The sequence below is a fragment of the Bifidobacterium pullorum subsp. gallinarum genome (assembly GCF_000741215.1).
GTDB classification, from domain to species: domain Bacteria; phylum Actinomycetota; class Actinomycetes; order Actinomycetales; family Bifidobacteriaceae; genus Bifidobacterium; species Bifidobacterium pullorum_B.
The window spans coordinates 57672-106802 of record NZ_JGYX01000004.1 but is presented as its reverse complement, the minus strand read 5'-3'; the positions used below and the strand labels follow the sequence as shown (position 1 = coordinate 106802).

At 63.1% G+C, this 49131-nt stretch carries 40 protein-coding genes and 4 pseudogenes (1 of these 44 cut by a window edge); 26 read left to right on the top strand and 18 right to left on the bottom strand.

Going from position 1 to position 49131, the window contains the following annotated elements; translation table 11 throughout:
- Window positions 1-447 (top strand): DDE-type integrase/transposase/recombinase (locus tag BIGA_RS05660; protein ID WP_034259784.1); only part of this gene is annotated, 447 nt, incomplete at its 5' end.
- A gap of 34 nt (window positions 448-481) precedes the next feature.
- Here BIGA_RS05660 and BIGA_RS05655 read toward each other — a convergent pair.
- From BIGA_RS05655 to BIGA_RS05645, 3 genes and pseudogenes are all read right to left on the bottom strand, one after another.
- Window positions 482-733 (bottom strand): annotated as a pseudogene (locus BIGA_RS05655) (hypothetical protein); the annotation flags it as partial.
- A 241-nt stretch (window positions 734-974) separates the two neighbouring features.
- Complete coding sequence (locus BIGA_RS05650; RefSeq protein WP_033507714.1) at window positions 975-1973, bottom strand: Abi family protein; 999 nt, start codon at window positions 1971-1973, stop codon at window positions 975-977.
- Window positions 1974-2176: 203 nt separating this feature from the next.
- Window positions 2177-2500: pseudogene (locus tag BIGA_RS05645) on the bottom strand (vitamin K epoxide reductase family protein); the annotation flags it as partial.
- Between the two features lie 147 nt (window positions 2501-2647).
- On the opposite strand from BIGA_RS05645, the gene BIGA_RS05640 reads away from it, so the two are divergent.
- Complete coding sequence (locus BIGA_RS05640) at window positions 2648-2920, top strand: helix-turn-helix domain-containing protein (protein WP_152596033.1); 273 nt, start codon at window positions 2648-2650, stop codon at window positions 2918-2920.
- 325 nt (window positions 2921-3245) lie between these two features.
- Entirely contained in the window at window positions 3246-4436 is a 1191-nt protein-coding gene (locus BIGA_RS05635) for an AbiH family protein (RefSeq protein ID WP_152596032.1), read from the top strand.
- A gap of 95 nt (window positions 4437-4531) precedes the next feature.
- On the opposite strand, the gene BIGA_RS05630 is transcribed toward BIGA_RS05635, so the two are convergent.
- Together BIGA_RS05630 and BIGA_RS05625 are read right to left on the bottom strand one after the other, a co-directional pair.
- Entirely contained in the window at window positions 4532-4855 is a 324-nt protein-coding gene (locus tag BIGA_RS05630) for a hypothetical protein (protein ID WP_033507712.1), read from the bottom strand.
- A gap of 364 nt (window positions 4856-5219) precedes the next feature.
- Window positions 5220-5741 (bottom strand): NAD(P)H-dependent oxidoreductase, encoded by a 522-nt coding sequence (locus BIGA_RS05625; protein WP_033507711.1) that lies wholly within the window; start codon window positions 5739-5741, stop codon window positions 5220-5222.
- A gap of 338 nt (window positions 5742-6079) precedes the next feature.
- Between BIGA_RS05625 and BIGA_RS05620 the strand changes: the two genes are divergently transcribed.
- Together BIGA_RS05620 and BIGA_RS05615 are read left to right on the top strand one after the other, a co-directional pair.
- Window positions 6080-7051 carry a LysR family transcriptional regulator gene (locus tag BIGA_RS05620; protein ID WP_161786271.1) on the top strand — a complete coding sequence of 324 codons (972 nt, stop codon included), beginning with the start codon at window positions 6080-6082 and terminating at the stop codon, window positions 7049-7051.
- Between the two features lie 184 nt (window positions 7052-7235).
- Entirely contained in the window at window positions 7236-7994 is a 759-nt protein-coding gene (locus BIGA_RS05615) for a carboxymuconolactone decarboxylase family protein (protein ID WP_033507710.1), read from the top strand.
- A gap of 90 nt (window positions 7995-8084) precedes the next feature.
- Here the strand turns inward: BIGA_RS05615 and BIGA_RS05610 are convergent, their stop codons facing one another.
- On the bottom strand, window positions 8085-8591 hold the full coding sequence (locus tag BIGA_RS05610) for an HD domain-containing protein (RefSeq protein WP_051917123.1): 507 nt from the start codon (window positions 8589-8591) through the stop codon (window positions 8085-8087).
- A 223-nt stretch (window positions 8592-8814) separates the two neighbouring features.
- Between BIGA_RS05610 and fucO the strand changes: the two genes are divergently transcribed.
- From fucO to BIGA_RS05555, 11 genes and pseudogenes are all read left to right on the top strand, one after another.
- On the top strand, window positions 8815-9966 hold the full coding sequence (gene fucO / locus BIGA_RS05605; protein WP_033507709.1) for a lactaldehyde reductase: 1152 nt from the start codon (window positions 8815-8817) through the stop codon (window positions 9964-9966).
- A 290-nt stretch (window positions 9967-10256) separates the two neighbouring features.
- Window positions 10257-11783 (top strand): AI-2E family transporter, encoded by a 1527-nt coding sequence (locus tag BIGA_RS05600; protein ID WP_051917122.1) that lies wholly within the window; start codon window positions 10257-10259, stop codon window positions 11781-11783.
- Window positions 11783-13009, top strand: a complete 1227-nt coding sequence (locus tag BIGA_RS05595; RefSeq protein WP_033507719.1) for a glycosyltransferase family 2 protein — start codon at window positions 11783-11785, stop codon at window positions 13007-13009. The genes BIGA_RS05600 and BIGA_RS05595 overlap by 1 nt, the downstream gene beginning before the upstream one ends.
- A 107-nt stretch (window positions 13010-13116) precedes the next feature.
- Window positions 13117-14007 carry an ATP-binding cassette domain-containing protein gene (locus tag BIGA_RS05590; RefSeq protein WP_081929522.1) on the top strand — a complete coding sequence of 297 codons (891 nt, stop codon included), beginning with the start codon at window positions 13117-13119 and terminating at the stop codon, window positions 14005-14007.
- Window positions 14004-15641, top strand: a complete 1638-nt coding sequence (locus BIGA_RS05585) for an ABC transporter permease (protein WP_152596031.1) — start codon at window positions 14004-14006, stop codon at window positions 15639-15641. The genes BIGA_RS05590 and BIGA_RS05585 overlap by 4 nt, the downstream gene beginning before the upstream one ends.
- A 25-nt stretch (window positions 15642-15666) precedes the next feature.
- Window positions 15667-17124 (top strand): D-alanyl-D-alanine carboxypeptidase/D-alanyl-D-alanine-endopeptidase, encoded by a 1458-nt coding sequence (locus BIGA_RS05580; RefSeq protein ID WP_033507707.1) that lies wholly within the window; start codon window positions 15667-15669, stop codon window positions 17122-17124.
- Window position 17125: 1 nt separating this feature from the next.
- Window positions 17126-18328 carry a tRNA lysidine(34) synthetase TilS gene (gene tilS / locus BIGA_RS05575; protein WP_033507706.1) on the top strand — a complete coding sequence of 401 codons (1203 nt, stop codon included), beginning with the start codon at window positions 17126-17128 and terminating at the stop codon, window positions 18326-18328.
- Window positions 18297-18854, top strand: coding sequence for a hypoxanthine phosphoribosyltransferase (hpt, locus tag BIGA_RS05570; protein WP_033507705.1), 558 nt, complete (start codon window positions 18297-18299; stop codon window positions 18852-18854). The genes tilS and hpt overlap by 32 nt, the downstream gene beginning before the upstream one ends.
- 1 nt (window position 18855) lies before the next feature.
- Complete coding sequence (gene ftsH / locus BIGA_RS05565; RefSeq protein WP_033507704.1) at window positions 18856-20934, top strand: ATP-dependent zinc metalloprotease FtsH; 2079 nt, start codon at window positions 18856-18858, stop codon at window positions 20932-20934.
- Window positions 20935-21288: 354 nt separating this feature from the next.
- A pseudogene (locus BIGA_RS09905) lies at window positions 21289-21759 on the top strand (2-amino-4-hydroxy-6-hydroxymethyldihydropteridine diphosphokinase); the annotation flags it as partial.
- Window positions 21756-22292, top strand: a complete 537-nt coding sequence (locus BIGA_RS05555) for a DUF3180 domain-containing protein (protein WP_033507703.1) — start codon at window positions 21756-21758, stop codon at window positions 22290-22292. The pseudogene BIGA_RS09905 and the gene BIGA_RS05555, both read left to right, overlap by 4 nt.
- Window positions 22293-22351: 59 nt before the next feature.
- Here BIGA_RS05555 and BIGA_RS05550 read toward each other — a convergent pair whose 3' ends face one another.
- The 4 genes from BIGA_RS05550 to BIGA_RS05535 all read right to left on the bottom strand — a co-directional run bounded on the left by BIGA_RS05550 (window position 22352) and on the right by BIGA_RS05535 (window position 27035).
- Window positions 22352-23254, bottom strand: coding sequence for an acyl-CoA thioesterase (locus BIGA_RS05550; RefSeq protein ID WP_033507702.1), 903 nt, complete (start codon window positions 23252-23254; stop codon window positions 22352-22354).
- Between the two features lie 296 nt (window positions 23255-23550).
- A complete protein-coding gene (ettA, locus tag BIGA_RS05545) occupies window positions 23551-25227 on the bottom strand; it encodes an energy-dependent translational throttle protein EttA (protein ID WP_033507701.1) in 1677 nt (558 codons plus the stop codon).
- Window positions 25228-25482: 255 nt separating this feature from the next.
- Window positions 25483-26772, bottom strand: coding sequence for a HipA domain-containing protein (locus tag BIGA_RS05540; protein WP_033507700.1), 1290 nt, complete (start codon window positions 26770-26772; stop codon window positions 25483-25485).
- On the bottom strand, window positions 26769-27035 hold the full coding sequence (locus BIGA_RS05535; protein ID WP_051917120.1) for a helix-turn-helix domain-containing protein: 267 nt from the start codon (window positions 27033-27035) through the stop codon (window positions 26769-26771). The genes BIGA_RS05540 and BIGA_RS05535 overlap by 4 nt, the downstream gene beginning before the upstream one ends.
- A gap of 400 nt (window positions 27036-27435) precedes the next feature.
- On the opposite strand from BIGA_RS05535, the pseudogene BIGA_RS05530 reads away from it, so the two are divergent.
- Both BIGA_RS05530 and BIGA_RS09295 read left to right on the top strand, forming a co-directional pair.
- Window positions 27436-28506: pseudogene (locus BIGA_RS05530) on the top strand (IS256 family transposase).
- Window positions 28507-28624: 118 nt separating this feature from the next.
- Entirely contained in the window at window positions 28625-29227 is a 603-nt protein-coding gene (locus BIGA_RS09295; RefSeq protein ID WP_081929514.1) for a transglutaminase-like domain-containing protein, read from the top strand.
- A gap of 163 nt (window positions 29228-29390) precedes the next feature.
- Here the strand turns inward: BIGA_RS09295 and BIGA_RS05525 are convergent, their stop codons facing one another.
- Both BIGA_RS05525 and BIGA_RS05520 read right to left on the bottom strand, forming a co-directional pair.
- Entirely contained in the window at window positions 29391-29672 is a 282-nt protein-coding gene (locus BIGA_RS05525; RefSeq protein ID WP_033507691.1) for a hypothetical protein, read from the bottom strand.
- An 896-nt stretch (window positions 29673-30568) separates the two neighbouring features.
- Window positions 30569-30988: a peptide deformylase gene (locus BIGA_RS05520; RefSeq protein WP_033507690.1), complete on the bottom strand. Its 420-nt coding sequence runs from the start codon at window positions 30986-30988 to the stop codon at window positions 30569-30571.
- A gap of 399 nt (window positions 30989-31387) precedes the next feature.
- Here BIGA_RS05520 and BIGA_RS09610 point away from each other — a divergent pair, with 399 nt between their 5' ends.
- Entirely contained in the window at window positions 31388-31843 is a 456-nt protein-coding gene (locus tag BIGA_RS09610; RefSeq protein ID WP_051917119.1) for a MarR family winged helix-turn-helix transcriptional regulator, read from the top strand.
- 148 nt (window positions 31844-31991) lie between these two features.
- Window positions 31992-32678 (top strand): YczE/YyaS/YitT family protein, encoded by a 687-nt coding sequence (locus BIGA_RS05510; protein WP_033507689.1) that lies wholly within the window; start codon window positions 31992-31994, stop codon window positions 32676-32678.
- 16 nt (window positions 32679-32694) lie between these two features.
- Here the strand turns inward: BIGA_RS05510 and BIGA_RS05505 are convergent, their stop codons facing one another.
- Together BIGA_RS05505 and BIGA_RS05500 are read right to left on the bottom strand one after the other, a co-directional pair.
- On the bottom strand, window positions 32695-33309 hold the full coding sequence (locus BIGA_RS05505) for a flavodoxin domain-containing protein (protein ID WP_161786270.1): 615 nt from the start codon (window positions 33307-33309) through the stop codon (window positions 32695-32697).
- A gap of 140 nt (window positions 33310-33449) precedes the next feature.
- Entirely contained in the window at window positions 33450-34466 is a 1017-nt protein-coding gene (locus tag BIGA_RS05500; protein ID WP_033507687.1) for a DMT family transporter, read from the bottom strand.
- Between the two features lie 212 nt (window positions 34467-34678).
- On the opposite strand from BIGA_RS05500, the gene BIGA_RS05495 reads away from it, so the two are divergent.
- Together BIGA_RS05495 and BIGA_RS05490 are read left to right on the top strand one after the other, a co-directional pair.
- On the top strand, window positions 34679-35200 hold the full coding sequence (locus BIGA_RS05495) for a nitroreductase (RefSeq protein ID WP_033507686.1): 522 nt from the start codon (window positions 34679-34681) through the stop codon (window positions 35198-35200).
- 55 nt (window positions 35201-35255) lie between these two features.
- Window positions 35256-36641, top strand: coding sequence for an MATE family efflux transporter (locus tag BIGA_RS05490; protein WP_051917118.1), 1386 nt, complete (start codon window positions 35256-35258; stop codon window positions 36639-36641).
- A 34-nt stretch (window positions 36642-36675) separates the two neighbouring features.
- Here BIGA_RS05490 and BIGA_RS05485 read toward each other — a convergent pair whose 3' ends face one another.
- A complete protein-coding gene (locus BIGA_RS05485; protein ID WP_034259777.1) occupies window positions 36676-38298 on the bottom strand; it encodes an ATP-binding protein in 1623 nt (540 codons plus the stop codon).
- A gap of 312 nt (window positions 38299-38610) precedes the next feature.
- Window positions 38611-39888 (bottom strand): O-acetylhomoserine aminocarboxypropyltransferase/cysteine synthase family protein, encoded by a 1278-nt coding sequence (locus tag BIGA_RS05480; protein WP_033507685.1) that lies wholly within the window; start codon window positions 39886-39888, stop codon window positions 38611-38613.
- 175 nt (window positions 39889-40063) lie between these two features.
- Between BIGA_RS05480 and BIGA_RS05475 the strand changes: the two genes are divergently transcribed.
- The 3 genes from BIGA_RS05475 (at window position 40064) to BIGA_RS05465 (ending at window position 42955) form a co-directional block, all read left to right on the top strand.
- The gene (locus BIGA_RS05475; protein WP_161786269.1) at window positions 40064-41059 is read left to right on the top strand and encodes an EamA family transporter; all 996 of its coding nucleotides are present in this window, start codon (window positions 40064-40066) and stop codon (window positions 41057-41059) included.
- Between the two features lie 51 nt (window positions 41060-41110).
- Window positions 41111-42460, top strand: a complete 1350-nt coding sequence (locus BIGA_RS05470) for an MFS transporter (RefSeq protein ID WP_033507683.1) — start codon at window positions 41111-41113, stop codon at window positions 42458-42460.
- Between the two features lie 75 nt (window positions 42461-42535).
- Entirely contained in the window at window positions 42536-42955 is a 420-nt protein-coding gene (locus BIGA_RS05465) for a GNAT family N-acetyltransferase (protein WP_051917117.1), read from the top strand.
- Window positions 42956-43184: 229 nt separating this feature from the next.
- On the opposite strand, the gene BIGA_RS10025 is transcribed toward BIGA_RS05465, so the two are convergent.
- Both BIGA_RS10025 and BIGA_RS05460 read right to left on the bottom strand, forming a co-directional pair.
- On the bottom strand, window positions 43185-43313 hold the full coding sequence (locus tag BIGA_RS10025; protein ID WP_272944574.1) for a hypothetical protein: 129 nt from the start codon (window positions 43311-43313) through the stop codon (window positions 43185-43187).
- Window positions 43310-44383: an oxidoreductase gene (locus tag BIGA_RS05460; RefSeq protein WP_051917116.1), complete on the bottom strand. Its 1074-nt coding sequence runs from the start codon at window positions 44381-44383 to the stop codon at window positions 43310-43312. The genes BIGA_RS10025 and BIGA_RS05460 overlap by 4 nt, the downstream gene beginning before the upstream one ends.
- Window positions 44384-44724: 341 nt before the next feature.
- On the opposite strand from BIGA_RS05460, the gene BIGA_RS05455 reads away from it, so the two are divergent.
- Window positions 44725-49131: the 5' portion of a metallophosphoesterase gene (locus tag BIGA_RS05455; RefSeq protein ID WP_081929508.1), read on the top strand. It continues 672 nt past the right edge of the window; only the first 4407 of its 5079 coding nucleotides appear in the window; its start codon is at window positions 44725-44727; the stop codon falls past the right edge of the window.

Genomic DNA, 49131 nt, shown 5'->3' with positions numbered 1-49131 from the left:
GCGGGCAAGGTCTACCTCAGCCCGGTGATCGACTGCTACGACGGGATGCCGGTGGCCTGGACGATCGGCACGAGCCCGAACGCCGAGCTGGCCAACCGGATGCTCCGCGACGCGTGCGCCACGCTCGGGGACGGGGAGCGTCCGGTCATCCACTCCGACCGCGGTTGCCACTACCGGTGGCCCGGGTGGATCAGCATCTGCAGGGAGAACGGGTTGACCCGGTCGATGAGYGCGAAGGGCTGCAGTCCGGACAACGCGGCCGCGGAAGGGTTCTTCGGGCATCTCAAGCAGGAGTTCTTCCACGGCCGGAGCTTCACGGGCGTCACCATCGAAGGGTTCGTCGAACAGTTGGACGGGTACATGCGCTGGTATCGGGACGAGCGGATCAAGCTCGCCTTCGGCACCAGCATCGCCAAACGAAGACGCGAGCTCGGACTCATGGCATAATCAAAGAACAAGGACACCGGAGTCCAACAAAACGTCACCACCCCCAAACCGAAACACCAACTTGACTAAAAACAACGGGGCAGGATGGTCCGGCGAGTTTCGGGTCGATGCGGATCGTGTCGCCTATGGTCACCCATCCCATGTATTCGGCCCGTCCCTCCATCACCGCGGCGGCCACGTCCGGGTTCGCGTACCGCATGGATACGGAGTGGGGCGACAGGGGTGCGGCGAACAGGTCCTTGTGCCGCTGTTTGAGCAGGTCGGTCTGGAACACCCTGATCATCCCGTACCTACCGGGTTTCGTCCTTGCGTCCGGGGGTGTGGAACCGGTAGATGCGGGCGTGGTGGATGGCCGTGCCTATGGCCGCCGAGCCATGCCGCACCGGGTTCCGATCGAGAATGGTGGGGCTCGATGTCGTGTATGGGTACGCGCGGTCGATGTCCGATCGTTGCTAGTACGGTGAACGACTGAATCGCTTGGCAATGCTTGACTCAGCTAGAGCGATGGAATCGGAGACCCGTCTCGGTTACGGGCGCCACAAAGCGAGGGACTCCCAGTCGTCAGGGAATCCCATGTCGGGTGCGGGGATCTGCGGATACCTGTGCATGAGATCGATGAATTTCCTTTTCCATGACGGGCCATCTATTTGGGTCAATAGATAGTTTTCCATGGTGAGGAAAGCGGCGGGGCCGGTCGACCTGCGGAAGTCGTCCCAATCGTTACCCCACCAGTCCGTCGCATGCGAACCACTGCGATGCTTGGGGAGTCTCGGTGCTATGCGGGTACTGGATTCATTCCAGAAGCGGTCGTGGTGCGCGGTCATGTTCCGCGCCTGCCGGATGGTCTCCAGCCAGTTGGAGAGGATCTTGATGTCGCCACGTACATCCGGGTTTGGATTGGGATTAAATACGTGCAGGCTCGTGGCGAGCTTTCGCTTGATCGAATTGGGCGCGCCTCGGTAGAAGGTTTCCTTGAGAGTCCCATAGCTCAGGCATCCCACAATCATCCAGTACGGCGGCAGTGGATTATCGTACGTGTCCCGGAAATGCCTGATGTACGGAATGTTCGATTTCATGAAGGTCGTGCGCAACGAGGCAAGGCATGCGAGGTGCGCGTCATAGCCCAGTCCGGGAAGGCCGGCCCGTGTCATGTAGCCGAATTCCCCTCCAAACAACGACAACTCGTGGGCAAGGAAGCTCTTGAGGTAGATCTCGATGGTGATGATGCCGTCGAACACCAGCACCCGCAGCTCCTGATCGAACACGTACCGATCCCAGATGTCTTGGAACAGGGTGCCCTTACGAAACGGCAGCACGCGTTTCGCCGGCCGGTCCGGGGTGGGGGTGAGGAACGGGTACCAGTACCCCTTCAGCCGAAAATATCCCACCTGTTCGATTCGTCGTTCGAGCGTGGGCCGGTCCACCCCTCCCATGCCGTTCTCGATGAGCTTGGCCGCCAAATCGCCCACTGGCTTCGGCGGATGCTGCGGATAGGGGGGCAACTGCTGGATACCGCCGTCGTCCATGGTCCCCTCCCGATAAGAAAATGCCACCCTAGTGTGCTTCAGTGAGAGGCATTGGTGGCTTTTAACGTAAATAAGATTAACAGGTCAAACATCGTTGCGTCAAAAGAATACACTCCGTACATATAGTAGTCTCGATGTCATCGAACCACTAGATGCGCGCGTCGCCATCAGGACCACCCATGGTACAGGCGGCGGCCATGCGCAACCCTGTACAGCCCGATCACCGCTATGGTGACGAACACGGATTCGGCGGCGATGCCGAAGAACGCGTTCGGGAAACTCAGCCCGGCGAACTTCACGATCTCCGCCTGCCACGACTCCATCACCGTGGAGCAGGAGAGGACGCCGTTCACGTCGCATGCCAGCCTCTGCCCCGGATTGCGAGCCTCCTTCAACGTCTCCGCGGACAGGATGAACGAGGTGAACAACGCCACCAGCGAGGCGGCCAGCACCACCGCGTACAGCCATCCGGCCCCATGACGCCAGCCTTTGAATCCACGCGACGCCACCGCTTCCCTATCCTCCATGAACAGCCTCCTAACGGCTCCGGATTACGGTACCGGTCCACGCCATCGTGGGAGGAACATGCGTGGACCGCTTGACAGGGACAAGGATGCCACCCGGAAGACGGACGGAACCGGGCAGAACATGAAACCGCACGGAACGGAAGGACGATGAGAAGACGCGGGAACGATTACGGAACGCTGAGACTACGCGCCCGGAGCCTAGTCGCGGCGGACCGCAGGCTCATGGACGATCTCATGGCCATCAGACGGGGCAAGGGCATCGACGACGCGACCATGTGCCGCAGGATGGGCGTGACCGCCGAACGCCTCGCCGGAATCGAGAACGGCGATTTGGATCCGACGCTCGGACAGATACGCCGCTACGCGCACGCCATCGGAGCCGCCATCGAACACCACGTTACCGCCGTGGAGGCCGAATAAAAAAGGAGATCCGAACCTGTCGGACCTCCCCCGGTGCCGCCCGAAGACTTCCACCGCAATCCGACTTATTGATACACTTCCGTATTTTTCGTCGACTTCGTATCAATAGCGTCGGCATCATCCGCTTTGAACATGATGATGGGTGGGTTGTCGGATGTGCGTACAGCCAACAGCCGGCGGTCGCCGCACTATGATGCAAATGACGGGTATGCGCAGAGACGTCCGACGGCTTGAAGGAAAGGGGTTGACGTGAAGTTTGGTGCGCAATCCGAGCTGAAGGAAGTTATTGTCCGCACACACGGAAGCAGGTAGAGAGGAATCGAGCTTGGACGGTGATATGGCCATGTCTCTTTTCGATAAGTTTGGGTTGAGCGATGGGCCTCAGATGACGGTTCCGGATTACAACTTGCACCTGCCTGATATGAGGTCCGATTGGCAGCAGCTCGTGGTTATCGGGAACGGATTCGACTCGGCCTGCCAACTCAAGTCCGATTTCGTGAGCTTCTTCACGCCCCGTCTTGAGAAGCTGCAATCTATCGAACGTATCGGCATATCCAACGGTAAGAGCGTGGGCTCTCAGTTGAGGGAGGCCGGGCTGACCGTCTGGGACATCATCTTGTCCGACCGCTCCGGAGACAACTGGTGCGACATCGAGGCTGCCATTGCGAAATGGATACGACCATGCAAACCACCGCATTTCATCGACCTCCTCGACAGCATCTTCGCACTTGAGTTCAACGACAGGGCATGGCAGCGCAGTCTCCTTCCACAGGAGTCGACGGAGAATCACGTAAGGAACTATCTCATCGAGGGCAAATTCGGGTTGGAGGACGGCTATAGCCGCGATAAGTTCAACAAGCTGCTGCTCGACGAGTTGCATCGGCTCGAGGAGGCATTCGACACATACCTCACAAAACAGGTTGAGGAGACGCCCCGGTATCCGGAAGACGCGCGTCAGCTGCTCCATGATCTCATCAAGCGTGGTGTTCCGAGCGAGGAGGACTACCGAATCGAGCGCTCGGTTCTGAGCTTCAACTACACCGGACCGAAGGAGATGGGGTGTGACTTCGACGGGATCCCCTATGTGAACATCCACGGCAGACTCGGCGAGGGCATCATCTTCGGGGTCGACGGGAAAGGCATGATGACGAACGCGAACGTTGCTCCGTTCACGAAGACATATCGTCTCATGGCGAAGGGTGGCCCACAGCACTACGAAGTGCTGCCGGGCGAAGTCGACCTTATCAAGTTCTTCGGTCACTCTCTCGCGGCTGCCGACTACTCGTATTTCCAAGCGATGTTCGACGCGGTCAATTTGTATGACGGAGACACGTGCCTGGTGTTCTACTACCGGCCGTATGCCGGCAAGAGCGAACTCGAGGTCAGGACGGACATGATGAATCGTGTGACCGGGCTGCTTTCTACGTATGGGGAGACGCTTGACAACGTTGACCATGGCAATAACCTGATTCACCGGCTTCTGCTTGAGGGACGGCTTTCGGTTGAACTGATCTGACTGAATAGCCCCTGTTCAGTGCGTGTTGGGCAGGGGCTTCGTCGTCTACGGTAATCCTTCCTCGTTCAACTTCGGTGCAGAACGCGCACGCCGGTCTATCGTTCGCATGCCAGCAGGTATCGGTTCACGATCTTCAATACGCGGTCCACCGCCGGGTTGCCGACCGGTTCGCCTACCGGGGGTTCCGCCGGCCTCCAGTCGTCGGGCACGTTGAACGCGTGCTTGCGGGCCTCGTGCAGGTCGTCGTCGGTGGTGAGCATGAGATGCGTCAGGATGTCGAGGGTGTGGGCCGAGTATGCGGCGCGTCCGGACGGGAGGCTGATCGAGTCGAGGGTGGCGAGTTCGTCGTCCGACAGGCTCGTGACGAATTCCACCGCCGCCATGCATCCGGGATCCTCCTCCACGGATTCAAGGGACACCGTGTCGGAGATTCCTTCATTTCATGACGCGGTTTTCGAACTTGCGGCGTTGTGAGACGGGCCTAGCTTATGGGTGGCAGTCGGTTGGTGAGTATTCCCCTCTATGTCGGCGTTGCGTATCTACAGGTTGGGACTTAAAAGGGACTTCAGATGCGTGATTGTGCGTGTGTTACGTGTTGTGTGTGATGTCTATAATCCTTGATATTCCATGGATTGCTGAGAATGACACACTTCATAAAGAGAGTTCGACTCTCTCTGGGGGTACCAACCAGAAAGCCCGCCGAAGCGGGCTTTCTTCGTATCGGGCGTGGGTTGCCCTCCCATGTGGCTGGCGGCAACCCGCACAACAGCGGAGAGGGTCGCGTCACGCGGTCAGCAGGGCTGCGTACCGTCGGGCGGCCTCGTCCAACTCCTCATCGGTGACCTTCAGCGTGCCGTGGATGGTGAACGGCTCAAGCCAGGTCATGCCGATATGCTTGGCCGTGGCCTCAAGCGGCTTGAGCAGTTCGGGCACGATCACTCCGAACTCGCCGTCATGGCGGTACTTGTCGGACGAGCCGCCGACGCTGACGGCCGCCATCAGCTCCTTGCTGTGCAGCTTGTCGCCGCCGGTGCCGTAGGCCCAGCCATGCCGGAGCACCGTGTCCTCCCACTGCTTGAGTAGGGCGGGGGAGCTGTACCAGTACATCGGGAACTGCCAGACCACGCGGTCCGCGGCGAGCAGCGCCTCCTGCTCGGCCTCGGCGTCGATGTGGAAGTCGGGGTAGATCGCGTACTCGTCGCGCACGGTCACGCCCGGGGTGGCGGCGGCTGTTTCCGCCAGCGTCCGGTTGATGCGCGAACCGTCATGCAGATGCGGATGGAAGACCAAAACCAGAGTGTTCATTCGTATCTCCTTATCATTGTGGCCGCATGGTCGGCGCAACGCTGACGGGCACGGACGTGCGGCCGATGCCTCCAGAGTAGATGGTCGGCCCGCCTCGCGCCAATATGCCCACGGCATACCGCGGCATGCGCGACATGCATCCACGGTGTTCGCAGCGTTGTGCCGTTCGGACCCCGATCTTGCCGGTTAGACTTCGCACCGGTGCCGGTCCGGGACCCGCGCCGTTCCGCTTCGGGCGAACAAGGCGCCTCCGTTCGGGCGACATTGGTCGATTACACTGGAAATCTAGAGCGGCGGGTGTGCGGTCCGGTCGGAGTGGAGAAGGTCGGAAGGTGGATATGGATATGAACGCATCGTCGTCCGGTGTTGAGAACGCGCCGGATTTCCCGGAGCTGCCCTCGTACGCGGATGGCCGCGGCGTCCGTTCGGGTGTGGACCTGCGCGTACTGCGATATTTCCTGGCGGTGGCCGATGAGGGCAACATCACCTGGGCGGCCGAGCTGTTGCAGATCTCGCAGCCCACGTTGTCGCGTCAGCTCAAGGGCTTGGAGGATGCGCTGGGCGTGACGCTGTTCCACCGCGGTCCACATCAGATCTCGTTGACCCCGGAGGGTCGGCTGCTACGTGAGCGGGCCCAGGAGCTGGTGCAGCTGGCGGGCAAGATAGAACGCGAGGTGCGCGAGCTGCACGGTTCGCTGTCCGGCACGATTGCAATCAGCTGCGCGGAGACGCACAGCATGGATTGGCTGGCCCGGTGTATCGCGGCATTCCGGCAACGGTACCCGGAAGTGGAGTTCGAGATGCGCACCTGCACCGCCGATGTGACGGGCGACCGTCTGGAACAAGGCCTGACCGATCTGGGACTGGTCACCGAGCCATTGGACGTGAGCAGATACGATTACCTGCGTACGCATATCGATGACAGGTGGGGAATCCTGATGCGACCCGATGATCCGCTGTCGACGCTGAACGAGGTTCGGCCCGAGGACTTGGCTGGTAGGGCGCTGATTCTGCCGTTCCGTGAAGAGGTGCGTGGCGAGCTTGTCAGCTGGATGGGTGGATCGCTACGTGCGGTGTCAACCGCCGGCCTATGCGATTTGAGTATCAACGTGATGGCGATGGTACGCGGCGGGGTCGGTCTGGCCATGTCGTTCGGACTGGGAGTCCCTGATGACCTGTGCTTCAAACCGTTAAGCCCCGTGCTGGAATCCGGTGGCGCCGTCATCTGGAAGCGGGGGCGGACGTTGACCCCGGCTGCGGCCGCCTTTGTGGAATTCCTGCGCACTGAAGGCCAGCGGATCGCACGTTGAATGGGTCGTGAACACGATGGTGCGGCCATGCCCGTCGGGCATGATCGCAATGATAACCGGACATTGGCGGTCCGGGTGCCACATCGGTATCGTCGGGAACGGAAACGTCGCAACGGCGTTCCTCGGACGGAGGGAAGGGGTATGTCCACGAAACAAGCGAGGAATCGAATGATAAGGAGTAGCAATGGATAGGGTCGAACGTACCGAAGCCACGATGCAGGAGCTGTTCCATCAGCCGGCCGTCACCACGGAAGGCACCGATCCGGAGTTCATGCGCATCCTGCAGAGGTTCATCTTCGGCGATGTCTGCCACACCGGCAGCCTGGACAACCGCATGCGCGAACTGGTGACCGTCACCGTGCTGGCCACGCTCAACACGCTGCCGCAGCTGAAAGCGCATACGCAGGCGGCCCTGAACGTCGGCTGCACGCCGATCGAGATCCGCGAGGCCATCTACCAGTGCGCGCCGTTCATCGGCTTCCCGAAGACGCTGAACGCCATCGGCGCCATGAACGAGGCGTTCCAGGCCGCCGGCATCGAACTGCCGCTGCCCGAGCAGGGCACGGTGAGCGAGGAGAACCGCAACGAGCGCGGGCTTCAGCTGCAGGCGCCGCTGTACGGCACGGAGATCAAGGACCGGTACACGTGGCTGCCCGGCGACTTCGCCGAGTTCGTGCCGCGCATGCTGACCGAGCTGTGCTTCGGCGATTACATGAGCCGCGATGGGTTGGATGGTAAGACCCGCGAGCTGCTGACCGTGGTGCTGCTGGCCGCGCTGGGCGGTGCCGAGGTACAGGTCAGGAGCCATGTGGAGGGCGCGTTGAAGGCCGGCAACTCCAAGGAGGAACTGGTCTGCGCGCTTGTGCATGCCGGCTGCTACATGGGCATCCCGCGTCTGTTCAACGCGTTGAACGCCTGCAAGGAGTTGCTGACGCGGGAGTGAGGATTCCCCGCGCCGGCATTTTCTCCAGGAACGGACCGTCTTCCCCGCCACAGCAACGGGTGATGGGGAAGACGGCTGTCTATGCGTATCTCACCTTGTGGCGTCGATCCCCGGAGCGGGAGCGCAGGAGTTCTCCAGCACGCTGTAGGCAGCGCGGTATTTCTCGACGCGTGCGCGATCCGTATCGGTGACGGTCGGCAGCCGGTCGAGGTTCATATTGTCCCGCAGGTCGCTCATCTTGACCTCGCGGGCGATGCGCCCCGCACGAGCGACGGCCGGGTCCTGCGAATCGCAGGCGTCCACGATGCGTTGGATGTAGTCCATATACGATTCGTCGGCTCGTCGCGTATCCAGCTGCACCGCGGCCACCACGTCGGGCGGGAATCCGAGCGTCAGCAGCTCCTCGGCGGTGGTGTCGGTGTCCTCAATCAGGTCGTGCAGCCAGCCGGCGATACGGGCCTCATCGCTGGCGCATCCCTGCGAGACCCGTTGCGGATGCATCCAATACGCGGCCCCCGCCTTATCCGTCTGACCGGCATGGCGTTCTTTGGCCAGCTGCTCGGCGAGGGCCAGCAGATCGGTGGTGCGATGTTCCATACCGTTCAGTGTAGTGCGGTCGCAAACCGGTCGTCGTGGTGCGCTATGGGGTAAGGTGCCGCAATCCGGCATGAGACGATTGCGGTAACGCAACCATCGTTGCGGCGACACGCGATTCGTACTGGGCGAACTCCCAGCCTCGCCGCTAAGATTGGAAACCGTCGGTCGCCCTCAACGATGAGCGATCCGCAACGAACGAACCAGGACTCAAAGGAGGTCTTGTATGGTCTATCGCATGATTTTCAACCAGGAGGCGTACTTCGGCCGCGGCGCGATCAAGCAGATTCCGGACGTGGCCAAGGCGCACGGCTTCACCAAGGCGTTCATCGTCACCGATCCGGTGCTGATCGAAACCGGCACCGTCAAGAAGGTCACCGACGTGCTCGACGAGGCCGGCATGCCGTATGAGGTCTTCAGCAACGTCCAGCCGAACCCGCCGGTCGAATGCATCAAGGACGGCGTGGCCAAGTTCGCCGACGCCGGCGCCGACTTCCTGATCGGCCTGGGCGGCGGCTCCCCGCAGGACACTTGCAAGGGCATCGGCATCGTCACCGCCAACCCCGAATTCGCCGACGTGCTCTCGCTGGAGGGCGTGGCCGCCACCAAGAACCCGTCCGTGCCGATCTTCGGCGTGCCGACCACCGCCGGCACCGCCTCGGAGACCACCATCAACTATGTGATCACTGACACGGCGAACAAGCGCAAGTTCGTGGCCGTCGACCCGCATGACATCCCGATCGTGGCCTTCGTGGATCCGGATCTGACCGACACCCAGCCGCGCTCGCTCAAGGTGGCCACCGGCCTGGACGCGCTGACCCACGCCATCGAGGGCTATATCACCCCGGGCGCGTGGAGCCTGTCCGACTGCCTGTCGATGCAGACCATCCGCATGATTGCCAAGAACCTGGCCAAGTCCGCCGAAGGCGACATCCCAGCCGGCGAGCAGATGGCGTACGCCTCCTACATCACCGGTATGGCTTATTCGAACGTCGGCCTGGGCCTGGTGCACGGCATGGCGCACCCGCTGGGCGGCCGCCTCGGCGTGGCCCACGGCGTGGCCAACGGCATCCTGCTGGCGCCGGTCATGGAGTACAACAAGGAGTACACCGGCGAGAAGTACCGTGACATCGCCGACGCCTTCGGCGTTCAGGACGCCTACACCGGCGACCTCGACCACGTGCGCGACGAGGCGGTTGAGGCGGTGCGCAACCTCACCAAGGATCTCGGCAACCCGACCACGATCTCCGAGGTCGGCGCCACCGAGGCCGACCTGGAGGGCCTGGCCCATGACGCGTTCAACGACGTGTGCACACCGGGCAACCCGCGTCAGGCCACCGAGGAGGACATCTACGCGATCTACAAGTCGCTGATGTGATCCGACATTGGCGCCTTGTGCGTTGCGGGGCCCGTTCCGATCCGTTCGGAACGGGCCCTTGTGCTGTAGGGGAGTGGTGGTCGTGCGCCAAAAAGGCCTCCAGGCCGTGCCGTATTGGTCCGTTTGCCGCATGAGCACGGTGAATGTGCATCGGTTGGGCTTTTCGGCGGCCTTCTGATGGTCCTTTCGCCGCATACGCATGCGGTGGCATACGCCGAAAGGTCCCGGAACCGCTCCGCCGCCGGCGCATTGGGGGCGTGTGGCCTGCGTCCGCCGTACAATAGGGCCTCATGAGCAATGATCAGGATGACCTGAAGATCGATTTCGCTTCGGTGTTTCCGGCGAAGGGGGATGCACGCCGACCTCCGGAATGGTACGGCCGCGCCCTGCTATACACCGCCATAGCCGTGTTCCTGGCGTATTTCGTGTGGCGGTCATGGGGCAAGGTGTCCGGCGTGGTGCTGGATGTGGTCATCTCCCTGTTCCTGGCGCTCGCCATCGAACCGGTGGTGCTGCTGCTGGTGCGGCATGGCTGGAAGCGCGGCGTGGCCTCGGCCGCCAGCCTGATCGGCCTAGGTGCGGTGATCGTCGCGCTGCTGGCGCTGTTCGGCAACATGTTCGTGCAGCAGGCCATCTCGATGGTCAAGGGACTGCCGGGCGTCTATGACGAGATCTCCCGTACTGTGGAGCAGTACACGTCGTTCAAGCTGCCGGAGATCCAGAATCTGGGCAGTGAGATCTTCAACAACATCCAGACCTCCTGGGTCACGGACTTCGCCGGTCAGGCCCTGAGCACCACCATGGGGCTGTTCGGGTTCCTGCTCGACCTGCTGACCGTGGTCATGGTGACCTACTACCTGTCCGCCGCCGGTCCCAAGCTGCGTCGCAGCCTGTGCCAGTGGCTCGGCCCGGTCACGCAGCGTCGGTTCCTGCTCGGCTGGACCATCGTGCAGGACCAGATCTCCAACTTCCTGTTCTCCCGTACGATCCTGGCCATGATCAACGCCGTGTGCACGGCCATATTCCTGGACCTGATCCGCGTGCCCTACTGGCTGCCGCTGGCCCTGTTCTGCGGCATCGTCTCCCAGTTCATCCCGACCGTCGGCACCTATATCGGCGGCGCACTGCCGGTGCTGTTCGCCTGGGGGGCGAACGGCATCATGTACGCGGTGGGCGTGCTGGTGTACATCGTGGTCTACCAGCAGATCGAGAACCTGATCCTCTCGCCGAAGATCTCCCAGCGCACCATGGACCTGAACCCGGCGGTCGCGTTCCTGGCCGTGCTGGTGTTCGGCGGAGTGTTCGGCGCGCTGGGCGCGTTCCTGGCCCTGCCGATCACCGCCAGCCTGCAGGCCATCTTCAAGGTGTACACCATCCGGTACGAGCTGGTCGACTCCCCGTTGATGAACGATCCGAAGCCGGTGAAGAAGTCGAAGATCGTGGCCGGCGCCGAGGCGTTCAGCGACCACGTCATCAAGCCGATGAGCGACCATATGCCCCGTGCGGCCAGAGGGTCCAGCGCCCGTGTGCCGTCCGACGACAACTTCGAACGGCTGCGTGAGCTGTACCAGATGCCCACGGCCGAGGACCTCGACGGGTCGCAGACCGTGGCCATCCCCAAGCGTGTGCCCCCCGCGACCGGCGGCAAGCCCGTGCTTTCGGGTGCCGAACCGGACAATGGGGATATCCCCGAGCCCGACGACGGTCCCGAGGCCGCCACGGCCGCCGCGGCAGCAGGCCACGGCACGGCAACGGACGGGACGGATGCCGTCGCGCCGAAGCCGAACACCGACAATCCCAGAAGCGGGTGGCGCTGATGGTGCTGCTGAGTGTGCTGGACGTCCTGCTGGCCATCGTCGGCGCCGCCGGGCTGCTGTATCAGGGCGTGTGCATCCTGGTCTCCCTGTTCAGCAAGCCGGTGCGGTTCCCGGATGCGCCGATGGACAAGCGGTTCGCGGTGCTGATCTCCGCGCGCAACGAATCCAACGTCATCGGCAACCTCATCGGTTCGATCCACGGGCAGACCTATCCGACCGACCTCATCGACATCTGGCTGGTGGCGGACAACTGCACCGACGACACCGCCGACGTGGCCCGCAGCCTCGGCTGCCACGTCATCGAACGGTTCAACCAGGAGCAGATCGGCAAGGGCTACGCGCTGACCTATCTGCTGGACCGCATGCAATCCACCGGCGAGGCGCAGCGGTATGACGCGTTCTTCGTCTTCGACGCCGACAACCGGCTCGACCCGCACTATATCGCCGAGATGAACAAGGCATTCCAATCCGGGTTCCGCATCCTGACCAGTTACCGCAACTCCGTGAACCTGTCCGACAACTGGGTGTCCTCCGGCTCGGCACTGTGGTTCATCAGGGAATCCCGGTTCCTGAACTCCTCGCGCATGCGCCTGGGCACCAGCTGCCATGTGGGCGGCACCGGGTTCATGTTCTCCCGGGAGATCATGAACCGCAACAAGGGCTGGAAGTTCCACCTGCTGACCGAGGACCTGGAATTCACAATGGACTCGGTGCTGCACGGCGACCGTGTGGGCTACTGCGGCACGGCCATCCTGTACGACGAGCAGCCGGTCACGTTCCGCCAGAGCTGGCGGCAGCGTCTGCGCTGGAGCAAGGGGTTCCTGCAGGTGTTCCGCTATTACGGGCCCGCGCTGATCAAACGTGCGGTCAGGGAACGCGACTTCTCCGCCGTGGATCTGACGCTGCTGATCTGCCCGTTTATGGTGCTCAGCGTGATCCGTGTGACGCTGGGATTGCTGTTCGCCGCATTCGGTTTCGTGACCTGGCCCAGTCAGCTGGCGTCTCTGACCAACTGGTCCTCCGTGATCGTCACCAGCATACTGTCGCTGATGGCGCTCGCGGCGTTGACGATCATCGTGGAACGCGACCAGATCGGCGCCACGAACAAGGAGCTGTTCGCCTACGTGCTGAGCTTCCCGATTTACATGCTGAGCTATGTGCCGATCTCCTTCCAGGCCATCTTCTCCAAGGCCGAATGGAAGCCGATCGTACATAAGGGGTCCTGATTCCGCCCCTGCCGCGACAGGCCGCGCGATGCGGCCGTTTTTCCCGATTTGCCGCGGGGGGGGGGGTAAGCCATTTGCCGTAATGAGCACCCGGTATGCTGGAGCCTATGACGATAGACACATCCCAGTCATCCGTCGGTTTTGACCCGACGCCGAACGCGCCGGCGGCACCGGCCCCCACGCCCGTGGTCCCCGCGAGCCCGTCGGCGGCCATGTCGATCCGAGGTCTATTCAAGCGCTTCGGAGACAAGGTGGCCGTCAACGGCCTGTCCCTGGACATCCCGGTCGGTTCGTTCTACGGGCTTGTCGGCCCCAATGGTGCCGGCAAGACGACCACGCTGAACATGGTGACCGGGTTGCTGGTGCCGGATGCCGGCACGGCCATGATCCTGGGCCATGACGTGTGGAGCGACGTGAACCGTGCCAAGCGTTCGATCGGCGTCATGCCGCAGTCGGACCAGATCTTCGACCGGCTGACCGGCCTGCAACTGCTGGTGTATTCCGGCATGCTGCGGGGCATGGGGCGTGCGGAGACCGTCAGACGCGCCCATGACCTGCTGGGCGCCTTCGACCTGGAGCAGGCCGCCAACAAGATGGTCGTCGACTATTCGGCCGGCATGACCAAGAAGATCTGTCTGGCCGCCGCCATGATCCACAGCCCGCGCGTGCTGGTGCTCGACGAGCCGTTCGAATCGGTCGATCCGGTGTCCAGCGCCAACCTCAAGGACATCCTCATCGAATACGCGCGCACCGGCGGCACGGTGATCATCTCCTCGCATGTCATGGCGCTGGTCGAGAAGATGTGCACGCATGTGGCGGTCATCAACCAGGGCCAGGTGTGCGCGGCGGGCACGGTTGAGGAGGTGGCCGCCGGCGAGGACCTGGAGGACCGGTTCCTGCAGCTGGTCGGCGGGCGTCACGCCGCCGCGCACCTGTCGTGGCTGGATGGCGGCGCGGACGAACCGTCCGCCGCTCCGGCGATCGGTTCGGAGGCATGATGGACACCGTACTGACGATCGTCCGTCTGCGCTGGGCCCTGACGTGGGCGGCGCTGCGCAAATCGGTGTGGCAGACCATCGGGTATGTGATCTCGCTGTTGATGGGCGTCGCCGTGGTCGTCGGCACCGGCCTGCTGGCCTGGTTCCTGGGCGATCCCGCGGGAGTGAACAACGCGTCGGGATTCGCGCAGGGCCTGGAGGTGATCGTGGTGCTGCTGGGCGCGTTCATCACCCTCATGACCGCCTTCGCCCAGCTCATGCTGATCGGCGAGAGCTCCACCATGAGCCCGCGCAAGCTCGAACTCTACGGCATACCGGATCGCACGCTGCAGGCGGGACTGCTGGCCGCCGGACTGTCCGGCATTCCGGCCATCTGCGCCATCATCGCACTGATGCTCTGGTCCCTGGCCTACCGGTGGATGGGCGTCGGTGTGGTCGTTGCCGCGGTCGTTTCGGCCCCGCTGACCGTCATCACCGTCGTGAGCTTCTCGAAGATGGTTATCAACGCCGCCACCACGCTGGTCCGTTCGAATCGCGGCAAGAACCTGTTCTATATCATCGTCATGATCACATTCGTGGCGATCTGCTATGTGCCGAGCATCACGCTGAACGCCTCGATGGAGGCCGTCACGTTCAGCATCGAGACCTTCGCCGCGCCCGCTGCCGTGTTCGCGTGGACGCCGTTCGGCGCCGCATTCCAGCTGCCGTTCGACGTGCTGCATGGGGCTTGGGGGCCGTTCATCGGCCGACTGGTCGTGCTGGCGGTCAGCTGGGTGCTCTGCTTCATGGCCTCCACCTGGTGCCTGCGGCATGAGCGCCTGGTGTCGGGCAGCCAGAGCGAGGCGGTGTCGGTCAAGGGCATCGGCGCGTTCTCGTGGATGCCCGACAGCGTCTCCGGCGCGGTGTCGGCCCGCCTGTTCACCTATCTCAAGCGCGACCCGCGGCAGGGCCTGATGTTCGCGTTCCCGGTGATCTTCCTCATCCTGATGGCCTTCCAGTCGCACGGCGTCACGCCGGTTGTCTGGACGGCGCTGCCGATGAGCGCCATGTTCTTCTCCATCACCGAATCCAACGGTCTGGCCTATGACGGCCGCGGCCTGACCATGCAGGTCATCAGCGGCGTGAGCGGCGTGGCGGATCGATTGGGACGCGTGCGCATCTACGTGGGCGTGATCCTGACGTACCTGGTGGCGCTGACGATCGCCTGCTTCGTGGTGACCGGCGACTGGCGGACCCCGGACGGCATCCTGATGGGCATGACGTTCGCCGCGGGCGCGGCGTGCCTGGCCTTCTGCGGACTCGGCTTGGCCGAGGTGGTCTCCTGCGTGCTCATGTACCCGGTGCCCTCGATGGAGAAACCGTTCGCCACACCGCAGGGCCGTGCTGTGGCGCAGGGGTTCTTCCCGCTGGTCTACCTGCTCGGCATGTTCGTGCTGGCCGTGCCGTCCGGACTGGTGGCGGTCGTGCTGGCGGTGGCCGGTCAGTGGGATATGTACTGGGTGCTGATTCCCGTGTTCCTGCTCAACGGCGTGGGCTTCCTGGCGTTGGGTTCGTGGCTTGGCGGTAAGCTGATGGATGCTCGGATGCTGTCGATCGTCTCCACGCTCGATTCGTTCGCGTCCCTGCAGAAGTAATCGTCAGTCGCGACAGGGAGGACCCGTGGCACGCAGGGCGTCACGTCACCGGCATCGCAGGGCCGTTGCGGCATCACGCCGCATTGTCACCGTCGCCGTATCCGCGGCGGCCACGGTGGCGCTCGGCATTGGGTATGTGGCCGGCGACCTGACCGACGTGGTGCCCGGTGTGCTGACCCTGCAGCCGATGCGGATTCCGACGGTGCCCTCCGCCCGCACCGCGCGTGCGGCGGACCCAGTGCTTGCGGACGCCGACCGGTCCATCCCGGTCGATGCCGCCGCCGCTGACGCGCTGATCGACACGTTCCTCGGCAGCGAGGGCGTCGGCTCGGACGTCTCGATCGCCATCGCCGGCGCCGACGGCACCGTGGTGGCGGAACGCAACGCCGACATCGTCCGTGAACCCGCCTCGACGCTGAAAACATTGACCGCGGTGGCCGCGGCCACCGTGCTGGACCTGTCGGACACGTTGGATACCGAGACCTACCTGATCCAGCAGGAGGGACAGACGCCCACGCTGGTGCTCAAGGGCAACGGCGACATGCTGCTCGGCGCCGGCGCCAGCGATCCGGACCATGTCAACGGTCGCGCCGGGTTGGGCACGCTGGCCGCGCAGTCCGCGGTGGCACTGCAACAGCGCGGCATCGACCGGGTCCGGCTCGTGTACGACGACACATTGTTCGGCGAGCAGCGTTACCCCTCCCGCATCGAGGAGAACAACCCCGACAACCTGTATTACGCGCCGGTCTCCGCCCTGGCGGTCGACGGCGGGCGCAACTGGAACGGCGATCCGCCGGACGATCCCGACCTGTACACCGGGTATGCCGAACTGTCGACGCAGCCCGCGGCCGATGCCGCCGCGACGTTCGCGACGCGATTGGCCGAGAACGGCATCGCGGTCGATGGCGAAGTGACCTCGGGCGCCGCACCGCAGGGGCAGTCGCCGCTGACGTCGGTCAGCTCGGCCCAGTTGAACGAGATCATGGCGTTCATGATGCGGCATTCGGACAACACGTTGGCCGAGGAATTCGGCCGGTTGACGGCGTTGGCGGCCGGACGGGAGAACTCGCCGCACGGCGCCACGCAGGCGGTCGCCGCCACGCTGCAGGATCTCGGCGTCGATACCGCCCAGCTGACGATGGCCGACTGCTCCGGACTGGCTCCGGGCTCAAGCCTGAGCGTGCGCACGCTGATCGGCGTGCAGTCCCGGATACTGGCCGGGGGCGCCGGCTCGGTGGTGGCGGGGGCGCTATCGGTGCCCGGACTGATCGGCACGGCCGCCGGCCGGCTCGATGACGAATCCGTTGCGGGGCTGCTGCGGGTGAAAACCGGCACCTTGGGCACGGTGACCTCGATGGCCGGCAGCGTGTCACGGTTGAACGGCGGCGTGCTCTGCTTCGCCGTGGTGGTCAACAATCCGGAGAACGCGTGGGAGGCGGCCCACGCCGTCGACGTGTTCATGGCCGATCTGCCGGGGCTGTGAGATGGCGTACAGCAGTCAGATCCGTGCGGCCGTGGGGGCGGTACGCGAATCCCTGGCCGGCGTCGGCGTGGGGGTGCAGGATCGACGGTTCACCCAACATGGCGAGCACGATCCGTTGCCGGATGCGCCGCTGGTATTGGTGGCGTGTTCGGGAGGACGCGATTCGATGGCGTTGGCGGCCGTGGCACGGACTGTATGCGCCTCGCTGGGCGTACGCTGCGGTGCGGTCATCATCGATCACGGTCTGCAAGCGGGCTCGGGACGGGTGGCGCGGGAGACGGCGGACCGTTGCGAACGGCTGGGGCTTGCCCCGGTGACGCTGCGCGCGGTGCAGGTGCGGGAAAGCGGCACCGGTGTGGAGGCCGCGGCGCGTGACGCCCGCTACCGGGCGTTGGCGGCTGCGGCACGAGAATACGATGCGTCGGCGGTGCTGCTGGCCCACACCCGTGACGACCAGGCCGAGACGGTGCTGCTGGGGCTGCTGCGCTCCGGCGGCATCGATGCGATCGCCGGCATGCCGCCCACGTTCGACCGCGACGGGGTGCTGTTCGCGCGGCCGTTCTTGGAACTGGGGCGTGCCGACACGACGGCGATCTGCGAGCAGCTGCGCGTGACATGGTGGGACGACCCCACCAACGGGGAGGCCGCGGAGGGGCCGCTGGATGCGCGGTATCCGCTGCGCTCCCGCATCCGGCACGATCTGATGCCCGCATTGGCCCGCTTCATGGGGGCCGACGTATCGGCGGTGCTGGCGCGTGGCGCCCGAAGCGCACGGCATGACAAGGAGTATCTGGACGCCGAGGCGGAACGCGCGCTGGCCGACGTGGCATGCTTCGCCGGCACGGCCGATGCCGTCGATGGTAGCGACACGGCGGGTGCTGCGGGTGCTGCGGAGCCTGCAGGCGCCGATGCCGTGCGGGCGGAGGAGCGTCGGGAACGGAGGGCGGCGCTGCTGTTCGATGCGCGGAAACTCGGCGCATTGCATCCGGCGATTCGGCGGCGCGTCATCGCCCATGGGCTGGCGTCCGTAGGCGTGGCGGGCAACCAGCGGCAGGTTGAGGCCATCGAGCGGCTGGCCGTGGATTGGCATGGTCAGGGAGCTGTGAACCTTTCCGGCGGATATTCAGTAAATCGCCAGAAACACGTCATTCGCGTGTGCCAAGATGGGATGCATGAAAATCGCGGATGTTCAGGATCAGATTGACCATGAGCTGATCAGCAAGGCTCAGATCGACAGTAAAATCGCGGAGTTGGCCGCGCAGGTCAGTGAGGATTACCGGGGACGGGACCTCCTGCTGGTGGCGGTGCTCAAGGGGGCGGTGAACACGTTGGTCGCCTTCTCCCAGGCGCTCAGCATCCCCGTGCAGATGGATTTCATGAGCCTGTCCAGCTACGGAGACGGCACGGTCAGCAGCGGCACGGTAACGGTACGGCAGGATCTGTCGGTTGATGTTCGCGGGCGGCACATTCTGATCGTGGAGGATATCGTTGATTCAGGACGTACGCTGGCATGGCTGGTCGACGAGCTGAAACGCCGCGGCGCCGCCTCCGTGGAGGTCATGGCCCTACTGCAGAAGCCGTCCCGCCGAGAGGTGGATGTGGACGTGAAGTACAGCGGCTATGAGATCCCCGACGAGTTCGTGGTCGGTTTCGGCCTGGATTACGCCGAACGGTACCGCAACCTCGATTCGATCGCCGTGCTGAAGCCGGCAGTATACCAAGGAGCGTGATATGAGCTATCCCCAGGGGCCTCAACAGCCGTCGGGCAATGGCGGCAACAATAACGGCAACGGCAGCTGGCCGCCCAACCCGTTCAACCGCGATGGGGGCAACCGCGGCGGCAACGATCCCAAGCCGGTATGGCGTTCGCCCTGGCTGTGGGGCGTGGCCATTGTGGTGCTGGCCATCCTGATGTTCCAGCTGTTCGCCGGCACCGGCCGTCAGACCATCGATACCAAGGACGGCATGCAGCTGCTGAAGGGCGGCGGCGTGACCTATGCGAACATCATCGACAACCGGCAGCTCGTCCAGCTGGACCTGAGCCAGGACTTCACCAAGCAGGACCCGGACACCGGCCGTGAACGCAACTACGGCAAGGAGGTGCAGTTCTACTACACCTTCGCGCAGGGCGGCGACGTCATCGACAGCGTGGAGAAGGCCAACCCGTCCAAGGGCTGGACCTCCAGCATGCAGCAGACCAGCGTCTGGAGCTACCTGATCAGCTCGATCCTGCCGTTCATCATCATCTTCGGCATCTTCTGGTTCGCCATGAGCCGCATGGGCGGCGCGGGCGGCATGTTCGGCATGGGCGGCAAGAAGAACAACGGCAAGCTGCTGGAAGGCCAGACGCCCAAGACCAAGTTCGCCGACGTGGCGGGCGAGGACGCCGCCGTGCAGGAGGTCGAGGAGATCAAGGACTTCCTCAAGGACCCGTCCAAGTACAAGGCGCTCGGCGCCCGCATCCCGCGCGGCGTGCTGCTGTACGGCCCTCCGGGCACCGGCAAGACGCTGCTGGCGCGCGCCATCGCCGGCGAGGCGGGCGTGCCGTTCTACTCGATGGCCGGCTCGGACTTCGTCGAGATGTTCGTGGGTCTCGGCGCCTCCCGTGTGCGCGACCTGTTCGACGAGGCGAAGAAGAACGCCCCCGCCATCATCTTCATCGACGAGATCGACGCCGTCGGACGCCGCCGTGGCTCCGGCATGGGCGGCGGCCATGACGAACGCGAGCAGACCCTGAACCAGCTGCTCGTGGAGATGGACGGCTTCGACAACGACACGAACCTGATCATCATCGCGGCCACCAACCGCCCGGACGTGCTCGACCCCGCGCTGCTGCGCCCCGGTCGTTTCGACCGTCAGGTGGCCGTGGAAGCCCCGGACCTGGAAGGCCGTGAGGCCATCCTCAAGGTGCACGCCAAGGGCAAGCCGTTCGTGCCGGATGTGGATCTGCACGCCATCGCCGTGCGCACGCCGGGCTTCACCGGCGCCGATCTGGCCAACGTGCTCAACGAGGCCGCGCTGCTGTGCGCCCGTGCCGGCGCCCAGCTGATCGACAACCGCGCCATCGACGAGGCCATCGATCGCGTGATGAGCGGCCCGAAGCGCAAGTCCAAGGGCATGGCCCTCGACGAGCTGCGCAACACCGCCTACCATGAGGGCGGTCACGCGCTGGTCGCCGCGGCGCTGCACCACACCGACCCGGTCACCAAGATCACCATCCTGCCGCGAGGCCGCGCGCTCGGCTACACGGCCGTCATGCCGACCGAGGACCGCTACTCGCAGTCGCGCAACCAGCTGCTCGACCAGATGGCGTACGCGATGGGCGGTCGCACCGCCGAGGAGATCGTCTTCCACGACCCGACCACCGGCGCCTCGAACGATATCGAGAAGGCTACGGCCATCGCCCGCAAGATGGTCGTCGAATACGGCTTCTCCTCGCAGCTCGGCGCCATCAAGTGGGCCGACGATGACGATCAGACCACGGTGATGGACGGTCTGCAGCCGCGCAAGTACTCCGACCGCACGGCCGAGATCATCGACCAGGAGGTGCTGAAGCTCGTCGAGACCGCGCACACCGAGGCGTGGACGATCCTCAACGAGAACCGTGACATCCTCGACGAGCTGGTCCGTCAGCTGCTGGTCAAGCAGACGCTGAACGAGAAGGAGGTCGCCGTGATCTTCGCGAACATCCGGAAGGCCCCGGAACGCGAGGTGTGGCTCTCCAACGAGCACCGCCCGGACTCCGATCTGCCGCCGGTGCCGATTCCCGAATCACTCAAGCGCTCGGTGGGCATGGGCGCCGGCGAGTGATCCGGCTCCGAACGGACAGCGAACCATAGAGGCGAGGGGCATGCCGTCTGACGATGGCACGCCCCTCGTTGCGGAAAGGAAGGGGAACCAACGATGACCGACAATCGTGAACCAGCCCGCATCGGCGTCACGGTGCAATTGACCGAGGAACAGACGCAGGCGTTCGCCGCCGGGCAGGCCGTGGACATCGTGGTGCGGCTCGTGCCGGACGTCTCCGCAACCTGCGGCGGGTCCCCTGCGGGCATGGGAGCCGCCGCGATGGAACCCTCCTCGGACGACGGCACATCGTATGCGCATCAGGAGAGCATGTGGGAGTCATCGCCCACGGCGGGGGAGGTGTTGCCTGGTGCGGTGTCGCGTCGCGCCGTCGTGTCCCTGGACAGCACCCTGCCGGAGGCGGAGACGCTGTTCCGTTCGGCCATCGTCTCGCTGGACGCCATCCCCGGCAACGAGATCGAAGGCATCTCGCCGCTGTACCACGTCTCCAACTTCGACGGACCGGACGCCATGGCCGCCGTCGTGCAGCTGCATACCAGGCTCGATGCGCGCAGCCTGATCGGTGCGCTCGGCACCATCGAGGAAGCGCATGCCGACCAGATCGATCTGGATCTGGTCGACATGGAGGGCGTTTCCAGCAACGAGCCTGACTGCCGGGTGCCTTGGCCGTCCGCGGCCCGGAGGGCGCAGGTGCTGGCGCCGTGGTTTGACATGGACCCGGACGCCCGGCTGGGCGGGGACCCGGTATCGTTCCTGCTGGCCATGGCGCCGGACGCCGGCAGGGTGGGTGTCCTGTCCGACGATTGGATCCTTGGGGGTGAACGATGAAGGTGCGTCGAACCCCATGGTGGTATTACCTGGTGGCGCTGATCATCGGCCTTACGGGCGGCGTCGGCCTGGCCATGCTCGATGAGCGCATGGCCACGTCATTGCTCGGTGCGCCATGGTTCGTGGATGTGGTACTGATGGCGATGGGCATTGCGGTGCTGGCCCTGGCCCTGCAGGTGCATGCCTACGCCAACACCGACCCTGTCAAGCGTCCGCACGCGTTCATCAACCCGCAGCGGGCCATGATCACGCTGGTGCTGGCCAAGGCGTTGGGGTTGGCCGGTGCCGCGCTCGCCGGCTGGTACGGCGGGCAGGCCCTGATGTGTCTGACGCATCTGGAGGCCTCGTACTATTACGATGCCGCCGTGGAGTGCGCCATTGCGCTGGTGATCTGCATCATCGACATGGTCATCGGCATCGTTTCGGAGGGGCTGTGCCAGCTGCCACCGGACGAGGGTGCGGAGAACCCCAAGCTCAAGCGCGCCGAACGCCGTCGCCGACTCCAGCAGGCCGCCGCCAAAACCGCGAAATGAATGAGGCGTGCCCTTCCATAGGGAAGGCGCACGCCACACTTCGAAGCGGGAAAACCATCTCAGCGTTCCTCGGGGACGCGAATCATCGCCTCCTGCGCCATCACGGCTACCAGCGAACCGTCCTGCGTGTAGACCTTCGCGGCGCCCAGGCCGCGGCCGTGACCGGCGGTGGGAGTGTCCTGCACGTACAGGTGCCACTGGTTGATGTCGATATCGCGGTACCACCACATCGAATGGTCAATCGAGGCGTAGGAGATGCCCGGCGTCATCAGGCTTAACCCCGCACGTCGCAGGATCGGCTCCAGCATGATCTGATCACACCCCAGCGCCAGCATCGCCCGGTGCATGATCTGAGGCGCGTCCACCTGACCGGCCGCACGCATCCACACCATCTGCTTGCCCGAGTCGTTCGCCGCGCTCTTCTTGTCCGCGCCCAGCATCACCGTGCGAGTCACGTGACGGATGTCGAACGGCGACTTCTCCGCGTAGTACCGCGCGAACGGCGACTGGTCGGCGTATGGCTGCATCAGCTCGCGCGCGCTGGTCAGCGTCTCCGGATCGGGGATGCCGTCCGGCATCGGGTCGGAGAACTCCACGCCATGCTGGCCGTGCTCCTGGAAGCTGGCGATGGCGGTGAGGATCGCGCCGTCGGACTGCGTTACATTGACCCGGCGTGCCGAGAACGAACGGCCGTCGCGCAGCGATTCCACGTCGAACAGCAGATCCTGATGGATGTCGCCGGCCTTGATGAAATAGCCGTGGATGGAATGCGGCAGGCGGGTGGGGGAGACGGTCTTCGAGGCCGCGACCACGGATTGTGCGATGACCTGGCCGCCGTAGACGCGGCCGGTGGGGAAGTACAGCGCCTCGCCCTGGATGTAGGTGTGGCCGCGATCCTCGGACGGCTCTTCCAGTCCCAGCACCTTGAGGAGACGTTCCATGGCGGTGGTTTCGTCGGTCATCGATTGTTCCCTCCGATTGCTTACACTGTGAATCAAGTACTGTGATGCAGTCTAGTCGCTGATGGTAACGGCGTACGACCACGCATGTCGGAGGCTCGTATGGGCTGGAGCCGTGTACCGTTCCTTGCCCGTGCGAGGTGCTGCGCTCCCACGTCCGTGTTGTCGCCTTCATGCGACAACACGGCGTATAGCGGTCGTCCTAGTGTCCGTGTTGTCGCCGGTATATGACGAAACGCCGCTGAGCGGGTCTGAGAGGACACCGTTCGGCGGCGTTTCATTCGTATGAGTGTCTGGCGTCAGCGGGTCAGCTTGCGGTGCAGGCGGTGCGGGCGGGCCGCATCCTCACCCAAGCGGGCCACCTTGTTCTCCTGATAGGCCTGGAAGTTGCCCTCGAACCAGTACCAGCGGGCCGGATTCTCGTCATCGCCCTCCCACGCCAGGATATGCGTGGCGATGCGGTCCAGGAACCAACGGTCGTGGCTGATGACCACGGCGCAGCCCGGGAACTCGATCAGCGCGTTCTCCAGCGATTCGAGCGTCTCGACGTCCAGATCGTTGGTGGGCTCGTCGAGCAGCAGTAGGTTGCCGCCCTGCTTCAGGGTCAGCGCCAGGTTCAGGCGGTTGCGCTCACCACCGGAGAGCACGCCGGTCAGCTTCTGCTGGTCGGAACCCTTGAAGCCGAAGCTGGCCACATAGGCGCGGGTCGGCACCTCCACGCCGCCGACCTCAATGAAGTCCAGCCCGTCGGAGACGGCCTCCCACAGGTTCTTCTTCGGATCGAGGCCCGCACGGTTCTGGTCCACATAGCTGATCTTGACGGTTTCGCCCACGGTCAGCTCACCCGAAGTGAGCGGTTCCAGGCCGACGATGGTCTTGAACAGCGTGGACTTGCCGACGCCGTTCGGGCCGATTACGCCGACGATGCCGTTGCGCGGCAGCGTGAAGCTCAGATCGTCGATGAGCACGCGGTCACCGAAGGCCTTATGGATGTGCTTGGCCTCCAGTACCTGCGAGCCCAGACGCGGCCCCGGCGGAATCTGGATCTCGGAGAAATCGAGCTTCTTGGAGTTGCGCGCCTCCTGCTCCATCTGGTCGTAGCGTTCCAGACGGGCCTTGTTCTTGGCCTGGCGGGCCTTAGGCGAGGAACGCACCCACTCGAGCTCGGACTTCAGGCGCTTGGCCAGCTTGGCGTCCTTGGCGCCCTGGATCTCCATACGCTTGGCCTTGGTCTCCAGATAGGTGGTGTAGTTGCCCTTGTACGGGTACAGGTGGCCGCGGTCCACCTCGCAGATCCACTCCGCCACGTTGTCCATGAAGTAGCGGTCGTGGGTCACGGCGATGACGGCGCCCTGATACTGGTGCAGGAACTGCTCCAGCCACAGGATCGACTCGGCGTCCAGGTGGTTGGTGGGCTCGTCGAGCAACAGCAGATCGGGAGCCTCGAGCAGCAGCTTGCACAGCGCCACGCGGCGGCGCTCGCCACCGGAGCACACGGAGACCGGGGTGTCCGGATCCGGGCACTGCAGCGCGTCCATCGCCTGCTCGAGCTGCGAATCCAGATCCCAGCCGTTCGCGGCGTCGATCTCGGTCTGCAGCGCGCCCATTTCTTCCATCAGCGCATCGAAGTCGGCATCCGGGTTCGCCATCTCCTCGCCGATCTGGTTGAAGCGGGCGACCTTCTCGGCGATCTCGCCGAACGCCATCTTGATGTTCTCGCCGACGGTCTTGGTGTCGTCCAGCGGCGGCTCCTGCTGCAGGATACCGACCGTGAAGCCCGGGGTCAGATACGCCTCGCCGTTCGAGACGTTCTCGATGCCGGCCATGATCTTGAGCAGCGTGGACTTGCCCATGCCGTTCGGGCCCACCACGCCGATCTTGGCGCCGGGCAGGAAGCTCAGCGTCACGTCGTCAAGGATCACGCGGTCGCCGTAGGACTTGCGCGCCTTGATCATCTGATAAATGAATTCAGCCATAGAAGTGTCTTATCCTGTCTTATCGTTGCTATTCCAACGTTTTGCGGGGTTCGGATTCCGTAATGACACATTCTGAAATGACACAACCGTTCACGGGGGTGTCTTGTGTCATTTCGTGGTCGTTGTTCGTGTCATTGCGGTGCCCCGATCCCAAGCAAAAGCACCTTGTGGATTATCCCATATCCCGTCGTCATGCCGCAACAGTGGGCATAGGCAAATCGAAGTGACGGGGTAGAGTATCGGAAACGGATTTCGTCACATGTTGATCCATGTCTTTGCGTCGTCGATCGTCATGGCCAGGCGCTGGTGGAAATGATCGAGGAAGTGCTTGTCTTTCAACAGGGCAAGGGTGTGCCGGTTCTCCTCCGTGGCTTGGTCGAACGCGTCGGGCAAGGTTTTCACCAAGCCCGTGAATCGGTTGATGACATATTCTCTGGGCAGCTCCATGCGGTCGGCGAAGCGGAGGAGATGCTTTTCTCGCAGTTGCAGGAGTTTGCGTTGCCCGCCGATGGTCATGGCTAGGGTGGAGGCGTATCGCTGCGTTCCCGATGCGAGATAGGGGAAAACGGAGGCGAAGTCGTAGAGCGGCGCCATGGCGACGTGCGAGCCTTGGAGCATCAGCGAATAATTCTTGGCGTGGCTGTCTGTCGCTCCCAGCAGGTAGCTGGAGAGTATGCCATCTGCAAAGATGCGGACGTTGGAATCGGCCTCGTGATGGATGTCATGCGCTCGCAGCATCTCTGCATAGGCCTCGGATCTCGGTCCGCCGTGCTCCTCGTATTTTCGGTCTGCGCCGACGCCGAGGGCTTGCGTGAAGTCGATTTGGTGCAGCGCGCGCACGGTTCCGTCGGCATTCTGTATGCGGTCGAAGCGCGTGGACACAATCGCCGGTTCTCCGTCGAAGAACCTGAATTCGGTTTCTGCGACGTTTAGTCCTAGGAAATGGGCGATGCGCATGGTGAAGTGCTCGTCGAAGGCTTGGTCGGGCAGTGAGGGGATGCCGGGCTTGAGGATATGCGTGGTCAGCGCGTTGCCTGATGCGGCGAACCATTGCCCGTTCCGGAGCAGCAGGGCGGTTTTGCCTTGCTGGCCGGCGACGGACCAGTGCTCGTCCTCGCCGGAGGATTGCTCACCGGCTGGGGCTGCCTGCCGAAGGCGCAGTGCGATGTCGGCGTCGTCAAGCGGTATGAGGTCATAGGGTTCGTTCGGCGGCTGGGGCGCTGTGGTCAGGCGCAGCGCGCCCGTCGAATCCAGCCCGATGGCCGTGAGCAGATCAAAGGCGCCGGTCGAAGCCGCATGATGCAGTCTCGCCGCATTGGCCCGGGCCGCGGGGGATTCGGGAACCAGCGCTTCGAGGAAGATGGCGGGGCGTTCGTCGTCGAAACCCTTCTCCTCCAATGGCATGTCCAAGGACAATGGGGTCGGATCGTTTGACCAGCGGTAGTCGTCGTCATAGGCGAACGAGACGGTTCCCCTGCTTGAACGGGAGAACCTGCCCACATAGGTGTCGGAAAGAAAGGCGAAAAGTGTGTCTTGGAAGGTCATGGCCGTTCATCCTTGCCTGCGGCGAATTCGTCGGCGAGTTGGTCGATGGGCACGCTCTGCCGCACGTCGAGGGAGAGTCCGAGCAGGTGCAATGCCCTCAAGATTGTGGCGAAACCGGGGTTGGGGACCTTGTCGTTCTCGAAATCGATGAGCCAGCGCCTTGATACGCCAAGTTTCGCCGCGAACGTTCCTTGGCTCAGGCCGAGCGCGCGACGGCGCTGTTTGACGAGTCGTGCGTATCCTCTCGTCGAATCGACAATCATGTGAACAATTTATCACCAGTTCCCATGTAGTGCAATATATTTCGCTATTGCGAGGATGTGCAATATATTTCTCATGTTTCAATGGATCGGGTCGCTGACTGCATCTATCTTGCATTGCAAAGTAGCGTGTGGTATCTCGGTATGCAATATAGTTGCGATGGGCGGATAACGCCCGGTTTGTTGCGCACTTTGGTTGAGATCTGAATGAAGGGACATGGTCCGTCGCCGGGGTACGATTTCAGTCGCCATACATAAAACCGCTATGGAAAGAGGCGACGAACCATGTCGAACCAGATTCTACAGGTCGACGAGAACATGCTCGAGACGAAGCTGGACCGTCTCGTGTCCCGGAAGGTCGAGGAGCTGTTGAACGCGATGCCGGACGCTTCAGGCCGACGAGATCACCGGGGCCGCGAGATACGAGCGTGCGTCCGGTCGGAGGGCCTACCGTGCGGGCCACTACGAGCGGAACCTGACCGTGAAGGCCGGGACGATGACGCTCAGGGTGCCGAAGCTGAAGGGCGCGGTCTTCGAGTCGGCGGTCGTCGAACGCTACCGGCGTCGCGAGCAGAGCGTCGAGGAGGCGCCGGTCGGCATGTACCTGGCCGGCGTCGGCACGCGTCAGGTCGACGACGTCAGCCGCCTGCTGTGGGGCGAGCGGATGCCCTCCCAGACGCTCTCCGACAAGCTCAAGCGCGTGTACGAGGACATCGATCAATGGCGGAACCGTCCCCTGGCGGCCCATTCGTACCCGTACCTGTTCGTGGACGGCGTGCGGCGACAGGCGCACGTGGGGCGGGTCGGTCGAGAACGTGAGCGTGCTGGTCGCCATCGGCGTGGACGACACCGGCCGCCGTGAGGTCGTCGGGGTCGCTGAGGGCATGAAGGAGGACAGGGCCAGCCGGGGCAGTTCGTCAGGAGCATGATCGAACGCGGTCTCAGGGGCGTGCGGCTCGTGGTCGGCGACCGGTGCGCCGGGCTCGTCTCCACCGTGAACTCGATGCTGCCGGACGCGCGCTACCAGCGGTGCATGGTCCACTTCATGCGCAACGTCCTGTCCAAGGTCAGCCACAAGCACGCGGCATGGGCCGCGTCCGCCTTGAAGGCCGTGTTCGCCATGGAAAGCCGGCAGGCCGCGTTGGAGAAGGCCGAACGGGTCGCCACCGAAATGGAGTCCAAGGGGCTGAAGGCCGCCGCCTCCTGCCTCAGGGAGGGCATCGGCGAGACCGCGACCTACCTGCTCGACGACTATCCCGTCGAGCATCGGCGGCGGATCCGCACGAACAACATGATCGAACGGCCCGACCGCGAGATCCGCCGGCGCACCAGAGTGGTCGGCAGCTTCCCGGACGGCAGGAGCGCGCTCATGCTCGTCTGCGCCAGGATCCGCTACGTCACCGCCAACCAATGGAGCGCGCGCCGCTACCTGGACATGTCCCGGCTCGACGGCATCATGCAATCAACCGACTGAAGTTGTCCTCCCGGCAACGGGCCGAACCGCTTTTGCGCAAGACTTCGGGCACAACCGATGGGGGCGCAACGGTGTAAAAAGTAAGCGAGCAGTAAATCGGTATTTTCGGAGGTGCTATATGCTTGATATTCAAGATAATATGAATAAATATCTTGCCTTTTCACACTATATCGATTGGAATGAACCAAGTGTACAAAGAAAAGCCAAGGAACTAAAAGACTCTACTGAAGGCGAAATCGAGCTGGCAAAAGCCACCTACTATTTTGTTAGAGATGAAATCAAGCATTCATGGGATATCCAGGATAAAAGAGTTACGGCAACGGCCTCAGATGTATTAAGAGAGGGTGTCGGTATTTGTTGGGCAAAGTCTAATTTATTGGCCGCACTATTAAGAGCAAATGGTATTCCTTCCGGAATATGTTATCAAAGGCTTACGTTAGGCAGTACGCCTGAAAGCGGATACTGCATCCATGCTCTAAATGCTATTTATCTAAAATCCATTAACCAATGGATTCGCATAGATGCAAGAGGAAATAAAGATGGCATACAAGCAGACTTTTCTGTTGACGATGAATGCTTAGCTTTCCCCATTCGGAAAGAATATGATGAGGTGGATTATAAAACCGTTTATGCCGAACCGTTACCGCAGACAATGAACATTCTTGAAAAAAGTACAGATGCGCTGTACATGTATCTGCATTCGTTGCCCGAAAGAATTTAACAAATTTAGTTTTATCAGGGAGATATCGGAGCCAGCCGAGCCAGTCAACGGTCAAGATGAACGGCGCATTTCATGCGCCGCCGTTAACGGTTCCGCCTGTTTTTGCCAAAGGGGCAATCAAAGCGGGAAAGCCCTAAAAAATGTCTTCCCGCCCATTTCATTTTTAAGAGAAGAACAGATTGTATTCAAGTCCGGCCTTATCGACGGTCGGATTGTTCGGTGTGTCGCCGAAGCCGTTTTCTTCGTCCGAACGCTGCTCAAGTATCGCTTGTCGTTCGCGGGATATGGCTCGCAATGCAGATGCATTGAACCATCCGGGGGCGAAGGATCTGTCCACACCAGACAGCAGATACGGTGACGCGTTGATGACACGGCGCTTCTGCTCGGAGACTGTCGAGAGGCTGTCGAAATAGGCGGCCTTGTTCCTCGCCGAACGCAGATACATGAGGCTCCTCGCAACAGCCAGTCTTCCCTACTCGTTTTGCGGAACGTTCGGGAAAGCAGTACCGACGGCAACGCGCCACAATGCCTGTTGCTGTTCGGTTTTCTCGGTGGTTTCGGCATTGCCGACGATTTTGGACCACGTGCCTCACATGAGTTTCGACACCACATCGTCATGGGTGATTTCATTTCGCGAAGTTTGCAGTGCTTGCTGAGCCAGATCTCGCGCTTTGTCGGCGGTCATACCCGGGTCCGTTGAATCTCATTGCGCCAACATGGTTCGTCTACATCTGTTCCGGTGAAGTAGCCATGCTTCTGCCGTCGACCATATGCGGGATTTGTTTATCGCCGGCGCTTGCGGAAGAGATCGCCAAAGGAACGCCCTCAATGGCTTGGAATATTCCTAACGCTGGCTCCTTGTCTTAGACGAAGTGGGGCTCACTACCGAAAATCCAGCGACAGTTCTTGGCCTGGGCATAATTTGAGCCGCCGTGGCCCTGACGTGGGCTAGTCGCTATCTCTGTCGATGGATGAGCGTGATTGTTTCTGCCTTCGGATGTTGGCGCGATGCTGCGGATTCATGGGCTAAGAAGCGTGGGTGCGCATGGGCGGGTGCTGTCCGGAGCATAGGGGATTGCTCGTTCATCTGAACGGAACTATCGCGATTGATGACGATTGATGACACAGACTTGACACAAGTGCCGACCTCAGACGATGGTGACACACTTTTGTGTCACAAGACACGCCGAAGAAACGTTGAAATAGCAATGGTTACAAAGGCTGTTCCATCTGGTATACAAACTCAGCCAAAGTGATCCCATCCTCTAGGAATTCGATTGGTCACATACGTTCACCATTATTCCCCAAGCGGTCTACAGACCGTACGGAACGGTCGTCGGCTCAGATGATGATGCCGTTGCAGTGATCGACCTCATGCTGGATGATCTGCGCGGTCCAGCCGGTGAACGTGGCGTGACGGTCGCGCATACAGCGGTCCTGGTAGTCGACCTCGATGCGTCGGTACCGCAGCGTCCGGCGCTCGCCCTTGAGCGACAGGCAGCCTTCGGAGGTGTCGAACGCGCCGTCGGCGGCGGTGATGCGCGGGTTGAAGATGACGGTGATGCGGCCGCCCATCTCCTCGTCCACGAACGCGATGATCGCCTTGGCCTCGCCGATCATGTTCGCCGCCATGCCGACGCAGCGGCTGCGGTTGGCCTCCAGCGTGTCGCGCAGGTCGTCGGCGATGGGCAGGTCGTCGGCGGTCGCCGGCTCGGCCGGCCGTCGCAGGAACGAAAGCGACGTCATGATGGGACGCTGCATGGGAACTCCTTTACAGGGACAATGATGCCGGTCGGTCGGGGCCGGCGATGACGGCGTCGCGGCGGTTTGCGGCCCACCGGCGATGTGTCACCAGCTTATGTCGGGGTCGCCGACATGGCCGGGTCGGTTGCGTCGCGGGCGGAATCCGTGCCGGGGCGCCGCCGTCGGATGGTTCGCGGCGGTTGTCGAGAGGCGGTCCTAAAAAATGGTTTGCAATCAAACCAATTGGCATGCGGCGGACGTCGCGTGCGGTCGGAAGCCGCATGCGGGCGCAATCATGTGCGGAAACATATCGCCCACGGTCAGAGCCGTATGCGGAGATACGTCGCGAGCGGTCGCAACTGCGCGCGGGAAAACGGGGCGTGCGCGGCCGGAGCCGTGCACGGGGAAAGGACCGCCATGCTGGATGACGAGGTGCACTTCCTGCTGATGCGGGCGTTCAACAGCAGCAACCGCGCGGTCGTCGAACGCACCGGCGCGATGGGGCTGCTGCCCGGCCAGCCGAAGGTGCTCGAATACCTTTCCGAGCACGACGGCAGCCGCGCCACCGACATCTGCGCCGGCTGCGTGCTCGACAAATCCACGATGACAAGCCTGCTGTCCCGCATGGAGACGGCCGGGCTCATCGAGCGCCGCCGCAGCGAGACCGACGGCAGGGCATCGATGGTATGGCTGACCGCGCACGGCGCCGAAATCGCGCGCCTCATGCGCGAGTCCATCGCCGGGGTCGACGACGCGGCGATGGAGGCGTTGGGGAAGGAGGACTACCGGCGGCTCGCCGCGCTGCTGCGCAGGGCGACCGTCGCCTTCGACCGGTGCAAGACGAGCCGCGGACCGGAACGGCCGGCCTCCTGACGGCACGCGCCGTCGATCTCCGCGCCGGCGGATGCCGATGGCGATGACGCGGAGACGGACGCCGGGCGGTGGGCCGCATCGCCGGATGATATGCCGGCGGCGTCCGACGATCGACATGACAACCATGACGGGAAAGGAGCAACAAGCAATGAACCATATCGTGGCGCGATTCGCGTTCTTCGTGCTGGGCGTGGCCATCAACTCGTTCGGCATCGTGCTGATCACGGTCGGCAATCTCGGCACCTCGCCGATCTCCAGCGTGCCGTACGTGTTCAGCCTCGCGTTCCCACAGCTGAGCTTCGGCATGACCACGTTCATCTGGAACATCCTGTTCATCATGATCCAGGTCGTTCTGCTGCGCCGCCGTTTCAAACCCTCGCAGTTCCTGCAGATCATCGCGAACATCCTATTCAGCTCGGCCATCGACGTCAGCTCGGCCATCCTGTGGTTCCTTGACCCGCAGGCGCTGTGGGAGCGGCTGCTGTGCGTCGTGCTCGGATGCCTGATCCTGGCCTTCGGCATCGTCATCGAAGTCGCGCCGAACGTCATCGTCGTGCCGGGCGAGGGGCTGGTGCGCGCACTGTCGATCGTCACCAAGGTGCGCTACGGCACCGTCAAGGTGGCGTTCGACGTGACGCTGATGGTCATCGCGACGATCTGCTCGTTCATCTTCTTCGGCCGGTTGAACGGCATCGGCATCGGCACGATCATCTCGGCCATCATCGTCGGCCTGTTCATCAACGCGATCAACAAGCTGTTCAGGTTCCCGGACCACATCCGCGCGCTCGCGCTCAGCCATGATGACCACCGTGAAACGGTCACCGTCAGCAAATAGCCGGTATTGGTATCGACTACTGAACCACTGACGCTGCCGGATCGGCGAGCTCGTCGACGATGGGCTGCAGCGTGGCGAAATCAACCATGTCGACCGCGCCGCCATACGTCTCGTTGAACATGCGCGTGTCGTCGGTCCACTCGTCCTCGGGCACACGCTTCTCGTGCTGCCACATCATCCACATCATCGCCCGGTGCTTCGGGCTCAGCGACGCGTAGTCGATGCCGCCGCGCAGGTGGAAGCATTCGACGTGCGCCGCGACGGCGGGCGGCAGCTGCCTGTCGACGACGGCGCGCAGATGCTCGGCGTTGCCCGGGATCGCCGGGTCGCCCAGTCCGACGGTGACCACGATGACGCGCGGTCGACGGCTCGCCTCGGCGACGGGGTCGTCCTCGCGCGGGAACCGGCGGATGCGTTCGGTGACGTTCACCAGCCGCGCCATCGTCCGCTTCAGTCCCGGCACGCCGCCGGCGAACACCGCGCCGAGATACACGATGACGTCCGCGGTGACCAGCGAGACATCGTCGACCGCGACATAGGGAACCGCGGCGGTGCCCAGCAGCCGCGCGAGTTCGTCGGCGTACCGTTCAGTGGTGCCGTATCTGCCGCCGTACACAATCAGGGTGTCCATCGCATCCTCCTTGATGTCGGCCATCCTCGTCGATGGCAGGTGGCTCCCATTGTACGGGCGGCCGTGGTCCGCGGACGGCCCGGATGCCGGTCCGGTCGCGGCGGGCCGGCCCGTGGCCCGAATGACGGCGCGGGAACCCGCTAGCCCAGACGGATCAACGCGATGCCGGCGACGGCGACGACGATGCCGGCGATCTGCACGACGCCGACGCGGCGCCTGGCCACCGCGAACCATCCGAACGTATCGATGAGCAGGCCGCCGATCACCTGGCCGAGCAGCGCGACCAGCACGGTCAGCCCCGTGCCCAGCAGCGGCGACAGCACCGAATTGGTCAGGACCACCAACGAGCCGAGGAATCCGCCGAACCACATCCACCACGGGTTGCCGCCGCCGAATGCCCGGTGCAGTCCGAAGCCGCGGTCATGGACCAGCACGATCACCAGCAGCGTCAGTAGTCCCACGAGGAACGAGACGAACGATGCCTTGATCGGCGAACCCAGCTCGGTGCCCAGCCGTCCGAGTATTGAGGTCTGCACCGCCGAGCACATGCCGCACAGCATACCGATCCCGCGCCACAGCCATATCGCCGGGGACATCCGCTCGTCGCGACGGACCTGAACGCCGGTTCCCGTGCCGTCGTCCCCGCCGCCATCGGCCCGGGGCCCCTCCGTCCGTCGGACGCCGCGTTGCGGCCGTAGCCGGCCGCCGTACACCAGGTCGGCGACGACGATCGCCAGTGCGAATCCGACCGCCGCCAGCACCGCGCCGATCGCGCGCGCCACGGTCATCGGCTGTTGCGGACTGCCGAACCAGCCGAATTCGTCGATGAGCAGGCCCATGAGAATCTGACCCAGCACCGGCATCATCACGGTCTGCAGGCTGCCCAGTTTCGGCAGCAGCAGTATGTTCCCAGTCATGAAGATCACGCCGAACAAACCGGCCAGCCACATCCACCACGGGCCGGCCAGCGCCGATGCCGGCAGCAGCGGGTGCGGTCCCAGCGTTAGCGCGGCGACGAGCGTCACCAGCGTCCCGACGGTGAACGAGACCAGCGATGCGCGGAACGGCGTCCCCACGGCCATGCGCAGACGACTGTTGACGGCGGTCTGGATCGGCGTGACGGCGCCGACCATGACTCCCAGAAGCAGCAACGGCATACGCAACACCTCCCACGACCGATGATAGCCACGGGCGCGGGGAAATGATCGATGTTTGACGGTCTACCGGAATCGCGCTACAATCAGAACCGCAAAATTCAAGTGGACTTTTCCGGATTCGGTCATCTTTTTGCCACGTGGCTATCTTGTGATAGCCACGTGGCTTTTTTGTTGTCCGCATTCGGAATGCCGACGGAATGGAGGATGGTGTTATGGATAACGACTTCCTGTCTCTTATCAAGACGCGTCGCGCCGTAAGGGCTTATACAGATGAACCTGTACCTTCCGATGTGCTGGACGCCATACTGGAAGCGGGAACTTACGCGCCTACCGGCGGCGGACGCCAATCTCCCGTCATTGTCGCGATCACGAATCCCGAATACCGGCAGGAGATAGCGAGACTGAACGCGGAAGTGATAGGGAACGAAACGGACCCTTACCATGGCGCACCCGTTGTGGTTTTGGTTTTGGCGGATGGCTCCGCGAACACCTTTGTGGAGGATGGGAGCTGCGTTCTTGAAAATATGATGCTGGCCGCCCATGCGTTCGGATTGGGCACCGTATGGGTACATCGGGAGCGTGAGATTTTTGACGGTAAAAAAGGCAAGGCTCTTCTGCGGGAATGGGGGCTTCCGGAAACCTTACGCGGCGTCGGGGCGATTGCATTGGGTTATCCGGCCAGGGAGCCCGGTCGGCCCGCGGCTCGGAAGCAAGACTACATCGTACGGATCTGACATTCCGTTATCCGGCGCGATTCCCCTGCATCGGATAAGCGGAGAGGAGGAAAATATGCGAACCGAAAACAAAATGGCCGTTGAGCCCGTCGGAAAACTCATTTGGCAAATGTCACTGCCGCCTCTAATCTCCATGTTCCTGCAATATTCCTATAACCTGATAGACAGTGCGTTCGTGGCGCAGCTGAGCGAGAATGCGCTGACGGCGGTCTCCCTGTCGTTCCCGATCACGACTCTGATGAACGCGGCCTCCATCTGGATCGGCGTCGGCGTGAACGTGCTGATCGCCGGGTATCTCGGAAGGAAGGAGCAGGACAAGGCGAACGCCGCCGTCACGCACGGGTTGCTGCTGTCTTTCGGCATCGGCGCGTTGCTCACCCTGGTGTCGCTGTGCATGATGAGGCCTTATTTTCGGGCGTTCACCGGCAATGAGGAGATCTATCGGCTGAGCATCGCCTATATGGGCGTATGTTCGTTCATGCAGATTCCCAACATGGTGCATATCGCGATCCAGAAGATGATACAGGCCACAGGGAATATGGTGACCCCCATGTGGTTCCAGATCGCGGGGGTGGTCGTCAATTTCGTTCTCAACCCCGTCCTGATATTCGGCATCGGCGTCTTCCCGGCCATGGGCATAGTCGGTTCCGCGTCGGCCACCGTGTCGGGCTATCTGGTATCCATGATCCTGGCGTTCGCCCTGTTGCTGGGGACGAAGCAGAAAGTGCAGGTGAAAGTCAGAGGATTCCGTCTGCAAAGGCGGATGATCGGCCGGATCTTCGTCTTTGGGCTGCCGTCGTTCATCATGAATGCCCTCAGCTCGTTTATGGTGACCATCGTCAACCTGTTTCTGGTCGCGTATTCCGATACGGCAATCGCGTTCTTCGGCGCGTATTTCAAGGTGCAGCAGTTGATCGTCATGACGGTGAACGGTTTGATTCAAGGCTGCCTGCCTGTCATGCGGTTCAACTACGCCGCGGGGAACAAGGAAAGGCTGCATTTGGCCTTCCGATACGGAACCGTTTTGGTCACCGGCATGATGGTGCTGGGGACACTGGTCGTCGTCCTCCTCCCGGCGCAGATCCTGGGATTGTTCATGGCATCGGAAGCCATGCGTTCGTTCGGAATATCCGCCATGCGGATCATGGCGGCAAGCTACCTGTTCTGTGGCCTCTCCACGATGATCTCCACCTATTTCCAGGCCACGGAGAAGGTATATTCGAGCATAGCGATCCAGCTGTGCAGACAGTTGCTGTTTCTCGTCCCCGCGTTATGGTGTCTGGATAGACTGTTCCGGTTGAACGGGATCTGGCTTGCATTCCCCGTCGCCGAAATCGCCGCCCTGCTCGTTGCCCTCGTGATGATGGCATGGTATCGCCGCAAGGAAGGTTCCACGCCGCGTGTCGCGGACGGAAACGATGGACAAACGTCGCGACGTTGATTGTTAACGGGCGATCATGCCTGGCAAGTCGTCGTTACCGGCGTGCACGGGCGTCGCGGGTGCACAGCCGGTAATACTTGTGCGGCGTGGGTATGGCATCGCCCGATTCGACCAGGCCCTTGTTCATCAGGCTGCGCAATCCAGCCGCCACGGCGACGGGGGAGAGTCCGAGTTCGCGGATGATGTCGCGCACGCTGGCCGAGGGTTCGCGCTCGAGCAGATGCAGGATGCGCCTGGCGAAATCCCGTTCGGTCAACGCGGCGTCGTTCACGCGTCCGGGGATGACGACGCGGAACAGGTCGAGCTCGTTTTCGATACGCACCGGCTCGCGCGCCTCGCTGCGTAGCGCGGCGCCGATGCGCAGATATCCGGTGCCATTGTCGCGCAGCACGGTGCCGCCGTCCGGGGATGGGGCGGATTGCAGCAGGGAGAACAGGAACGCGTTGCGCGTGGACGTGGAGGCCTCATGGGTGAGCCGTTGTTTGGAGACCGCGCCGAACAGGCCTCCCGGGTTCGACACCTCGATCCGGTCGGTGAACACGTCGACGTGCACGGGCGTGCCGAGCGCGTCTGGGGAGTAATCGCGGTGGGTCAGCGCGTTGGCGACGGCCTCGCGCAGGACCAGCTGCGGATACATCGCGGTCTGCGCCGGGGCAGCGTCGGAGCTGGTGCCGGGAACGGCGGTCCATGCCATCAGCGAGGCGACCGTGTCGTCGATCATTGTGGGGATCGGCCCGGTGAACGTGTCGGACGCGACGAGTTGCGCGTCGCCCCTGAACACCTCGTCGCGCGAGGTTCCCGGGTATACGGCGACGGTGACGGTAAGCCGCGGGAAGAACTTCTGCGGATACCGGCCCACGGCCAGCAGTCCCGCGAGCGTGGGGTGCGCGCGGTGCGCGGCCTGCACCGGTTCGATAGCGTCGGGGGCGACGGTGTCCGGAGCCGTTGCGGTGTCGTTGCGATTCGTGTCGTGTGCGCGCGTTTCGTCGTCGCAGGACTGACGGTCTTCGGCATATTCATCTGTGGACGGTTCGCGCAGGATGCGCAGATCCAGCATCATATCCTCGTCGGAACGGTCCGCGAACACGTGCGGGTGCCGCTCGCGCTCGCGTTCGAGCAGGGCGCGGAGGAGTGTCGGGTTGAGATCGTCGAGCGTGGCCTCCGGCACGATCGCGATGTCGTGCTCCGGCTGGCGTTGCTCCTCGAGCAGGCGGTCGACCTCGTAGGTGGTCATCTTGCGGTCGCCGTCGCCGGTGCGGATATAGGAGCCGCCGTGCGGGCCGATCGAGGAGATGAAGCAGGGCTTCTCGCGCGGCAGCATCTCGTCGATGACGGCGAACACCAGGTTCGCACCCTCGAACGGGCAGGTCACGATCACCGGACGGACCACCGGCGTGAGTTTCTCGCAGGCCTGGCTCAGCGCCTCCTGCATCGCGCGTGCGTCGAAGTCCTCGACCGGCGTGAACCCGGCTTTCTCGCTCAGTCCCAGGATGATGTACCCGCCGTTGCCGTTGGAGAACGCGGACAGCGTCTCGGTGATGGTGGAGCTGATCTTGCGCTTGCATTCCTTGACCTCGAACTGCTGCGTATCGTTGCCGATGACGCGCATCAGTTCGATGAGCTCGGTCATCTTGGCCGTGTAGTCGTCGTTGTCCATCGCGCCTCCAGGAGTGTGCCGCTGCCACTCGGTGACGGTTGTACTCCGGCTGGCTCCGGTCGTACTCCGGTTGGTGCCGGTCCTCCATCACAGGTTCCTGTCATCCATCCTATGCCGACGGCGACGCGTGCACGGCGACGTCGGCCAGGCATGTCGCCATACCACCGCGGATAACAGGGCCGACACGGGACAGACGGGACGCAACAGGGGCGGGTTTCACATCGCCCGTGAATCGGATACGATAAAGCCCGCGACGGGCGTTCCTCGTCGCGGGCCTTGACGCCGCGGTATGTATGGTTGCGCGGAATGCGATTACAGCACCGCGTCCATCGCCTGCCTGAGGTCGGCGATGATGTCGTCGGCGTTCTCGATACCGCAGCTCAGGCGCACCAGATCGATGCCCACGCCGGCCTCATCGAGCTGCTCCTCGGTGAGCTGACGGTGCGTGGTGCCGGCCGGGTACAGCGCGCAGCTGCGAGCGTCGGCCACATGCGTGGCGATCGAAATCATCTTGAAGTGGTCGAGCAGCGCGGAGACCTTGTCGCGGCCGCCGGGCACGCCGAAGGAGATCACTCCGCAGGTGCCGTTCGGCATGTACTTCTTGGCGGTCTCGTAATACTTGTCGCCGGGCAGGCCTGGGAACTGCACCCAGCTGACGCGCGGATCGGCGGCCAGGAATTCGGCCACCTTCTGCGCGTTCTCGCAGTGGCGCTGCATGCGCACGGCCAGAGACTCCAGATGCATGCCCATGATCCACGAATTCATCGGCGCCGGGGTGGAGCCGAAGTCGCGCATCAGCTGCGCGGTCGCCTTGGTGATGAACGCGCCCTTGCCGAAATCCTTCGCGTAGGTCACGCCATGGTAGGAGTCATCCGGCGTGGTCAGGCCCGGGAACTTGTCCGCATGAGCCATCCAGTCGAAGTTGCCGGAGTCCACGATCGCACCGCCCACGCAGGAGCCGTGGCCGTCCATGTACTTGGTGGTCGCATGGGTCACGATGTCCACGCCGTACTCGAACGGACGGCAGTTGATCGGGGTGGGGAACGTGTTGTCCACGATGATCGGCACGCCGTGGTCATGCGCGGCGGAGACGAACTTGTCGAAGTCGAGCACGATCAGCGCCGGATTCGAGATCGATTCGGCGAACACGGCCTTGGTGTTCGGTTGGAACGCGGCGTCCAGCTCCTCCGGCGTGCAGTCGGGGCTCACGAACGTGCACTCGATGCCCATCTTGCGCATCGTCACGTTGATCAGATTGAACGTGCCGCCGTAGATCGCTGACGAGGCGACGATGTGGTCGCCCGCATTGCAGATGTTGAACAGCGCGAAGAAGTTCGCCGCCTGGCCGGACGAGGTCAGCATCGCGGCCGCGCCGCCCTCCATCTCGCAGATCTTCGCCGCCACCATGTCATTCGTCGGGTTCTGCAGGCGGGTGTAGAAGTATCCGGACTCCGACAGGTCGAACAGTCGGCTCATCTGCTCGCTGGACGTGTACTTGAACGTCGTGGCCTGGATGATCGGCGGGGTACGGGACTCGCCGTTGCCCGGCTGATAGCCGCCCTGTACGCATGTGGTATCGATCGCGCTCATTGATGCTCCTTCTATTGTTGCCGCGATGCCTGCCGCCGCGTCGTCCCGACGGCGCGCGGCCGCATCGCCGGCCATGGTCCTGGCTACGCATACTCTAACACCGCGGGTCGGCGCGGAGGCTCGCGTGCCCGGTGGTTGGGCATCCATGTCATCTATGACGCGTTATCATCATCCGGTGAGCAAGACGAATGAGGGTATGCGTAACGGTATTGGAACGGGTGCTGCGGCGGGCGGCGCGGGCCGGGGTGATCGGCCGTCGTCGGGCGGCCGCCGGGTGGTGCAGACCCCGCAGGGCGTGACGGCGATGGTGGTCGCCGAGGTGGTGTACGGGTTCTTCCCGCTGTACTGGGCGGCGCTCGCGAATATCTCGTCGATGAACGTGATGCTGTACCGCATCGTGACCGCCGCGGTGGTGATGGTGCTGTTCATGTTGGCCACGCGGCGCTGGCCGCGGTTCGTGGCGTCGGTGAAGGCGCTGTGGGCGCGCCCGAAGGTGTTCGCCGCCGCGGTGGCCGCCGCCGTGCTCGTGACGATCGACTGGGTGGTCTATATCTACCTGGTGTCGATCGGGCACACCTCCGAGGCCAGTGCGGCGAACTTCCTGATGCCGCTGATCAACATGCTGCTCGCCCTAGTGTTCCTGCGCGAGCGGACCACCGGCTTGAGCATCGTATCCATGCTTGTGGCGCTGGCCGGCGGCGTGCTGTATGTGATGGACACGGGCGCGTTCCCCGGGCTGGCGATGCTGATGACGTTCAGCTACAGTGGCTACTGCCTGATCAAACGTTTCGTGCCGCTGGATCCGTTCGAGTCGCTGACGTTCGAGACCGGCGTGCTGACGCCGTTCGCATTCGTGGCGCTCGCCGTGCAGCCGCGGTTCGGCGTGCCGGCGGGGGAGCCGTGGTGGGGCTGGCTGCTGCTGGCCGGATGCGGCATCCTGACGGTGATTCCGCTGGTGCTGACCTCGTACGCGGTCAAGCACGCCACGTTCATCACGGTGAGTTTCAGCCAGTACATCACGCCGACGATCCAGTTGGTGCTGGGCATTGTGGTGTTGGGCGAGCAGGTGCCGGCCAGCCGGTTCATCTCGTTCACGGTGATCTGGCTGGCGCTGGTGGTCTACTCCTTCGACGTGCTGCGCCAGCATCGCCGCCGCTTGACGTTGGGATGATCCGCGACGGCATGCCGCTGGATCGCGTGATATTGAGGGAAGGAATATGGCATGGACGGAAATAGTCGAACCATACGCGACATACCGTCGACCGGGCTGTGGGCCGCCCTGATATTTCTGGTCGCGTTGAACCTGCGTCCGGCGATCGCGGCGGTGGGGCCGCTGCTGACGCGGATCGGCATGGATCTGAACTGGGGTGAGGGCGTGCAGGGAATCCTGGCGGCGATGCCGCTGTGGGCGTTCGCCGCGATCAGCCCGCTGGTGGGGCTCGTCACCGCACGGATCGGTACGGATGCGACGGTCGCCGTGGCGCTGGCGCTGCTGGCTGTGGGCGATGTCGTGCGTTCGGTCGGCGGACAGATCTGCGTATGGCTGGGCACGGTCGGCGTCGGCGCGGCCATCGCAATCGGCAACGTGCTGGTTCCGGTCATCGCCAAACGTGACTTCCGCGAACGTGTGTCGATGGCCACCGGCGTGTACTCCGGCTGCATCACCGCGGGGTCGGCGATCGCCGGGGCGACGGCCGTGCCCTTGGCCGACCTGCTGGGCGGCTGGCGGCCGTCGCTGGCGTTCTGGGCCGTGCCGCCGCTGGTGGTACTGGCGTTGTGGCTTATGCGTCTACGGCGTACATCGCGTCGGGTGACCGCCGGGATGCGTCGCGACAAGACCGGGGAACCTCGGGCGGACGCTGCAACCGTGTGCGCGGCGATGCCGCCTGCGTCGGGTGCCAAGAGTACCGCGGAAACAGGGGATTCGTCGAAATGTCCGGATGCGCGCGTGCCTCGGAGCGGAACGGGCGACGATGCGCGGCCGGCCGGCGATGTCGCATCGAATCCGGCTCCGCTGTGGCGTCGGCCGATGACGTGGTGGGTGACCTTATATATGGGGTTGCAGTCGGCGGCGTTCTACACGATGTCCAACTGGCTGCCGAGCGTATCCGCGGGGGCGGGGTTCGACGAGGGGACGGCGGGCATGCATCTGTTCCTGTTCCAGTCGATCGGCATCCTCTCCGGACTGCTGGTGCCGATGCTGATGCAGGTCGGCGGCAATCAGGTGTGCGCCGCGCTGGTCTCCAGCCTGCCCATGGTTGTGGCGTATGTCGGCATGCTGACGCTGCCGCAAGCCATGATGGTGTGGAGCGTCATCGGCGGCTGCGGGCAGGGCGCCACACTGGTGGTGGCGCTGTCGCTGATCGCGTTGCGTGGCACCACCGCGCAGGAGACCGTCCGATTGTCCGGTATCGCCCAGTCGTTGGGATATCTGCTGGCGTCGATCGGTCCCGCCGCGTTCGGCATGCTGGCCGAGCTCTCCGGGGCGTGGGCGGCGCCGTTGCTGTTGGCGTTGGCGCTGGCCGCGGCGCAATGCGTGGTTGCGGTACTTGTCGGCCGTCCTTGTCCATGAGAGGCGAGCGTGTGGCAGGTGTGAAACACTTACGCGATATACGGATCGGTTGTGTTCATTAAGGAGTTGAGCGTCATGACGGCATTCGAATATGCGATGGAGCCGGACGAGGCGGTGAAATCCTCGATCCATGAGATTCTGCGCGCCTACAACCGCGAGCATTTCGAGATCCTGGACGAGCGGGAGATCGCGATCACGGCCAAGGACGATGACGGCGCGGTGGTTGGCGGCGTATACGGCACGATGTTCGGCCAATGGTTGGAGATCGAGGTGTTGGCGGTGGCTCCGGGTCATCGTGGCCGGGGCGTGGGCAGCGACCTGCTGTCTCGCATCGAACAGGCCGGGCGCGAGCACGGCTGCCGGTATGCGCTGCTCAACACCTTCGATTTCCAAGGGCGCGACTTCTACCCGAAGTACGGCTACCGCCAGATCGGGGAGATTCAGGGCTACCCGCTGACCGGCAGCCAGCACTGGTTCGTCAAGGATCTCCGCTGATTGCGTCTGCCCGGATCCCGTTCCTGTCCCGGTCCACGGCACCTTCGGATTCTGGCGCCCTCGGACTCTGACACCCTCGGACCCTGACGCATTGAGGCTCAACACTCCCGAACTCTCCGGACTCTGATGCATCGTGACTCTGATGCTTTCCAAAAAACGTTGTTATTCCGCGGTTCTGTGGAATATGTCAGAGTCACGATGCATCAGAGTCCGAACGAAGCCGGGTGTGTCAGGCGGCGGTGGCGGCCAGATAGCCTTCCTCCACGGCGCGGTTGATGTCCGCAGCCTTGCCATTGCAGTCGCCGACCAGCGTGACCTTGATGCCGTGCTCTTCGAGCGCGGCGGTGTCGAAGGTCACTCCTCGGCGGCGATCTGCCCCATCATCTCGACGATGGTGACCTCGCAATCGCCTTGGGCGATGTACTCGGCGGTCTCCGCTCCGACCAGGCCGCCGCCGACCACCGCGATCTTCCGCGGCGTCCCGGCGGGCGTGATGACACGCTTGTACTCGTAGCCGTCCTCCGGGGTCATGATGCGTCCCACCGTGGAGACCGGCACGGACACGGCCTCCTTGATGCGGCGGGCGTACGGCGCCATGAAGCATTCGGGACGCGTGCCCATCGCGGGGATGGTGTCGTTGAGATTACCGGTGTGGTTGGCCTGACCGACATGGAAGGTGTCGACGCCGTCGGCCTCAAGCAGCTTGGCGAGTTCCACCGCCTCGTCGATGAACAGGCCGCCGCGGCCGAGCTGCGGGTTCTCGGTGATGATCGGCAGCTTGTAGTCGATGCAGATGTCCGGCGAACCCTCACGGATGGCGCGCACGACCGCGCGGGCGAAGCGCGTGCGGTTCTCGAAGCTGCCGCCGTACTCGTCGGTGCGTTGGTTGATCAGCGGCGAACACAGCGAGCCGATCAGACGGTCGCCGTGCACCTCGATGGCGTCCGCACCGGCCTGCGTGGCGCGGCGGGCCAGCGCGGTGATATGGACGAGGATCTCCTGAAGGCGTTCGCCGGTGACTTCATTGATGTAATGCTGCATGTCATGGTGCAGTTTGGCCCGGGCGCCGGCCATGTCGCCTTTGGCGAAGAGTTCGGCCACGGCCACCGTGTCGTACTCCGGGTGGAACACCTGCAGGCCGAGCTTGCAATCGAATTCGTGCAGCGCGTCGGCCAGGGCCTTGAACGAGGGGATCTGATCATCGTTGACGAGCTTGGGCGTGGGGGAGATAGTGCGCACGGGGTCACGGTCGCCGAGCACGATGTAGGAGGCACCGCCTTCGGCCACGCGCTTGTAGAAGTTGATGCTCTGCTCGGTGATGGAACCGTCGCGTGCCTCGTAGCCGGTGGTCATCGGCGGGAACATGATGCGGTTCTTCAGGGTCATATGGTTGATTTCAAGCGGTTCGAGCAGGGTTTGCAGTGCCATGTGGTGCTCCTTTGCGTGTCAATGGGTGGTGGATGCGCCGTGGTGATGGCCGGCCTCAACGCTGTGGGTGCCGTGAGGCGAGGATCTCAACATCGAGATGTCAATACTTCACTGTTGATACGCACATTATCGCCACAAATATGCGCAACGTGTAATTGATGCATGGCGTGTGGCGCATCAACGGGACGGCGGGGTAAGTGTACAAAACGCGAACGCGCGAAGAATACTTGACGACTATGCGGGGAAATCGAACGGAACGTCCGCATGGTGCCTGTCGGTGCGCTCTTAGAGTGGGGACGCCATTCCTTCTTGGGAGCGGCTGCCTATGAGAAAGAGAAAACATGCGTCACATTCTTCCCCAATCATCGCGGTGCGCTCGCCGTCTGGCGGCGCTCGCCTTGGGCGTCTCGCTGGCTGCGGTGCCATGCGTGACCACCGTCAGCGCCTATGCTGATGAATCTGCGCAGAATGCGTACAGTGTCACGCCGCTTGCAGCGACGGGCGCAGCCATCGCCGGCGGCATGCCGGTGGTCATCACCGAGCTTGCCGTCAACACCGGTAACACTGTCGGCGGCGTCGACACCATGGTGGACGCCGGCGAATACATCGAGCTGACGAACATGGGTGCGGAGCCTGTGAACATCAGCGACCTGAGCCTGACCTACAACGGGGTCGACTGGACCCCCGAGGCTTTCGAATCCGCGGCCGCCGACGCCTCCTTGGATGTGGCCGTCCAACCTGGGGCGTCCATCGTGCTGTGGGACAATTTTGCGCAATTCGAATCCGATCTGGAAGGGCAGGATCTCGCTGCCTGTTTCAATGCCTTCTGGCAGGATGCGTCCGGCGTCGACCCGCAGCTGCAGTACGGCGTCAACCTGTTCACCGTCTCCAAAGGCGAGGGCATGGCGAACGGGAGCGCCCGTACCCTTGTGTTGACCCGGAAGTCCACCGGCGCCACCAACACCGTTGGCTATGACGGCGGAGGCGCGGCGGACACCACGCTGAACCTTTCTTATGACGCCAATGGCGTCGGTACGCTCAGCACTGACAACTCCGCCACGCCTGGTTCGCTTGTCGAAGGACAGAAGCCGGAATCTTGGCCTGTCCAGTCCGATCGCGAGACCATCATCACCGATGTCAGCGAACTGCCGGAGGTCGTCTATGACACCGACGCCATCACGCTGAAGGCGCAGATCGCCGTATCCGATGGTAACGAGCACATCGCCTCGGTGGCGTTGCAGTGGAAGACCGACACCGATACCGACTATGTCGACTCGAACCTCGCCGGCACCGTCGAGAACGACGTGTGGTCGTTCGCCATCCCCTCCGGCACGTTCGCGGGCAAGGGCACGATGGCGTACCGTTTCGTCGTCACCGATGACGAGGGGCTCGTCACCACGCAGGAAGGTGCGCAGATCGCGCTCTCCGTGAACCAGAGCGGGTATGAGCAGGCGCTGGTCCCGCTGGTCATCACCGAGATGGATCCGAACTCCGCCAATGTCGGCGGGGCCGACGGATACGAGTTCATCGAAGTCACGAACGTCTCTGATCAAACTGTTGACTTCTCTGACGCCTACACCATCTACTACAGCTATCCGGAACAGGGCGATGCCGGAGACGTGGAGTGGGGCGCCGATCAGGCCGACATCAAGATCGCCGCCGGCGATTCTGCGGTGTTTTGGATCAAGAACGGTTCGAACGACGACCTGACCGACACCGATTTCAACAATGAGTTCGACCTGACCGGCGAGCATGCGCTCACGATGGGTAAGGACCTGTTCACCATCCATTCGGCGGGCATGTCCAACAGCTCGGCACGTCTGATGAAAATCAGCACCAAGACCAAAACCTTGGTTTCGTCGGCGGCATACACCGCGGACTCCAGTGGGTCGAACACCCTGCGTTACGTCTATGCCGGCGGCACGAATGAGAGTACGCTTGCCAGCATCGATCAGCCCGCCACCCCGGGCAGTGTGGCTCCATCCGACATCCGCGCCACTGCATACACGTTCCCCCAGAACGTCACCGCTCCCGATATCGCCGATTCCACGCCGTCCACCTTCGGCGCCGACGAGGATGTGACCTTCACGTTTGACGTGCGTTGCACCGGCACCGACGTCAAACGCGTGACGCTGTACACCAGGACTTCGGGAGGATCCGGGTACACCTCCCACAACCTGGTGAAGGCTGCGGGCAGCGATACCTATAGCTATGTGATGAACAAGATCGACCTGATCCGCAAGGCCTCGATCGAGTATTACGTGGAGGCTTCCAATGGCATCGGTGCCCCGGTGCAAAGCGAGCCGAAGACCATCGTCGGTACGGATTACGATGATTCCGAAGTCCGCCTGAACATGGTCGACGGCCAGTTCCTGCGCGGCGAGCAGGCGGTCCGTGCCACCGGCGCCGATAAGGATGCCCGCCCGTCCATTTCGATTGACAGCGAGCCCGTGGGTGTCGAGAGCATGACCACTTCGCTGGAATCCGAGCCGTATATTGCCGCCGAAATCACCCAGACGGACATCTTCTTCTACAATTCGTTCACCAGGAAGCTCGACATTCAGGGTACACCGAGCGAGTCCGATTGGCAGGAGAACGTGATCGGCTCCTTCGACGACGGCACCTACGGCGACACAGCCACTGTGTCGTTCCCGGTCCCGTTGGACATGGTCGAGGACAACACCATCAAGATGTACATGAACGCCGGCACCAAGTCCAGCGCCACCGACATTCTGTCCGACGGCACCGTGAACTCCGAGAACGCCGACAACTACCAGGCGTCCAACATTCGCCTGGTGCTACCCGACGGTACGACGCTGCATGCGAGCAAGGCGACCGCCGGCGTGAGCCCGGGCACCGCCGGTAAGGTGACGGAGGAAGACGTGACCGAGGAAGTCGCGAATCCCGCCAATTCGATCAAGATCGGCGATTCCTCGGGCCAGTATGAGTACATCCTGCTCGAGTTCGAGATTCCCGAAACCTCCGTGGCCGCCAACCAGTATCTGTGGGACACCACCACGGTGGCCGACGGCGAGCATACGGTATCCGCGGAGTTCGGTGCGAACCGCGCCGAGGCCACGGTCACGGTCGATAACACCAAGCCGGTCATCACCCCCGACATCGCCGACGAAGAAAACTCCGGCAAGGATGTCAAGCGCGGAACAATCACCATCGACGCCGAGGCCTCGGATATAACCTCCGGTATAGCCGAGGGCTCGTTGGGCGCAACCCTTGCCAACGGGCAATCCGAGGCCGAACCGATCGAACTGCCGTATACGACATCCTCGGTCGATCTGCCGGCGGGCGAGCACACCGTCACCTTCACCGTCTCCGATAATGCAGGCAACACCACCAGCGCAGAAGTGACCTTCACCACGCCGGAGGAGGATCCGACCGTCACCGCCGTGGAATCGCAGGATGGCGCCGAGCCGACGTTGAGCGTGAGCGCGGCCGACGAGTCGAACGATGAACTCGGCGTGACCTTCTACCGCGGCGAGGCCATGGTTCCTGGAGAAACCGACAAGATCGCCTCCTCGCAGGGCACCACCCGCCAGTCCGGTGTGGCTGACGGGACGCAGGGCACGGCGCTGTCCGCCGAAGACGCCGCCAAGCTCAATGCGGATGACAAGGCGACCGTGACCACCACCGCCGAGGATGCCGGGTTCCCGTACCAGTCCTTCACGGTGAAGGTGCCGGAATCTCTGGCGGCCGACGCGACCGCTTCCACCACGATCCGTTGGAACGGTTCCGCCGAAGCCGGTTCCGACCTGTATGCGTTCGTCAGGAACGTGACCACCGGCGCATGGGATCAGGTGGCCCGGGTCCAGGCCAACGGAAAAGGCAAGGCCACGATTGAGCAGAATGTGGCCAATGCCGACCATGTGGCTGACGGCGCGATGACCGTGGTGATCCAGAATGGTGCCGGTTATGCGCCCGGTGACCTTACCGCCGCGTCTTCCCTTGATGGTGTGGCCGCGCAGGCCGACGGAGAGATCTCCACGATCAACGGAGTGAACGGCGAGCCGGTCATCTCCATGACCGACGATCCGATCAGCCAGGCTGACACCCCACGCCAAGACTATGACTTCACATTCGCGTGGGAGTCCGACACGCAGTACTACAATGCCAACTACGACGACAATGGGTACTTCGAGCACCAGAAGAACATCCACACCTGGCTGCTTGAGAACCGTGACCGGATGAACATCTCCTACATGTTCCACACCGGCGATGTGGTCGATAACGCCGAACTCGACGATCAGTGGGCTCGGGCGGACGAACAGTACAGGCGTCTCGACGAAGCCGGGTTCCCGTACGGTGTGCTTGCCGGCAACCATGACGTGGATCACAAGACCGAGGACTACACGCAGTTCTCCGCCCGCTTCGGTGAGAACCGGTACAACTCCAACCCGTGGTACGGCGGCAGCTACAAGAACAACAAGGGCCATTACGACCTGGTGTCCGCCGGTGGCATCGACTTCATCATGGTGTACATGGGCTGGGGCATCGGCGACGAGGAGATCGAGTGGATGAATGATGTGCTCGCGCGGTATCCCGACCGTGTGGCCATCCTCAACTTCCACGAGTACCTGCTCGCCTCGGGCGGTTTGGGACTGATTCCGCAGGAAGTCTACCAGCGTGTGGTCGCTCCGAACGAGAACGTCAAGATGGTGCTGTCCGGCCACTACCACAGCGCTCAGAAGACAGTCTCGCAGGTCGACACGGATGGCGACGGCGTGGCCGATCGC

Bases quoted from the DNA above. Each gene is read 5' to 3' on its own strand.
- BIGA_RS05520 (WP_033507690.1), bottom strand. From the start codon at position 30,988: ATGCAGCGTCCCATCATGACGTCGCTTTCGTTCCTGCGACGGCCGGCC.
- tilS (WP_033507706.1), top strand. From the start codon at position 17,126: ATGGCGTACAGCAGTCAGATCCGTGCGGCCGTGGGGGCGGTACGCGAA.
- BIGA_RS05600 (WP_051917122.1), top strand. From the start codon at position 10,257: ATGAGCAATGATCAGGATGACCTGAAGATCGATTTCGCTTCGGTGTTT.
- BIGA_RS05595 (WP_033507719.1), top strand. From the start codon at position 11,783: ATGGTGCTGCTGAGTGTGCTGGACGTCCTGCTGGCCATCGTCGGCGCC.
- ettA (WP_033507701.1), bottom strand. From the start codon at position 25,227: ATGGCTGAATTCATTTATCAGATGATCAAGGCGCGCAAGTCCTACGGC.
- BIGA_RS05615 (WP_033507710.1), top strand. From the start codon at position 7,236: ATGGATAGGGTCGAACGTACCGAAGCCACGATGCAGGAGCTGTTCCAT.
- BIGA_RS05555 (WP_033507703.1), top strand. From the start codon at position 21,756: ATGAAGGTGCGTCGAACCCCATGGTGGTATTACCTGGTGGCGCTGATC.
- BIGA_RS05550 (WP_033507702.1), bottom strand. From the start codon at position 23,254: ATGACCGACGAAACCACCGCCATGGAACGTCTCCTCAAGGTGCTGGGA.
- BIGA_RS05470 (WP_033507683.1), top strand. From the start codon at position 41,111: ATGGACGGAAATAGTCGAACCATACGCGACATACCGTCGACCGGGCTG.
- BIGA_RS05620 (WP_161786271.1), top strand. From the start codon at position 6,080: ATGGATATGAACGCATCGTCGTCCGGTGTTGAGAACGCGCCGGATTTC.
- BIGA_RS09295 (WP_081929514.1), top strand. From the start codon at position 28,625: ATGCTTGATATTCAAGATAATATGAATAAATATCTTGCCTTTTCACAC.
- BIGA_RS09610 (WP_051917119.1), top strand. From the start codon at position 31,388: ATGCTGGATGACGAGGTGCACTTCCTGCTGATGCGGGCGTTCAACAGC.
- ftsH (WP_033507704.1), top strand. From the start codon at position 18,856: ATGAGCTATCCCCAGGGGCCTCAACAGCCGTCGGGCAATGGCGGCAAC.
- BIGA_RS05465 (WP_051917117.1), top strand. From the start codon at position 42,536: ATGACGGCATTCGAATATGCGATGGAGCCGGACGAGGCGGTGAAATCC.
- BIGA_RS05510 (WP_033507689.1), top strand. From the start codon at position 31,992: ATGAACCATATCGTGGCGCGATTCGCGTTCTTCGTGCTGGGCGTGGCC.
- BIGA_RS05525 (WP_033507691.1), bottom strand. From the start codon at position 29,672: ATGTATCTGCGTTCGGCGAGGAACAAGGCCGCCTATTTCGACAGCCTC.
- BIGA_RS05585 (WP_152596031.1), top strand. From the start codon at position 14,004: ATGATGGACACCGTACTGACGATCGTCCGTCTGCGCTGGGCCCTGACG.
- BIGA_RS05625 (WP_033507711.1), bottom strand. From the start codon at position 5,741: ATGAACACTCTGGTTTTGGTCTTCCATCCGCATCTGCATGACGGTTCG.
- BIGA_RS05535 (WP_051917120.1), bottom strand. From the start codon at position 27,035: ATGATTGTCGATTCGACGAGAGGATACGCACGACTCGTCAAACAGCGC.
- BIGA_RS05650 (WP_033507714.1), bottom strand. From the start codon at position 1,973: ATGGACGACGGCGGTATCCAGCAGTTGCCCCCCTATCCGCAGCATCCG.
- BIGA_RS05490 (WP_051917118.1), top strand. From the start codon at position 35,256: ATGCGAACCGAAAACAAAATGGCCGTTGAGCCCGTCGGAAAACTCATT.
- BIGA_RS05640 (WP_152596033.1), top strand. From the start codon at position 2,648: ATGAGAAGACGCGGGAACGATTACGGAACGCTGAGACTACGCGCCCGG.
- BIGA_RS05540 (WP_033507700.1), bottom strand. From the start codon at position 26,772: ATGACCTTCCAAGACACACTTTTCGCCTTTCTTTCCGACACCTATGTG.
- BIGA_RS05480 (WP_033507685.1), bottom strand. From the start codon at position 39,888: ATGAGCGCGATCGATACCACATGCGTACAGGGCGGCTATCAGCCGGGC.
- BIGA_RS05500 (WP_033507687.1), bottom strand. From the start codon at position 34,466: ATGCCGTTGCTGCTTCTGGGAGTCATGGTCGGCGCCGTCACGCCGATC.
- BIGA_RS05460 (WP_051917116.1), bottom strand. From the start codon at position 44,383: ATGGCACTGCAAACCCTGCTCGAACCGCTTGAAATCAACCATATGACC.
- BIGA_RS05495 (WP_033507686.1), top strand. From the start codon at position 34,679: ATGGATAACGACTTCCTGTCTCTTATCAAGACGCGTCGCGCCGTAAGG.
- BIGA_RS05505 (WP_161786270.1), bottom strand. From the start codon at position 33,309: ATGGACACCCTGATTGTGTACGGCGGCAGATACGGCACCACTGAACGG.
- BIGA_RS05610 (WP_051917123.1), bottom strand. From the start codon at position 8,591: ATGGAACATCGCACCACCGATCTGCTGGCCCTCGCCGAGCAGCTGGCC.
- hpt (WP_033507705.1), top strand. From the start codon at position 18,297: ATGAAAATCGCGGATGTTCAGGATCAGATTGACCATGAGCTGATCAGC.
- BIGA_RS05485 (WP_034259777.1), bottom strand. From the start codon at position 38,298: ATGGACAACGACGACTACACGGCCAAGATGACCGAGCTCATCGAACTG.
- BIGA_RS05590 (WP_081929522.1), top strand. From the start codon at position 13,117: ATGACGATAGACACATCCCAGTCATCCGTCGGTTTTGACCCGACGCCG.
- fucO (WP_033507709.1), top strand. From the start codon at position 8,815: ATGGTCTATCGCATGATTTTCAACCAGGAGGCGTACTTCGGCCGCGGC.